39 protein-coding genes are annotated in these 53,598 nt (G+C 61.8%); 26 read left to right on the top strand and 13 right to left on the bottom strand.

The genetic code is table 11. The features are described 5' to 3' along the window. The first annotated feature begins 355 nt into the window (after window positions 1-355). From VHX65_16595 to VHX65_16580, 4 genes are all read left to right on the top strand, one after another. On the top strand, window positions 356-1,081 hold the full coding sequence (locus VHX65_16595) for a hypothetical protein (protein HEX4000175.1): 726 nt from the start codon (window positions 356-358) through the stop codon (window positions 1,079-1,081). Further along, window positions 1,071-1,898 carry a TPM domain-containing protein gene (locus tag VHX65_16590; GenBank protein HEX4000174.1) on the top strand — a complete coding sequence of 276 codons (828 nt, stop codon included), beginning with the start codon at window positions 1,071-1,073 and terminating at the stop codon, window positions 1,896-1,898. The genes VHX65_16595 and VHX65_16590 overlap by 11 nt, the downstream gene beginning before the upstream one ends. 58 nt (window positions 1,899-1,956) lie before the next feature. Then, window positions 1,957-2,553 carry a LemA family protein gene (locus tag VHX65_16585; protein HEX4000173.1) on the top strand — a complete coding sequence of 199 codons (597 nt, stop codon included), beginning with the start codon at window positions 1,957-1,959 and terminating at the stop codon, window positions 2,551-2,553. Between the two features lie 167 nt (window positions 2,554-2,720). Then, complete coding sequence (locus tag VHX65_16580) at window positions 2,721-3,977, top strand: hypothetical protein (GenBank protein ID HEX4000172.1); 1,257 nt, start codon at window positions 2,721-2,723, stop codon at window positions 3,975-3,977. Between the two features lie 293 nt (window positions 3,978-4,270). Here the strand turns inward: VHX65_16580 and VHX65_16575 are convergent, their stop codons facing one another. Beyond that, window positions 4,271-5,338, bottom strand: coding sequence for a HEAT repeat domain-containing protein (locus tag VHX65_16575; protein HEX4000171.1), 1,068 nt, complete (start codon window positions 5,336-5,338; stop codon window positions 4,271-4,273). Between the two features lie 209 nt (window positions 5,339-5,547). On the opposite strand from VHX65_16575, the gene VHX65_16570 reads away from it, so the two are divergent. Then, window positions 5,548-6,411 carry a hypothetical protein gene (locus VHX65_16570; GenBank protein HEX4000170.1) on the top strand — a complete coding sequence of 288 codons (864 nt, stop codon included), beginning with the start codon at window positions 5,548-5,550 and terminating at the stop codon, window positions 6,409-6,411. A 61-nt stretch (window positions 6,412-6,472) separates the two neighbouring features. Here VHX65_16570 and VHX65_16565 read toward each other — a convergent pair whose 3' ends face one another. Then, window positions 6,473-6,700, bottom strand: coding sequence for a carbon storage regulator (locus tag VHX65_16565; GenBank protein ID HEX4000169.1), 228 nt, complete (start codon window positions 6,698-6,700; stop codon window positions 6,473-6,475). A gap of 305 nt (window positions 6,701-7,005) precedes the next feature. Between VHX65_16565 and VHX65_16560 the strand changes: the two genes are divergently transcribed. The 7 genes from VHX65_16560 to VHX65_16530 all read left to right on the top strand — a co-directional run bounded on the left by VHX65_16560 (window position 7,006) and on the right by VHX65_16530 (window position 15,722). Beyond that, a complete protein-coding gene (locus VHX65_16560; protein ID HEX4000168.1) occupies window positions 7,006-7,920 on the top strand; it encodes a hypothetical protein in 915 nt (304 codons plus the stop codon). Continuing rightward, entirely contained in the window at window positions 7,917-9,131 is a 1,215-nt protein-coding gene (locus VHX65_16555; protein ID HEX4000167.1) for a beta-ketoacyl-[acyl-carrier-protein] synthase family protein, read from the top strand. Before VHX65_16560 ends, VHX65_16555 begins: the two co-directional genes overlap by 4 nt. A 238-nt stretch (window positions 9,132-9,369) precedes the next feature. Further along, window positions 9,370-10,935 carry a glycosyltransferase family 39 protein gene (locus VHX65_16550; GenBank protein HEX4000166.1) on the top strand — a complete coding sequence of 522 codons (1,566 nt, stop codon included), beginning with the start codon at window positions 9,370-9,372 and terminating at the stop codon, window positions 10,933-10,935. A 505-nt stretch (window positions 10,936-11,440) separates the two neighbouring features. Next, window positions 11,441-11,893: a hypothetical protein gene (locus tag VHX65_16545; protein ID HEX4000165.1), complete on the top strand. Its 453-nt coding sequence runs from the start codon at window positions 11,441-11,443 to the stop codon at window positions 11,891-11,893. Window positions 11,894-12,168: 275 nt separating this feature from the next. Next, a complete protein-coding gene (gene rpsO, locus VHX65_16540; GenBank protein ID HEX4000164.1) occupies window positions 12,169-12,438 on the top strand; it encodes a 30S ribosomal protein S15 in 270 nt (89 codons plus the stop codon). A gap of 226 nt (window positions 12,439-12,664) precedes the next feature. Next, window positions 12,665-14,839, top strand: a complete 2,175-nt coding sequence (locus tag VHX65_16535) for a polyribonucleotide nucleotidyltransferase (protein ID HEX4000163.1) — start codon at window positions 12,665-12,667, stop codon at window positions 14,837-14,839. Between the two features lie 139 nt (window positions 14,840-14,978). Continuing rightward, complete coding sequence (locus VHX65_16530) at window positions 14,979-15,722, top strand: ATP-binding protein (protein HEX4000162.1); 744 nt, start codon at window positions 14,979-14,981, stop codon at window positions 15,720-15,722. A 715-nt stretch (window positions 15,723-16,437) separates the two neighbouring features. Here the strand turns inward: VHX65_16530 and VHX65_16525 are convergent. Together VHX65_16525 and VHX65_16520 are read right to left on the bottom strand one after the other, a co-directional pair. Next, entirely contained in the window at window positions 16,438-16,977 is a 540-nt protein-coding gene (locus VHX65_16525) for a YetF domain-containing protein (GenBank protein HEX4000161.1), read from the bottom strand. Between the two features lie 33 nt (window positions 16,978-17,010). Continuing rightward, a complete protein-coding gene (locus VHX65_16520) occupies window positions 17,011-17,571 on the bottom strand; it encodes an inorganic diphosphatase (GenBank protein ID HEX4000160.1) in 561 nt (186 codons plus the stop codon). 197 nt (window positions 17,572-17,768) lie between these two features. Between VHX65_16520 and VHX65_16515 the strand changes: the two genes are divergently transcribed. Beyond that, complete coding sequence (locus VHX65_16515; GenBank protein HEX4000159.1) at window positions 17,769-18,104, top strand: hypothetical protein; 336 nt, start codon at window positions 17,769-17,771, stop codon at window positions 18,102-18,104. 274 nt (window positions 18,105-18,378) lie between these two features. Here VHX65_16515 and lpxB read toward each other — a convergent pair whose 3' ends face one another. Then, window positions 18,379-19,701 (bottom strand): lipid-A-disaccharide synthase, encoded by a 1,323-nt coding sequence (lpxB, locus tag VHX65_16510; GenBank protein ID HEX4000158.1) that lies wholly within the window; start codon window positions 19,699-19,701, stop codon window positions 18,379-18,381. Further along, complete coding sequence (locus VHX65_16505) at window positions 19,698-20,504, bottom strand: glycosyltransferase (GenBank protein HEX4000157.1); 807 nt, start codon at window positions 20,502-20,504, stop codon at window positions 19,698-19,700. Before VHX65_16505 ends, lpxB begins: the two co-directional genes overlap by 4 nt. A gap of 279 nt (window positions 20,505-20,783) precedes the next feature. On the opposite strand from VHX65_16505, the gene VHX65_16500 reads away from it, so the two are divergent. Continuing rightward, window positions 20,784-22,475, top strand: a complete 1,692-nt coding sequence (locus tag VHX65_16500; GenBank protein HEX4000156.1) for a thiamine phosphate synthase — start codon at window positions 20,784-20,786, stop codon at window positions 22,473-22,475. Window positions 22,476-22,549: 74 nt separating this feature from the next. On the opposite strand, the gene VHX65_16495 is transcribed toward VHX65_16500, so the two are convergent. After that, on the bottom strand, window positions 22,550-23,194 hold the full coding sequence (locus tag VHX65_16495; GenBank protein ID HEX4000155.1) for a TlpA disulfide reductase family protein: 645 nt from the start codon (window positions 23,192-23,194) through the stop codon (window positions 22,550-22,552). A 194-nt stretch (window positions 23,195-23,388) separates the two neighbouring features. Between VHX65_16495 and cyaB the strand changes: the two genes are divergently transcribed. The 3 genes from cyaB (at window position 23,389) to VHX65_16480 (ending at window position 28,974) form a co-directional block, all read left to right on the top strand. Further along, window positions 23,389-23,961 carry a class IV adenylate cyclase gene (gene cyaB, locus VHX65_16490; GenBank protein HEX4000154.1) on the top strand — a complete coding sequence of 191 codons (573 nt, stop codon included), beginning with the start codon at window positions 23,389-23,391 and terminating at the stop codon, window positions 23,959-23,961. 294 nt (window positions 23,962-24,255) lie between these two features. After that, entirely contained in the window at window positions 24,256-27,303 is a 3,048-nt protein-coding gene (locus VHX65_16485; protein ID HEX4000153.1) for a DNA translocase FtsK, read from the top strand. 405 nt (window positions 27,304-27,708) lie between these two features. Further along, entirely contained in the window at window positions 27,709-28,974 is a 1,266-nt protein-coding gene (locus tag VHX65_16480) for a DUF6569 family protein (GenBank protein ID HEX4000152.1), read from the top strand. Between the two features lie 135 nt (window positions 28,975-29,109). Here VHX65_16480 and VHX65_16475 read toward each other — a convergent pair whose 3' ends face one another. The 3 genes from VHX65_16475 to VHX65_16465 form a co-directional block, all read right to left on the bottom strand. Further along, entirely contained in the window at window positions 29,110-29,877 is a 768-nt protein-coding gene (locus VHX65_16475; protein ID HEX4000151.1) for a PPC domain-containing protein, read from the bottom strand. A gap of 58 nt (window positions 29,878-29,935) precedes the next feature. Continuing rightward, window positions 29,936-31,267, bottom strand: coding sequence for a DUF1501 domain-containing protein (locus tag VHX65_16470; GenBank protein ID HEX4000150.1), 1,332 nt, complete (start codon window positions 31,265-31,267; stop codon window positions 29,936-29,938). Window positions 31,268-31,436: 169 nt separating this feature from the next. Further along, on the bottom strand, window positions 31,437-33,722 hold the full coding sequence (locus tag VHX65_16465) for a DUF1549 domain-containing protein (GenBank protein HEX4000149.1): 2,286 nt from the start codon (window positions 33,720-33,722) through the stop codon (window positions 31,437-31,439). Window positions 33,723-33,807: 85 nt separating this feature from the next. Between VHX65_16465 and VHX65_16460 the strand changes: the two genes are divergently transcribed. From VHX65_16460 to VHX65_16430, 7 genes are all read left to right on the top strand, one after another. Then, on the top strand, window positions 33,808-33,993 hold the full coding sequence (locus VHX65_16460) for a hypothetical protein (GenBank protein HEX4000148.1): 186 nt from the start codon (window positions 33,808-33,810) through the stop codon (window positions 33,991-33,993). A gap of 167 nt (window positions 33,994-34,160) precedes the next feature. Then, complete coding sequence (locus VHX65_16455; GenBank protein ID HEX4000147.1) at window positions 34,161-34,604, top strand: YkgJ family cysteine cluster protein; 444 nt, start codon at window positions 34,161-34,163, stop codon at window positions 34,602-34,604. 78 nt (window positions 34,605-34,682) lie between these two features. Beyond that, complete coding sequence (gene hisS, locus VHX65_16450) at window positions 34,683-36,026, top strand: histidine--tRNA ligase (GenBank protein HEX4000146.1); 1,344 nt, start codon at window positions 34,683-34,685, stop codon at window positions 36,024-36,026. Window positions 36,027-36,245: 219 nt separating this feature from the next. Further along, window positions 36,246-39,059 (top strand): PD-(D/E)XK nuclease family protein, encoded by a 2,814-nt coding sequence (locus tag VHX65_16445; protein HEX4000145.1) that lies wholly within the window; start codon window positions 36,246-36,248, stop codon window positions 39,057-39,059. Further along, the gene (locus VHX65_16440) at window positions 39,056-42,415 is read left to right on the top strand and encodes a UvrD-helicase domain-containing protein (protein ID HEX4000144.1); all 3,360 of its coding nucleotides are present in this window, start codon (window positions 39,056-39,058) and stop codon (window positions 42,413-42,415) included. The genes VHX65_16445 and VHX65_16440 overlap by 4 nt, the downstream gene beginning before the upstream one ends. A 160-nt stretch (window positions 42,416-42,575) precedes the next feature. Next, window positions 42,576-43,547 (top strand): C-terminal binding protein, encoded by a 972-nt coding sequence (locus VHX65_16435; GenBank protein ID HEX4000143.1) that lies wholly within the window; start codon window positions 42,576-42,578, stop codon window positions 43,545-43,547. Between the two features lie 143 nt (window positions 43,548-43,690). After that, window positions 43,691-44,671, top strand: a complete 981-nt coding sequence (locus VHX65_16430; protein HEX4000142.1) for a magnesium transporter — start codon at window positions 43,691-43,693, stop codon at window positions 44,669-44,671. Between the two features lie 124 nt (window positions 44,672-44,795). On the opposite strand, the gene VHX65_16425 is transcribed toward VHX65_16430, so the two are convergent. Then, window positions 44,796-45,608 carry an FkbM family methyltransferase gene (locus tag VHX65_16425; protein ID HEX4000141.1) on the bottom strand — a complete coding sequence of 271 codons (813 nt, stop codon included), beginning with the start codon at window positions 45,606-45,608 and terminating at the stop codon, window positions 44,796-44,798. Window positions 45,609-45,697: 89 nt separating this feature from the next. Beyond that, window positions 45,698-46,609, bottom strand: coding sequence for a LysR family transcriptional regulator (locus VHX65_16420; protein HEX4000140.1), 912 nt, complete (start codon window positions 46,607-46,609; stop codon window positions 45,698-45,700). A gap of 226 nt (window positions 46,610-46,835) precedes the next feature. Between VHX65_16420 and VHX65_16415 the strand changes: the two genes are divergently transcribed. Next, the gene (locus VHX65_16415) at window positions 46,836-48,404 is read left to right on the top strand and encodes a catalase (protein ID HEX4000139.1); all 1,569 of its coding nucleotides are present in this window, start codon (window positions 46,836-46,838) and stop codon (window positions 48,402-48,404) included. 1,016 nt (window positions 48,405-49,420) lie between these two features. Here VHX65_16415 and VHX65_16410 read toward each other — a convergent pair. Next, window positions 49,421-49,825, bottom strand: coding sequence for a VOC family protein (locus tag VHX65_16410; GenBank protein HEX4000138.1), 405 nt, complete (start codon window positions 49,823-49,825; stop codon window positions 49,421-49,423). A 389-nt stretch (window positions 49,826-50,214) separates the two neighbouring features. Here VHX65_16410 and rlmKL point away from each other — a divergent pair, with 389 nt between their 5' ends. Then, window positions 50,215-52,608 carry a bifunctional 23S rRNA (guanine(2069)-N(7))-methyltransferase RlmK/23S rRNA (guanine(2445)-N(2))-methyltransferase RlmL gene (rlmKL, locus tag VHX65_16405; protein HEX4000137.1) on the top strand — a complete coding sequence of 798 codons (2,394 nt, stop codon included), beginning with the start codon at window positions 50,215-50,217 and terminating at the stop codon, window positions 52,606-52,608. The last annotated feature ends 990 nt before the right edge of the window (window positions 52,609-53,598 follow it).

Genomic DNA, 53,598 nt, shown 5'->3' with positions numbered 1-53,598 from the left:
ACACAAGCCCGAAGCGTGAGCGAGGAAGGATGCTGACAGACCTCGCCCCCCCTTTGCGCTGCTCTACGTGCGGTGGAGCGGGCGTTGATGTGGGATTTTGGCAAATGAACCAATGCAGGGTCTTGCGGCGGTTCGTCCTCGCTAACGCGTCGGGCTAGTATTGCCCCGACACAAGCCCGAAGCGTGAGCGAGGGACGGCACAAGCCCGAAGCGTGAGCGAGGAATTTCTAACAGACGGGCCGGTTTCCGCCTCGCTTACGCTTCGGGCCAATGTTCTGATACAAACCCGAGAACTGTTTCAAAAAGCCCAATCGCAATCGGAGTGTTGGCCGGCCAGCCGACAAGCATTATCACCGTGCCCGAACTCGACGATCTACCCCAGCCTATCCGCGAACCGTTGCGGCGGTTCGCCGATCGAATTCGGGAATTGGCAAAGGACAACGCACTCGCTTGGACGCTGTTCGGCGCCGTCGTCGCCGAAAAAGTTGCTGAAAAATACGCCCGCCCTCGGCACGCTATTCAAAGTGTGCTCATGCTCGAGTCGGTCGATCTCGATCTTTTGCACGCGCTGGCGGCCGAAGGGCCCCGCCATGGCCGCGCCGGATTGGCCCCACCGGTGATCATGACGCCGCGATTCGTGGAAGCCTCGCGGAGCACATTTCCGCTGGAACTAATCGAAATCCATCAGCATCATCGAGTCGTCTTCGGCAACGATCATTTCGCCGAATTGAAATTCGACGACCGCAACATCCGACTGCAATGCGAACGGGAACTCGATGTGCTGCTGATCGGCCTGCGGCAGGGCCTGCTCATCGCCCGGGGAAAGAAAAGCCGGCTGGCGCTGTTGCAGCGGAATTGGGTCCACAACCTGATGCGCACGATGCGCGGCCTGCTCTGGCTCAAAGGCCAGAAAGAGGGCCTGCCGGCCAGCCGGGTGCTGGCGGAGGTTGCTCAACTGGCGAAACTGCCGCTGAAAGGGATTCATCACGTGCTGCACGCCGGCGATTCGCCCGGTTGGGAAGCGTTCAAGCATCTTTACGCCGATGTCGAGGCACTTGAGAGTGCGGCCGATGGCTGGTAGTGCGCCGCAAATCCGCTGGCGGCAGGCCATTGCCGCGATCGTCGCACTCGCGGCGATGCTGCTCGTTTTCGTCGATCGGCTTTCCGCTGCCGAGAAGCTGATCACCGTTCAGGATACGCGCGAGTTCGTCGTCGACGATGCGCAGGTGATCGACGCCGCGACCAAACAGCATCTCGATGATCTGCTTGCCCAGCTTAAGCAGAAGACGACCGATGAGATCAAAGTGCTCACGGTCAAAACGACCGGCGAAGAGGATATTTTTCAGTTTGCCCAACGGCACGGCCAGTTATGGAAGCTCGGCACCAAGGCGAAGAGCAACGGGGCGCTGATCGTCGTCGCCGTGCAAGATCGCAAAGTCCGCATTCAAACCGGATATGGATTAGAGGGAGATCTGCCCGATTCTTGGTGCGGCACGCTGTCGCGAAAGGTGGCCGCGGATTACTTTCGCGCGGGAAAATATTCCGAGGGAATCAATGTTCTCACGCTCGCGGTGATCAAGAAAGTCGCCGATGATGCGAATATCACCATTCAGGGCCTGAGCGGTGTTCAGCCGCCGCAAGCGCAACGTAATCCGAGCATTGCGCCGCTGGTCGTCAAGATAATTATCATGCTCATGTTCGGCGTTATCGGTTGGATGTCGTTCCGCCGCGGCGGAGGATCGGGCTGGTACGGCGGATCTGGATGGGGCGGCGGCGGTTTCGGTGGCGGCTCGTTTGGCGGTAGTTCGTTCGGCGGCGGTGGCGGTTCGTTTGGCGGCGGCGGATCGTTTGGCGGCGGCGGATCGTTCGGTGGCGGCGGCGGCGGAGCGAGTTGGTAATTTTCGCTCGGCGAAGCGTTCGCACTTTTTTTAGGAAAACACGCACGAGGTTCATCCGATGAAACCGTTGCAATTGCTCGCATTCTTCTTCATCGCACTGCTGGCGATCGCCGTGCTCGGCGGCGGCTGCGTCTTCATGGGCTACAACCGCGCCATCTCCATGGATGAAGCGGTCAAAAACAATTGGTCGCAGGTCGAGAACCAGCTCCAGCGCCGCTACGACCTGATCCCCAATCTGGTCGCAACGGTGAAAGGCACCGCCGGTCAAGAGCAAGCCGTGTTTCTCGGCATCGCCAATGCCCGCAAGGCCTATTTTCAGGCCGACACCGTTGCCGACAAGGCGCGCGCTGCCACGCAAGTGGAATCGGCTCTGTCGCGATTGCTGCTGTTGCAGGAAGCCTACCCGCAATTGAAATCGAACGAAGCGTTTTTGAAGCTGCAGGATCAAATCGAAGGAACCGAAAACCGGCTGAGCGTCGAACGCGAGCGGTACAATGAATCGGTGCGGGCATTGAACACGTATGTGCGGCAATTCCCCGGCACCTTTTTCGCTCGATTGGCCGGCGTCCGCGAGGCGGAATATTTTCAGATCGACAAGGCGGCCCGCACGGCCCCGAAAGTCGATTTCTCGGCGCCTGCCGGCAGCGGCAAATAGGGCAGCCGGATTGCCGCACGTTTTTGGCGGGCGAAATCGTTGCATTCGCGCCAGGGCTATGCAAGAATGCTGGTCCTGCCTCGAATCTCCCGTCTGATTTGCGCGTTCGGCTTGAACGTGTCCTGATTGTTCCCACCCACCGGTCCTCATTTTTCGGAGTTCTCGCGATGAAAACTTGGAGTTTGATTGCGCTAATTGGTTTGACCTTCTCGATTCCACTTGCCGCCCGCGCGGATTCGGGCAATAAAGCGGCCGAGCAAAAAGCGGCCGAGCAAAAAGTAGTCGCGGATGCCACGCACCAGCGGCATATGCGCGAACTGCAAGCGGCCGCCCAGGCTGCCGACCAAGCCGCCACGGCTCAGAAACGAACTGCTGAAAGGGCCGATCAGGCTGCCGCCACGTTGAAGGCCGCGGCCACGAAGGCCGCTACGGCTGCCGCCGAAGAAAAGGCCGCCGTCGCTCATGCCGAGCAAGTCGCCAGCGCCGCGAAGACAGCGGCCGAAAAGGCAGCCAAATTGGCCGCCGAGCAGGAAGCCGCGGTCGCCAAGGCCAAAGCCGATGCCGATCGTGCCGCCCGCGCAATCGGCGATCAAGCGTCAACCCGCCATCTCGCCAAGGTTGCCGTACGAGCGGAAGCCGAGGCCGCCCGGGCTGCACAGGCCGCCTCCGAAGCCAAAGCCAGTTTCACGCGTGCCGCGGAAGCGGTCGCCCAAGCAAAGATTAATTCCGGGAAAGCGGCCAAAATCGCTGCCGCGCAGCAGGCTGCTGCGGTGAAGGCTACGGCGGATGAAAAAGCCGCCGCCGATCTCGCCGCGCAGGCCGCCGCCAAAGCCAAAGCCGAAGCGGAGCTAGCCGCTAAGCTCGAAGCCAACCAGCGGGTGCTGGCTGCGAACGCCGCGCAAGCCCAACGGCTTGCCGCCGAGGCAAAGTCGGGCGTCGATCAGATCGCACATCTGGCGGCGCAAGAGCAAGCCGCGGTCGCGGAAACTCAGCAAACGATTACTAAGAAGCAGGCTCAAGCCGACCGGGCCGCCCAAGCCGCCGCCGCCGACAAGGCCGCATTGGCGAAGGCCGAGCAAGACGCGGTTCGCGTTAAGACCGAAGCCGACAAGGCCGCGAAGCAAATCGCCGCCGAACGTCTGGCGGCCGAAAAGGCAAGCCGCGCCGCCGCCGAGTTGCGAGCCGAGGCTGATCGAGCCGCGCAAGCCGCGACCCGCGCGAAGGTCGAGGCCGAGCAAAAGGCGAAAATGGCCGCCGACGAGTTGGCCGCGGCGGACAAAGCCGCCAGAGCCGCGCTCGAGGCGAAGACCGCCGCCGACAACGCGCTCAAGGCCGCGGCCGAAAAACACGCCGCCGCCGAACAAGCCGCCCGGCCGGTGAAGGTTGGCTATGGCAAGCAATTGCTTGATTTGCTTCGCTGTTAGCATCCGCTTGCCGTGCATCGATGGTTTCCCGCCTGCTACGTTGCCCGGAGCTAGTGGCACGCATACCAACCGGGCGAGCGGCAAGTAGCCGTTCACTCGCTATGGATCGGCTGCGTGAAAATCGTGCTAATCCCAAAGGCCTCGCGATCTCTCGGTGGATCGCGAGGCCAGTGTTTTGTCCGTGAATACGAAACGCATCTCGTCAGAAAAAGAGAGCAGCCGATACGACTGCTACAGATTCTCATCGGATGAAAACCCCCTCGAAGAGCCTTTGGGGGCAGGCCTTGGCGGAATTACTTCGCCGCCGTCGCCGGCCGGGCGCCGCGCGGCGATGGACGATCGGCGAGGATTTCACCGGTGGCTAGCGCGGCCTGGCGGATTTCGAGCGGAACGTTCGCTACGCCGAATGCGGCGCTGGCGTCGGCCCGCTGCCATGCCCGCACCTCCGGCTCGACGCGGCTCAGATCGGCCTGCGGATTCACGTCGGCCAATTGACCCACGGCCCGCAGGGCATTGACGATGATCGCCGTGCGTTTTTCATCGCGTAGCTCGGCGTCTTCCTTTTCCAGCGACGGCGAGGATTCGCCGGTGTGCAGCATTTCCGATAGCTCGCCGATCGCGCGCACGTCGCCATGCCGGGCCAATCCCGTGGCCGCGTTGTAGGCGACGTCGGGATATGGGTCGTTCAATAGTTCCACCAGTCGAAGGATGGCCTTCGGTCCGCCGACGATGCCCAGCACGTATGCCGCCCGCAGTCGAATCACCGACTCCGGATCGCGCGATGCGGCCAGCAGACAGTCCACCAGCGCCGGATCCGAGAGCGGCGCGTTCGTGGTGGCCTGAACATTGGCGGCCAGCGAGCCGATGGCGTCGAGCGCCGCACGGCGGACGGGCAACTCCGCGTCGCTGCGATTGGTGCTGGCGGCCTTCAGCAGGGCCGGCAAACCGGCAGGCGTGTTGAACTGCCCCAAGGCACTGCTAAGATACACGCGGAGATTGACAGACGCTTCGTCCATATCGCCGGTGGCAATTCGCTGGTCGAGGATGTCGGCCAAGTCGCCCGCCAGAGTGGGATTGCTTTTCAACTCGTTGCGGCGGTCGTTGCGAAGCATTTCGGCTAGAATTTCCGCCTTCTGCCAGACGTCGGAAGAGTTGCGCCTGAGCGCCTCGACGTATTCTTGCGGATCGCCGCTGCCGGAATGCGCAATCCAGTTGAACATCACCCACACCAGCACGATGACGCCGACGATGATGCCGGGAATCAGGAACAACTGCACCAAGAATGCCGCGCTGGGGGGCTCGACCGGCGGCAAAGCGTCGTTCGGCGAAATCGGCTTTCGATCGGGATTGGAATCAGACATGGTCGCGGCAGGAAAAAGATGAGATCGTTACCCATTTAGTTTAGGCGAGCCCGGCAGGCCGTCAATCGCCCGGCAGCCGCAGGAGCACCAACAACACGGACTACATCACACGGGTGCAACTGCTGGCTTGCCCGGCAGTGAGAGCCGCTCGGCAACGTCACGGTGCCGAACGAGCCAGTAGTGGCACCCGCATACCGTCACGTTGATTCATGCAATTTCTCGATCTGACGCTCGACACACCGGCCGCGAATTTGGCGCTCGATGAAGCGCTATTGTTCGCAGCGGAATCGAACTCCTCGCCAGCGGTTGATTCCCCCACACTCGCCCGAAGCCTCAGCGAGACCGCGCTGCGACGCGCTCGCGAGCAAGCTGGTTCGCCTTCAATCGATGCACCGCCGCAAGCGGCCGTCGAGCCAGCCCAATCCGCCTCCGCCTCGCCGCCAGTCGGCGAAACCTTGCGGCTCTGGGAACCGCGCGAGTTTATGGTCGTGCTCGGCTCCTCGTCGCGGCTGCTCGACGAGGTGAACCTTGCCACCTGCCGGGAGCGACGCATTGAGGTGCTCCGCCGATCGAGCGGCGGCGCGGCAATCCTGGCGGGGCCCGGCTCGCTGATGTATGCGCTGGTGCTGGATCGGCGGAGCCGGCCGGAATTGAGCGGCGTTGACACGACGCACCGCTGGGTCCTTGAAACGCTGGCCTCGGCCATCGGGCAGATCGTGCCCGGCGTGGCCCGCCGCGGGATCAGCGATTTGGCCGTGCGGGAACGCAAATTCTCGGGCAACAGCCTGCGGGTGCGCCGCGATTGGCTGCTCTACCACGGCACGCTGCTGTACGGTTTTCCGTTGCGATCGCTCGACGCCTGCCTGGGCACGCCGCCGCGCCAGCCCGCCTACCGCGCCGGCCGGCGGCATTCGCATTTTGTCATCAATTTGCCGCTCGATGCCAAACGGCTGCGCGAGGCGGTTTGCTCGGCATTCGACTGCAGCGGAATGGCGACGACTTGGCCGCAAGAATTGACCGCGCGGTTGGCCGCGGAGAAGTTCGGCAATCCCGATTGGACGAATCGGCTGTGATTGGCGGGCAAGTGATCTCGATTCGCCGACCTGTGGTGCGATGGTCGAAACCGCAAGCGACCTACGACAGGCTACGGCATCGCATCGATCGGGGTGGCTGCCGTCCGCGTCCTGCCCCCTCACGCTTGCCCCCGTTCGCTTGCGGCGCCGCATCGTTGCGAACGATCGGCGTTTCGGCGGGGGCTTCGATGCCGATGCGAACGTCGTTCGGGCCGACGCGAACGATCGTCACCGCAATGTCGCCGTTGATGACAATTGTTTCGCCGGCTTTGCGCGTAAAGACAAGCATCGCGATCCCCTCCTTGATAGTGGCATGCGATCGTGCCACCAGCATAGCAATGATGCGGAGCCGGCGACAACAGATTTTGGTCCGCGGTCACTTTTTCACTTTTTGTTCGGAAGACGGCCAGCGGGCTTCAAAAGTCCGCGGGGTTGCATTTGCGCCGGGAAAATGCCCCGGCCCCGCGGAGTGTCGGGTTTGGTCCGGCGCGCCATCGCGGAAATGGGGTTGTGGCGAAGCCACGGAAAACACTATCCTCCGTCGCCATTTGCAGTCGCGCCCACCGCAGTCGCGGCCGGAAGGTTATTTTTCCTATGTCGATCCCTAGCGAAGTCGAGCCGTTTGAACTGGCGGTCGTTGCCCGCGGCGTGGCGCGAATGTCCGTCGCTGAACTGGCGGCCATGCGCAAGCAGCCGCCGGCCTGTTTCTCCGTGAAGCTAAATCCGCTGTTTCTCAAACACAGCGATGAACAGACGCTAGCGGCGCTCGCCGCCTTGTATCGAGCCCGGGCCGAGTTCGGAATGGAGGACGAAGATTTCGGCCCGTGGGCCGTGGTTTCAATCTCCCGCTTTTTGGGCCGAGCCGCCTTCGGCGTAATGCTCGACAAATTCGTTGCCGAGGGTGCGTGGGGCGTATCGGTGCAAGTGATTCCACATCGAACGGCCCATTCCGTCTCCGGCACGATCAGCTTGGGCCTCGGCATGCACGGCCCGGCAATCGGCGCCAATGGCGGCCACGAGAGCGAAAACACGGGCCTGCTCGCGCTTGCAGGCATCATGCGGCAAGCGGCGTGGCGCGGCGTTTGGCTCGTGTCGAGCAAATGGCTGCCCGAGGCCGGCTTCGATCGCAAAGGGCAAGCCGGGCCGGATTCGGTGTGCGTGGCCTCGGCGCTCGCGCTGGTGCATGCCGGCCATCCGCGTCCATGGGGGTATCTGCGATTCGAACCCGCCGAACGTTTCGATGCGAATTCGAACAACCGTGTGGAGGCCGACCGCGACGCCGGTCTGTTGGAATACATCTTCGAAGAAGAGCGTCGCGAGCCGCCGCACCGCGTATGGCGGCGGTCGCTCGCAAACGGATTGCGAATCGAACTCGGCCTGTCCGCTTGTGAAAGAACGCGGACTGGCTCCGTAGCTGGTCGAAAAAGCCCTGAAAAAGACGGTTTCCGTGAGGTGCCGGTGCCTATTCTTTCACATCCTCCGACCGATGCGGCCGGAGTCTCCTCATGAGCGACAACCCCATCTGGATTACCGGCCTTGGCATACTCACGTCGCTGGGAAACAATTTCGCCGATTTCTCGGCCAATTTGCTGGCGGGCAAAAACGGCATTCGACCGGTGACCGGTTTCGACGTCTCGCAGCATCCCTGCCAGATCGGCGGCCAGGTGGATATGCCGCCATGCCCGGCGGAATTCGATGCGGCCGTCTACGATTCGATGCTGCCGCTTGAAAAAACGGTCGTCTTCTGCTGTATCAATGCTCTCCGCGACGCCGGGCTTTGGCAGGAGCGGGGCAAGCTGCGAATCGGGTTGCTGCTCGGCGCCGGCGGCGAATGGCTGCTGCATTGGGACTTCGATATCCGCCGGGGCAACTTCGCGGTCTTCGATTCCAGCGTCGTCGAGAAATCGGCGGCTGAAAAGGCGTTCGAGCTATTGCAATTGAGCGGACCGCAATTATCCGTGGCCGCCGCGTGTGCCAGTGGAAACCATGCGTTTGCACAGGCCCTCACTTGGCTGCAAATGGGTTGGGTCGATGTTTGCATCGCGGGGGCCGCCGACATCGGTATCACGGCCCTTTCCCTTGCGGCGTTCGGAAACCTGCGGGCTCTCTCTCGCCGCAACGACACTCCGGCGACCGCATTGCGACCGTTCGATCGCGACCGCGACGGTATGGTGCTGGGCGAGGGAGGATGTCTGTTCGTGTTGGAGCGGGCCGAGCAGGCCCGCCGCCGCTCGCGAGAGCCGTATGCTGAATTGGCCGGCGTTGGAACCACGAGCGATGCATATCATCTGGTTACTCCGAGCCCCGATCCGAGCCAGGCAATCGCCGCGATCCGCCAAGGGCTCGCAGCCGCGAAGCTGAATCCGGAAGACGTGGATTACGTCAACGCCCATGCAACCGGCACCCAAGTGGGCGACACGATCGAAGCGAAAATGCTGCAAGCAGTATTCGGCGCCCATTGCCGACGCATTCCCGTCAGTTCCACCAAAAGCATGACCGGGCATCTACTGAGCGCCGCAGCGGCCGTCGAAGCCACCGCCTGCCTGACGGCGATGAAATACGGCGCGATTCCGCCGACCTTGAACCTCGATCATCCCGATCCCGAATGCGATTTGTGCCACGTGGCCAACGTGCCGCGCGAAGCGCGGGTGCGCGTGGCGATTTCGAATTCATTCGGTTTCGGCGGGCACAACACATCGCTCGTGCTAAAGGCGGCCTAGACGACGCGAGCGAGACACGTAACCTCGGATGCACGAGGCAAACCTGCAGAGCGCAAGCAACGTAGCAGGCACACTCCGCGTGCCGTCTGCGCTCCGCGTTGCGCCCGACACTAGCCCGAAGCGTTAGCGAGGGGGAACCCGCGTCGGCGGCGCGTCCTCGCTAACGCTTCGGGCTAGTGTGCTCAGACGGCACACGGAGTGTGCCTGCTACGATGACAATCGAAACGGAGTTCGTCGGATGCCCGCGATCCAAACACAGCGATCACCGCTGCCTATCACCGCATGGATGCTAACGGCCGCGCTCCTGCTCGCGCGGCTGCTCCCGGCCGCGCTACAACCGGGCATGTTCTTCGACGGAGTGATCCATGCCACGATCGCCCGCAATATGGCGATCGGCGACGGCGATTTCTGGCATCCGGTATTGTTCGGTCCCGGCTGCGATTACCACGAGCAACCGACACTCGCGTTTTGGCTCGAGTCGCTTCTGTTTCGAGTGTTCGGCGACCATTTCTGGGTCGAAAAACTTTATTCGACAATCCTGGCCGTCGCGACGGCAGCCGTCATCGCGGCGATCTGGCGGTTGCTGTTGCGCGATCGACCGGCGCTGCGCGATTGCAGTTGGCTGCCGGTCGCGCTTTGGGCATGTTTGCCAGGCTGGGCGTGGATGTACGACAGCAATATGCTGGAAAATACGCTCGGGCTGTTCGCGCTCGGCAGCGTGTATGCGTCGCTACGGGCCGCGATTTCGCCGCGGGCTTGGCTCGCGTGGACCGCCGCGGCCGCGATCTGTTTGGCTGGAGCCGTCCTCGCGAAGGGACCGGTTGGGATGTATCCATTGATCACGCCGCTGGTGATCCCGCTCGCGATCCGTGGCGCAGACAAGCAGCGAATGGTTTTGGTGGCTGAAGGGTTGGTGCTGATTTTCCTGCTCTCGATTGGGTTGCTGCTGATGCAACGCGGTGCCCACGAATACCTGGTTACCTATCTTCACGATCAAGTCGTCTCCAGCCTCACGGGCCAACGCGAAATCGTTCATTCGCGGCTCGGCCGGCTCGACATTCTATGGCGAATGCTCGGCCAACTGCTCGTCCCGGCGCTGGCTGCGGCCGGGTTGATTGCTTGGGCCGGAGTGCGGCGCCGGGGAAGCGTCGGCAGCGTCGTGGCGAGCGGTGATGCCGGCGAAATCGCTACGCCGAAAGCCGAATCGCTGTTCTGCCTTTTCACCGCGTTCAGCGCATCGCTGCCGATTGCGATCAGCCCGAAGCAATCGGGGCACTATGCATTTCCATCGTATTCACTGTATGCGTTGGCATTTGCCATGTGGTGCGCCCCGGCAGTGCTCGAATTGTTCGGAGCCGCGGCGATTCGTGGCGAAAGTCGGATGCGGCTTGCTCGGGGGCATCGATTGCCGCGCGGTTTCGCGGTTGCGGGCTCGGCATGTGTGCTGATCTGCACATGCTTCCTGGCCGGCCGGCCGCATCGCGATAAGGATGTTTATCACGACACGCTTGTCGTCGGCCGGTTGGTGCCGCGGCAGAGCACGATCGGAATTACCGCCGACCTGGGCGAAGATTATCCGATTCAAGTGTACCTGGCCCGGTGCGACGCGATCGCTCCCCAACATGGCTTGAGCACAGGCGGTCGAAACGCGTCGTCGCCACAATACTGTCTTGCGGCCCTCGGCGCCGAGTCGCCGCCGGGCTACAGGCCGGTGGCCGCCGATTTGCTCCGCTATCGTCTCTTCGAGCGTTTAACCAGCGCGGCTGACCGCGTCGGCCTAGGCGATCATCTCTCGCGGCGATAGTCCGCACTGGCCGCCTGAGCGCGACTTCTGGATCAAAAGCTGGTGGATTGCTGCCGGCGGGCTTGCTTTTCTTGCCCTGAATCGCCGAAGGGCTTGCAAAATGCCCACAGCGGCGCGATATTTGCTTCAGCTAGACTCGTTGCGGAATGTCGCTGTTTTCATCGGGCGATGAATCAAATTGAAGGAGCCCGTTATGCGTTACAAATCACTTGCATTTTGTTTCGGGTTGGCGGTCGCGATTGCGGCGACCGATCTTTTTGGTGCGGGAACGGCTGCCGTTGGCCACGGCACGGGGGTTCCATCCACCGGCACCCAAAACGGGTTCGGACGCACCGGGAGCACGCCGCCCAATTATAATTCGACTACCGCTCCGGCCACGGGAACGAGCAGTCCCACCGCCACGGGCTCACAGACAATCAGTGGCCCGACCAACACCGGCCCATCGGTCAATACGGGTTCCACGCCTGGCCTGGGCAGTGTGAACGACCAAAACAATCCCTATCCCATGACCACCCCAGAAGGGGCCGGAGTCGTCCCCGGACCAAACGCAGCTCCGGGCAATGCCGCCGCCCAAGCCGGTGCAAACAATGCGACCACCAGCGGGGCGTCGGGCGCCGCCTCAGCAGCCTCCACGGCGCCGAACGTCGCGGCACAGGCAGGCAACACCGCCGTTCGCCGCCAAATCCGCTACTTCCAAGGCCATTGGTGGTATCCGATGGTTGGCGGCAATTGGGTCTACTGGGATAACGTGAATTCCAGTTGGGTATTCTTCCCGGCTACCAACACCGCCCTGGCGAACAACACTGCACCGTCGGGCCGGCACGCAAGTGGCTATCGCGGCCTCGACGGCGCCAATCAAGCCGAGATCGCCTCTCCGCCTTCGCAGCCGACCACCGGCGCTTGGTTTTGGCACAATGGCGAATGGCTCTGGTTCAACGGCCGCACCTTCGTGAAATGACGAATGCCGAACGACGAACGACGAATGTCGAAGGAACGACGAAGCACGAATGACGAAAGAGCCTCCCCGACAGTTTTTCGGCGTCTGGAGGCGGCTTTGGTTTCGTCCTTCGAGGTTCGCCATTCGTCATTCTTTAGTCATTAGCCGTTCGCCATGAGGCATTAGTCAGTCGTCATTTCGCCGCGCCGATTTGCGATTGCAATCGCTTTCCGGATTGCTACACTGGTTCTTTGATGTAAACCGTTGGCGGCACGTAAGGTAGGGACGATTCAGACATGGTAATGACGCAAGAGCGGAAGCAGGCGCTGATCGGCGATTTTCGGCGCAAAGAAGGGGACACCGGCTCTCCTGAAATTCAGATCGCCATTTTGACGGCTCGGGTGGCCGAGCTGACCGAGCATCTGCAAACGCACAAGAAGGACTATGCGAGCCGGCGGGGCCTGCTGATGATGGTGAGCCGTCGCCGCCGCTTGCTCGACTACCTCAAGCGCGTCGATCCGCAGCGGTATTTGGACATTATCCGCCGGCTCGACATCCGTAAGTAGGTTCCGTCGCCCGGCAACTCGGAGGCGCCGGCGTCTGGAAAGACTTTGAGGCTGCGGCACGGCGACCTCAGCCACGCGCGATTTCGAGCGCGAATTCTGCCTGCGAGCCGTAGCGGAACGCTCGCCGAGGGGGCACGCGAGCGATACGATACAAGCAGAAAATTAAGCCGTGAAATTCTCGAGAGCGAAACATCCATAATGGCCTTTGTAATGTAGGAATGAAAACTTGAAAGTACGTGTTGAAAAACTAATTGGCGCCAGTCTCTTTTCGATTGAAACCGGCCTGTTGGCGAAGCAAGCCGCCGGAAGTTGTTTGGTGCAATACGGCGACACGATCGTGATTACCGCCGTGACCACTGGCCCGCCGCGATCCGTCGGGGCCGATTTCTTCCCTTTGACCTGCGACTACCGCGAGCGAACCGCCGCGGCAGGCAAATTCCCCGGCGGATTCCTGAAGCGGGAAAGCCGGCCGACGATGAAAGAAACCCTCACCTCCCGGCTCATGGACCGGCCCATTCGGCCCCTCTTTCCCGCCGGATTCGTTGACGAGGTGCAAATCCAGAGCTTTGTGCTCTCGAGCGATCGGCAAAACGACGGCGATGTGCTGGCGATGAACGGCGCCGCGGCCGGCCTAGGCTTGTCGCCCCTTCCGTTCCAAGGACCCATCGGCTCCGTTCGGCTTGGCCACATCAATGGCCAGTTCGTTCCCTTCCCCACGCAAGACGATCTAGAAGAGAGCGATCTCGATCTGATCGTCTCCGGTAGCAAGGATTCGATCCTGATGATCGAAGGTTTTGCCCGCGAAATGCGCGAAGACCGGATGGCCGAGGCGATCATCGAAGCGCACCGCATCATTCGCGAAATCTGCGACTTGCAGTTGGAGCTGTTTGCAAAGGTGAACGTGCAAAAAACGCCCTACACCCCGGCGCCGCCGGACGGCTTGTACGACCAGTTGATGGGCCGCTATCAGGAGCAATTCCGCACGGCGAAGGGCACCGAAGGAAAGCAGGCACGGGCCGCGACCGTCAAGTCGCTCAAGAAGCAGGTGTTTGCCGAGATGATTCCCGACCCGGCCGCCTCGGGCGCGATTTCCGCCGCGGCGCTCGATAGCGCGTGGCACCATTTCGAAGAGCACATGGTGCGCGAGTCGATTCTCGGTGGAACTCGTCCTGACGGCCGGAACTACAAGACCCTGCGGGCGATCGAGTGCCACGTCGATGTTTTGCCGCGCGTGCATGGCTCGGCCATTTTTCAACGCGGCGAGACGCAGGCCCTCATCACCGTCACGCTCGGCACGTCGCGCGACGAGCAGCGTGTCGATGGCCTGATCGAAGAATACTCGAAAAAGTTCATGCTCGACTACTATTTCCCGCCGTTTTCGGTGGGTGAAACCAAGCCAATCCGCGGCCCCGGACGCCGTGAAATCGGCCACGGCGCCCTGGCCGAACGGAGCATCAAGCCCGTGTTGCCGGACGCCGAGGAATTTCCTTACACGATCCGCGTGATTTCCGACATCCTCGAGTCGAACGGTTCCAGCTCGATGGCTTCGGTGTGCGGAGCGACGCTAGGCCTGATGGCCGCGGGCGTGAAGATCACCAACCCCGTGGCCGGGATTTCGGTCGGGCTGGTGAAAGAGTCGAATTCCCGCTGGGTGCTGCTGACCGACATCATCGGCGACGAAGATCATTTCGGCGACATGGATTTCAAAGTCGCCGGCACCCAGAACGGCATCACCGGCATTCAGTTGGACCTGAAAATTGATGGCATCAGCGAAGAGATCATCCGCGCCACGCTCGCTCAATCCCGCGAAGCTCGGATCGAAATCCTCCGTAAGATGCTCACCGCGATTCCCCGCCCGCGGGCCGAAATCTCGCCCTGGGCGCCGCGATTGCTCCGCACGAAGATCGATCCGGAAAAGATCGGCGCGCTCATCGGCCCGGGCGGCAAGATGATCCGCGCGATCCAGGAATCGACCGGCGCCGTGATCGAAGTCGAAGACGACGGCACTGTGACGATCGCCAGCAACGATGCCGAAGGGGCGCAGCAGGCGATGAACAAAGTGGAAGCGATCACCGCTTCGGTGCAGGTCGGCCGGGTGTACGAAGGCCGAGTGACAAGCGTCAAGGATTTCGGGGCGTTCATCGAAATCATTCCCGGCAAAGACGGCTTGTGCCATATCAGCGAACTGTCGGACGAATATGTCCGTAGCGTCGGCGATGTGTGCAAAGTCGGCGACACGATGCAGGTGAAAGTGATCGCGGTCGACGATCAAGACCGCGTGAAGCTCAGCCGCAAGGCGGCGCTGCGGGAAATGGCTGCGGCCGGCGCAGGCGCAGGAGCCGGCGGTGGAACTCCCGCTCCAGCTGCCGGCGGCTTCGGCGGCGGCAACGATCGCAATTGAGGAAAGGCTACAGGCTTGAGGCTACAGGCTTGAGGATTTCGTGCGGTCGCCGATCATCCATCCAAACCCAGGGACACCCATCCCTGGGTTTTTTGTTGCCCTGCTGTCCCCCTATCCCCTCACCCTATCCCCTCACCCTATGCCGGACGATGCCGAGCGCAAAGCCGCCGACATGTATGCGGAGCTGACCGCGCTCGCCGGCGGGTTGGCCCATGAAATTCGCAACCCGCTCTCGACGATCCGCCTCAACATGGAGCTCCTGGCCGAGGACTTGGCCAATCCGCAAACGCTCCGCGAGCGCCGCGCTCTGGCGAAGATCGAACGGGTGGAAAAGGAATGCCAGCGGCTTGAGGATCTGCTCAACGATTTCTTGAACTTCGTCCGCCCGCAAAACTATCAGCTCGAGCCGGCCGATCTGAATGCGGAAGTGGTGCGGGTGCTCGATTTTTTCCGCCCCAAGGCTGAGGAGCAAGGGATCGAAGTCGTGCGGTATCTGGATCCCGATCTGCCGATGGTGCTGCTGGATCGCGAGCCATTTCAAGCGGCACTGTTGAATCTCGTGCTCAACGCACAGCAGGCCATGAAAGAGGGCGGGCAACTGACCGTGCGCACGCGGTCGTTTCCCGGCGGCATCGCACTGGAACTGATCGACACCGGTTGCGGCATCGACGCCGACTCGATGCCGCACATCTTCGAAACGTTTTTCTCGACGAAGCCCGGCGGCTCCGGCCTCGGCCTGCCGCGAGTGCGCAACATCGTCGAAGCGCATCACGGCCGCATCGACGTGGAGAGCGAACCCGGCCGCGGTACCCGCTTCACGATCCTGCTGCCAGTGCCTGCCCGCCTCGGCGCCCCGTCGCCCGTGCTCGGCATTCCTTCGTAGATCCGACTGAAAAACTGCGGGAATGCAACAGCCCGTTGTATATGCGTGACTCCAACTTTGATCGTACGTGCTGCCCGCCCGCACGCTAAAGTGTGAACTCCAACATGCAGCGAAACGGGGTCAAGCAGCGAAGCGGGGTCAGCACAGTGGTGAAGGCCTCGCCGCTGCTAACGATGGCCGGCGACTGGCGTCGGTTGCTTTGCAGCGCGGTGGGCGACGAGGAATGGAAACGTTTGCGCCAGCGTGAGCGAACCGGTCGCCCTTTGGGCGACGACGAATTCTTGGTTCGATTGGAGCAGCGTCTCGGTCGCTTTCTACGCCGCCAAAAACCCGGCCGCAAAGACAAACAAGCCGGTCAAACCATCCGGAATTAAGTATGGTGTCCCCAGAATTCCCTGCAGAATTCCCTGGTGTCCCCAGAATTCCCCCTCTGAGTCGGAACGTCAACTCGCCGGGCGCCACTGGCCGACTGCGCTGGCCAGTGCAACACGTGCCGGCCAGTGCAACACGTGCCGGCCAGTGCCACAGACGCTGGCCAGTGCCACACGCGCCAGCTAGTGCCACACCCGCCAGCGTGGCTCTGCCAGTGCAGGAATGATCGACGATTTTGGGCACTGGCAGAGGCAGCGGCACACAAGCGATCACCCGTAGACAACACTTTGACACGCTAGCCCGAAACCTTTGCGCGGACAGGATAGCAGCGATTGCCATCGTGCTAACGCGGCAGGCCGCTGTCCTGTTTGATCACGCTGATCGCGCCGCTGCGTTCGACATACGCGCGCTTTACGCGCTGGATGTCTTCGATGCCGTGCAGGCGCAGCTCTTCCAGCAGATCGTTCTCGGAAAAATGCGCGAGCCGCATGTTCTTGCGGTCCAGGTTTCCATCTTCGACGATCAGCCGGGCCTTGCCTTTCACGAATAGTCCGAAGCCCGACGAGCGGTAGGAGAGAAAGGTGATCAGCCAATACATGGCCACGAGCACGATGGCCCCGACGGCGCTGGCGGAAAGGGCCGTGGTGCCCGTGATGGCGGGGCTGAGCAATGGCCCGAGCATGAATCCCAGCAGGATATCGAGCAGCGTGATCCGTCCGATGCCGCGCCCTTTGCCGATGCGCACCGCCGCCAGGCCGATGATGTAGGCGAGCATCGCTCGCGCTGCAACTTGATAGATCTCCAGCGAATGGTGCGGCTTGTCTTCGCCGAAAACCAGTGTGAGCACATGCACGATCGGGCTGCCGAAATCCGCGAACACCATAGCACGAAGCTCCGCATCGAATCCGCAACGACCTTATCGGCCGTGGTTCTTGATCGCGCGCTCGAGCAGCTTTCGGGCCTGCTTCGGCCCGCGCCCGCCGAGCAACTTGTACACTTTGCCGCGCATCTCATTGTAGGAAGCAAAGAAGTGTTCGAGCTCTTCGAGCAAGTTGGAGTTGATGTCGTCGAGCGAGCGAACATCACGATAATCGTGGGCGTCCGTGGCGACGGCGATTAGTCGATCGTTGCGAATCTTCTTTTTCCCTTCGATTTGCTCGGCTTCGATCACGCCGATCAATCGCGCGCAAACCAAACAGCCTGGGAATGCCGATTCGTCCATCAGCAGCAGAACGTCGATTGGATCGCCATCGGCAGCTTTGGTGCCGGGCACGAAGCCGAAATCGTAGGGAAACGTGGCTCCAGCCGGCAACACACTCCCGAGGCGAAAGCAATGAAGTTCATCGTCGTATTTGAATTTGTTCCGATTGCCGCGCGGCGTTTCGATGACCACATTGATGAATTTGCACTTCGCATCGACGTAGGGCGCCAGTTTGCATTCGCCGTTGACGGATTGTTTCGCGACCTTCTTTGGCATATTTGGGCACTCTCCGCTTGAAAAGCAATCAGAACCGGTATCCCTAGTATCAGCAAACTTAATGCCGTCCGGCGCTGGAATCGGCCACAGAAGGGGTCGATTCGGCGTATGCTCTCATCCGCTCAGTCGCACTTACGATTACCAAGCCAAAACAGGAAGAAAAAACATGGAAACTCGAATGCAAGAGGCTCGAACGGTTGAATGCGATTCTCTTCGCGGGCCTCGCGTTGGCCCTGTTGCCTTGGCTCGTCGGAGCGGATCCGAAGCCGCCGGCGTCGATCTCGGCCAGCACAGGCAAATTTCAGTCGCTCGAAGTGCGGCAGCTTCTGCTGTTCGACGACGCGGGCAACAAAGTCGGGGGCCTCATCGGCAAAAAGGACAACTCCAATCTCACGATCAAGGATAGCAACGGCAAGAACCGAATCTTCGTCGGCATGCTCAAAGGAAACCCCAGCCTGCTGTTCGCCGACAAGGATGGCGACATCGTGGCCAGCGAGGCGGAAAGGAACGGCTCCTTCGAATCCGTTCGTTGAGCCGGTGGGTTCTTAAGCGTTGCGAACGGAAAGCGTGCCAGTGTTGGCGGAATTGCGTGTGCCATTGGCAATCGCGGTCTGCCCGTGTGAGTGAGAGTGGGCCTTGCCTGACCAAGGGGCGATTGCCGTCGTAGTTGCCCGAGATCGATTCTTCCAACTGCTCAACGTCCGTCGGCGGTTCGGCACTGGCAGACTGGGCTTGCCAGTGGCACACGGCACTGGCAGACCGCGCTTGTGGCACACCAATACGCCCGAGATATTCTTTGCCCTTCGCCTACGCTGCTCGTGGCATGTCGGCCGCCGGCGCGGTGCTGCTCTGAGCCGGCGATTCCGACCCGGCCGTCGCCGCTTCTGCGCCGCCGCTGGATGCGACCGCCATTCCGGGCTGAAAATGCGGCCGAGGCGGTGCAATCGGGCGAACGAGCGTTTTGAGAATATAGGCAGCCGCTGCTTGCGTCGCGCCACCGTGGGCCACTCGCGCTTTTAGCTTCGCCAATTCCGCGACCAATCCCTCGCGCTGCTCCGCATCGAGCAGCCAGCGAATCAACTGCGCTGCCACGGCGAGCGAGCAATCCTCGCAACTCAAGAATTCGGGAAACAAAGGCCGGTCGGCCGTCGCCGCCGACTTGCTTCCGGTCGCGCTGCCAAGCGGATCTTTCGCCGCCAGCAAATTCACGAGCGTGATGTATTTCGACTTTCGGAAAGCCTTTTGCAACTGAAACCCGATCCGGCCGATCCGATATTGGATCACCGTCGGTTTCTTCTGAAACAGCAGCTCGAGCGACACCGAGCCCGACACCGCCATGCAACATTCCGACAAGTGAATTAGCTCGGGCGTGCGTCCGACGCACACCTCGATTGGCAGACCCGATTCGGCAATGCGCTGGCGAGCGAATTCGGCATGCTGCGATTTGAACGCTGCGACGGCAAACCAAACATCCGGCACCCGTGCCCGGACTATTGCCGCGGCTTTTAGAAATTGTTCGAGATTATTCGTTACCTCTTGTGTTCGCGAGCCGGGCAGAATGGCGACCAATCGCCGGCCGGGATGCCGCGCCCGTGCTTCGCTCAAAAAGTTCTGATCGAGTTGTTGCCGGCGCACTTCATCGAAAAACGGATGACCCACGAGCGTGGCATTGCAGCCATGGGCGCGAAACCATTCGGCCTCGAACGCCAATCCACAGAGCACATGATCAACCAGCCGCCGCATTTTCTTCACGCGGTGTTGGGCCCAGGCCCAAATCTGCGGCGGGGCGAAATAGTAGACCGGTATTCCGTGTGCCTTGGCCCGCTTTGCAATCCACCAATTGAATCCCGGGTAGTCGATCAGCACGACGGCGTCGGGCCGATGGTGGCGAAAATAGCGGTCGGCTCGGCCGGCCAGGGCAAGAAATTCGGGCAGATGCAAGATCGCCCTCAGCAAAAACATCACCGCGAGCGCGGTCAGATCGGCGTGCAATTCGCATCCGGCAGCGGCCATCAAGGGGCCGCCGTAGCCGACGCATTCGACGTCGGACCGCTGGGCGCGCAATTGCCGGACCAGGTTCGCACCGTGCAAATCGCCGCTCGGCTCGCCGGCCGAAAAGAAAATCTTCATGCACTCTTCGCTCGGTAAGTTTGCCGATCCGTTCGTTCGACAGGCATTGCAAGGCCGCTGCCCTCGGGCATCACTTCGTGGAACACATCGCTCCGCCAGCGGCGACAGAGCCACCACGCCGTCAAGAGATCCATCGGATTGCGGCGGCCATCCGGCAACGCCGGCACCGGCATACTTTGCTTGCCGGTGGCATCGGCGCTTTCGGCAGTGGCGAAATCACCGGCCAGCGATTCGTCGACGTACATGTCGCCGACGCGAAAGCCTCGCCGCGCCGCCAGCCATGGCAAATACCTTCGCATGCCCGGCGAGAGATGAATCCCCGCCACGGCTTCACGCCGAGCCGCCCATAGCAGGCATTCCGGATGGCGAACATCCAATCCCAAGAGTATCGCTCGCGGGATACGGCCGACACGATGCCAAAACTTCCGCCAGCCGCTGAGTCGACGCCGCACGTAGACCAAATCCAGTCGCGACAACCGGGCGATCAAGTGCGGAATTCCTTCGACGGCGTAGCGCTGGCCGGCCTCGATCGCGATCACGATGTCGCCGCGAGCCTCCGCCACGCCGATCGAGAGCGCCACGCTCGCTCCTGCCGCATTGTCCAAGACCAAAAGTCGCATCGCCGGCTGTTCGGCCAGCAGTTGTTCCAAAACTTTTTGCGTCCACGGCGCCGAGCCATCGTCGACGCAAATAATTTCGTAGGGCAGCCTGAGCCGATCCAGCATGTCGACCAACTGCGGCAACTGCCGGCGCAGTTCCTCGCCCCGATCGCGCTCGGGAACGATGATCGAATAGTGAACCATTCTCCCGTCCATGCCAGCTTCTCGCCGCGTGTGTCCCTGCCTCGGCCAGTATCGCCGCTATTGAAAGTCCATGGCGGCGCGGAGTATCCCAAAACGCCATCAGGCCGCAAAGGGCAATTCGGCTAAGGATTCGCTCCGGTGCGGTGCCTATTTTGGCCGTTTGCAGAAACGCCCATGTTTTGCGAAATTGAACGAATCAGGACTAGCGGCAGATGGTGCGGGCAACCGTTGTTCGTAGCGTCGCCACGCTTGCATTTATTCCGTGCCGGTTTCCCAAGAATGCACACTCTTCTCACGCCCGGCGCCCAAAGGGCATTTACTGAAGCGGCGAACTGGCTGCCCGAAGCCGATCTTGCGGCCCTGGAAGCGGCCGTCGGGCCGTCGGCCGAACTCGTGCTATCGCCCATCGGTTTGGTCGAACTTCTGCTCGGACTGTTGAGCGAGCCCGACTGCCGGGCGGCGCGAATGCTGGCCGACATCGGCGTCGAAACCGTGGTGGTGCTCGATCGCTGGCCCGAGCTGGTCTCGTTGCCGGCCGACGATTTTTTGCCCGGCTCAGGCCGGCGTTGGTCGGAGGAGGTGCAAGCGGCTGTCGCAGCTGCATCGCATTGTCTGGTCGACTATCCGCAGCCCTTGGAACTGGCGACCGAACACCTGTTGCTCGGCATCGCCTCCACCCAGACCGAAGTGACGACATGGCTAAAGCAGCGCGGCTTGCATCGCGATCAACTCGAACGGGAGATTCATCGACTCTACGGCCACGATCCCGGGCCGCTCGTGGTTGATTGGTCGACAACGGCGGGCCAGCAGCCCCAGCAAGACGGCAGCGAATCGGATAACCGCGAACTGCGCACTGCCGCGCGCGACGCGATTTCCGTCGCCAGCACCCGTGCGCCGGCCGGCGACTCGGTGTCGCACGATTCGCGGCGGCCCGCCATCCCGGAAATCGGTGTCCTGCGGATTATCGATGCGGCCGCAAATCGGGCAAGCGAGGGGCTTCGCGTGGTCGAAGATTTCGTCCGCTTCGCGCTCGATGACCGGCATCTCACGGCGCTCGCCAAGCAAATGCGCCACGATCTGACCACTGCACTCGCGGCCGTTTCGACGGCCGACCGCTTGGCGGCTCGTGACACGCCGGGCGACGTCGGCACCGGGATTTCCACATCGGCGGAGCAGCGTCGCCCGGACGCCGCTGCCGTTGTCAATGCCGCGCTGCAACGCGTGCAACAAGCCCTGCGCAGCCTGGAAGAATTCGCGAAGTTGTTCGATCCCGGCGTCGCCTCGCAACTCGAGTCGCTGCGCTATCGGGCCTACACGATCGGCCGGGCCATCCTTTCGACGAGCGATAGCCTCGCGCGGCTCGCCGATGCGCGATTGTACGTATTGATCGATGGCCGTGGTTCGGTCGAAGAAATGGCCAAGCTCGCCGAAGCGCTGGTCGGCACGGGCGTGCACGTGTTGCAATTTCGCGACAAGCGCCTTTCCGATCGATCGCTTTTGGCGTGCTGCCGCCGTTTGCGGGAGATCACGGCGCGGTCGGCGACGTTGCTGGTGATGAACGATCGACCCGATCTGGCGGCACTGGTGCATGCCGACGGCGTTCATGTCGGCCAGGATGAATTGGGCGTGAAAGAGGTGCGGCAGATCGTCGGGCCACGGATGCTCGTCGGCGTTTCGACGCATTCGATTGCCCAGGCGCGGCGGGCGGTGATCGACGGCGCCAACTACATCGGCGTCGGGCCGACGTTTTCATCGTCTACCAAGAGTTTTCCCGAGTTGGCTGGCTTGGCGGTTGCCCGGGAAGTGGCGATCGAAATTCGCCTGCCTGCGTTCGCAATCGGCGGCATCGGGTTTGAGAATTTGGCCGAGGTTCTCGCCACGGGCATTGGCCGAGTGGCCGTCAGCGGAGCGATTGTTTCATCGGCCGATCCCGTCGCCGCGGCTCGCCAAATGCTCGACCGGCTGCAGTGAGAGCGGCATGCAGTGAGAGCGGCATGCAGTGGGCCACTGGCAAGCGCAGTCTGCCGGTGGATGCGGCGCGTTGCTCACTTGGCTGGCGGGTCGGCCAACAGCTTGGCGACAAGATCGCCGATCTTCTGTTCCACGCCCGGCTCATAGCCGACCCATAGGCCGCGGATGATTCCCTTGCGGTCCAAGACGAGCGTTGTCGGATAGCCCTCGAAGCCGGCGACTTTGTCGAGTTGCTGCCGCGTGAAGCCTTGCGGATCAAAATAGGTTGCTGCGTCGAGTTTATTTTCGGCCAAAAACGATTCCGTCGGCTGCCGGAGCGATTTCGTATCGTCCTCGCCCTCGCCGCAGGAGACGGCCAGCAATTGGAAGTCGGGCCGGTAGCGATATTTGGCGCCCAACTCCACGATGTGCGGAAATTCGGCCCGGCATGGCGGACACCACGTACCCCAGAAATCGAGCAGCACCACTTTGCCGGCCAGTAATTTCAGGCTCACCGGTTGGACATTGCCGGTAAGCGGCTGCAATTGCAGATCTGGCAAACGATCGCCGATGCCGCCCTGTTGGTTGCCCGCATTGTGCGGCATGAAAAACTGGATCGCGACTAGCCCGATCACCGCCAGGGCGAAAAACATCAGAATCCACTTCGCCGAATGGCCGTTGCCTTCGTCGGCTGGCGCCCCGTCGTTCGGATCATCTTGCGGATGAATCGATTCGTTCACAGCGCTGCATCCCGACGAGTGGTGGCGGTGAAACCGGGGCGGAAAATTGCCGCACTAACGCTAACCGCATTAGGCGATTGGCCCTGATCGGCGCGATACGTTCGCCCGCACCCATATAATGTACCTGGGTGAGCAACGGGGCGTAATCGGGTCGCGCCCGGATATTTCCGACGGCCATAGAAATGGAGTGCATCGTGAACATTGAAGTCGAACAAAAATATCGAGGGGCGCATGGTGCGGAGTTGATGAATCGGCTGGAGCGATTGGGCGCCAAATTCGCCGATGAGGCGTTGCAAGCCGACCAGTATTTTGCGCATCCCTGTCGCGATTTTGCGAAAACAGACGAAGCCCTGCGATTGCGGCGAATCGATGCGCGAAATTTCGTCACCTACAAAGGGCCCAAGCTCGATCAGAACACAAAAACCCGCCGTGAACTCGAATTTCCGCTTGAGTCCGGCGAGCGGTCGGCCCACGATTTTTGCGAGTTGTTGACGGCGCTTGGCTTTTCTCTGGTTCGCGAAGTGCGCAAGCGCCGCCGCGTGGCCATGCTGAATTGGAAAGGCCATCCTGTCGAGGCGGCGTTGGATGATGTCGAGGGGCTTGGACAGTTTGTCGAATTGGAGTTCACGTCGCAGGCCGGCGACCGCTCCGAGGCGATGGAGCAGCTTGCCCCGCTTGCCAGCGAGCTTGGCCTGCAAAGCGTCGAGCGGCGAAGCTATCTCGAATTGCTGCTGGCCGCCGATGCTGCTGGAGCGGCGGGCAAATAGAACCGCAAGGGCAACGCGGCGTCGCCGCATCTTTTGCCCGATCCGCAAATCCGGATCAGTTTCACACACGAAACGTTCGATCGGCGCCGCCCGCGTCAGCCTCGTGCGCCGGTGCATGCTAGACTTCCATGCGGCGAGAATCGAGCCAAACGGTTTTGTACGGTTCGAGATTCGCGATCCGCGGCAAAGGGAGTTCGACAAGAGTAGGACTTGTGTCGGGCAGGGATGTGCCCAAGATTGGCCCACCGCCGAATTCGGCGTGCGGCGATTCCGAATCGCCTGATTCAGCACTCCATGCTCGAAAAACGCAGTCACAAGCAAGATGTCGTTGCGCTGGCGCTTTTGGCACTGGCGGTGTTTCTGGCGATTTCGCTGTTGAGCTACAATCCGGCCGATCCGCCGAGTTCGCTCGTCTATCCGCAGCATGCGAAAATTGCCAATGCCTGCGGCCGCTCCGGCGCACTGGCCGCCGAATGGCTGCTGCAATCGATCGGCTTGGGGGCGTATTTCCTCGTGCTTTCGCTGGCGGCGCTCGATGCGGCCCTTTTAAGCCGCCGGCAGGTGAGCGATCCGTGGTTTCGCGCGGCCGGCTGGGGGCTTGCCGTGCTGGGGATCACGACGCTCTTGGCCTTGGGCTTCCATGGCGCGACGCCCGGGCCGGTGATCGGGCCGGGAGGCTATCTGGGCGCCGCCACGCGCACGCTGCTCGAACTGCACTTCGCTCGCGCCGGAGCGTTTATTCTGGCGATCAGTCTGACCTTGGCCGGCCTGCTATTGTCGACCGACTATCTGGTCTTGCGGGTCGGATTCTGGTCGGCTTGGCTGCCGCTCGTGGCGATGCGGCACGTGAGCCGGCAGGTGCGGGGTATTTCGCCGGAAGCCACGGCAAAATCGAAATCGAAGCCGCGGACCGACGACATCGGCAAACACAAGAACGCCGGCCCCGAGGCCGACGCTGACGATGCCAGGCACGGCGCCGACGGCGAAAGGCCGCAGCCCTCGGTGCGGATTCGCGGCAAGCGCGTCGACGAATCCAGCGAAGAAGTTGCCACAGCCGACAGCAACGACGAGACCGAGGAAGAACCTACCGAGGAATCCGGCGACGAAACCGAGGCGGAAGCAACATCCGGCAGTGGCGAAGAATCCGACGCTGCGGCCGAATCCGAAGAACCCAAGTCGGGCATCGGCGCCCGCCTGGCGAGCGCGCTGCGGATTCGCAATCTCGGCGGCGCCAAGGATCGCGATTCGGTGATCGAGCAGCTCGAAGCGGCCAGCCGAGCCGAAGAGCCGGTGCAATATGAATTGCCGCCGATTGATCTGCTGGAGCCGAACGAAGCCGTTTCCCTCGAAGCCCATGAGCAAGAGGTTCGCCAAAAAGCCAAGATTCTCGAAAAGACGTTCGCCAATTTCGGCTTCAAAGTGAAAGTGGTCGAAATCGAAACCGGGCCCGTCATCGCCCAATACGAAATCGAGCTCGAAGCGGGGCTGCGGCTGGCGAAGATCACCAACTTGGCCGACGACCTGGCCATCGCCCTGCGCGTTCCGAGCGTGCGCATCGTGGCCCCGATTCCGGGCAAGAACACCGTCGGCATCGAGGTGCCCAACAACGAACGCCAGCTTGTCCGCCTGCGCGAGGTGATCGAAGAAGCCGACGGCAAGGCGCGAAAGATGCGCATCCCGATTTATCTCGGCAAAGACGTGTCGGGCAATCCGCTCGTGGTCGATCTTTCCACGCTGCCGCACCTGTTGATCGCCGGCCGCACCGGCACGGGCAAAAGCGTGTGTCTCAACTCGATCATCGTGTCGATGCTCATGTCGCGGGGGCCCGACGACGTGCGGATGCTGATGATCGATCCCAAGATGGTCGAACTCAGCCCTTATAAGCGGCTCCCGCACTTGATGCACCCCGTGGTGACCGACATGCGCAAGGCCGAGGCGATCCTGGCCTGGGCCGTCGAGAAAATGGAAGAGCGCTATGCGCTCTTGGCCCGAGCCGGCGTGCGGCATATCGGCGTTTACAATCAGCTTGGCGAAGAAGAGCTGATGGATCGGCTGCAACCGGAAACCGACGAAGAGCGGGCCCAGATTCCGCTCCATTTGCCGTACATCGTCATCGTCGCCGACGAGATCGCCGATCTGATGATGACCTCGGGAAAAGAAGTCGAGCAGCATATCATTCGCTTGGCGCAAAAGAGCCGGGCGATCGGCATCCACCTCGTGCTCGCCACGCAGAAGCCCACCGTCGACGTGATCACGGGCCTGATCAAATCGAACTTGCCGGCCCGCATCGCGTTTCAAGTGGCCAGCCGCACCGATAGCCGCGTGGTGCTCGATGAAATGGGGGCCGACAAACTACTGGGCAACGGCGATATGCTCTTCCTCTGGCCGGGTACGAGCACGCTGCTCCGCGGCCAAGGAACGTATTTGGGCGACGACGAGATCAACAAAGTCGTCGATTTCGTGGCCACCACCGAGCCGCAGTTCGTCAAGGAACTCGTGCAATTGAAAACGGCCGACCACACCGAAGAATCTGTCGAGCGGCTCAAGAGCCGCGATGAGTTCTACGAAGCGGCCGTCGACATCGTGATTCGCGAAGGCCGTGGAAGCGTGTCGCTGTTGCAACGGTCGTTGGGCATCGGCTACGGACGCGCGGCGCGCCTGATCGATTTCATGGCCGAGGACGGCATCGTCGGCACCTACAACGGCTCGCAGGCCCGCGAAGTGCTGATCACGCTCGAACAATGGGCCGAAATGATCGGCCAAGAGCCGACGCCCGAGCCGCCGCGCACCAAGCGCAACCGTATCTTGCCCGATGCTCGCGAACAGGCGCCGTTCGACACCGATGCGGACGAAGACACGGCAGACGAAAATGCCGAAGAAGATGAGAGCGATTCCGAAGCCGCCGACGATGCGATCGAGGAAGAAGACGAAGCCGACCCCGAGGAATACGAGGAGCAAGCGGACGAATCGGAGGACGACGATGACGAGTCGGACGATGAATCGGACGACGATGCTGAATCCGATGAGGACGAGTCCGACGAGGAGGAAGACGACGACGATGAAGGCGGCCACGATGAAGCCGGCGATGAAGCCGACGGCGGCAAAGAAAATTCGTCCGACGATGATGAAGAACCGTCCGACGAAGGCGACGACGAACTAGAACACACGGCGGAGGAAGAAGCCGAAGCGGAATCGCTTCGCGTCGATGCCGCCCGGCCTGCCAAGCGAAAATCCAACCGCGTTCCCGCCACGAGCGCCGCGTCCGGCGAGAGCGAACCGACACTCCGCATGCACGCCACCATCCGCCGCGAACGCGCAAATCTACTGCGGCCCCGCGACTGAGATTATCGGCCCGCGGCAAAATGTATCCAGCGATCGTTGCGTGGCATTCTTGCGGTCCACCTCTGTCGTGCGGCCACATCGCGGCATTGCGGCAGATCCGTCTGCAAAAGACTTGCTATCCCGGCGAGGGCTGTGGTAGCTTGATGGCGAAGGGAGCCGGCGCCCGCTAGGAACGGAGAACCGGCTGCCCGCTTGTCGAAAACTCGGCCGGTTCCGGCCGGGCAATTCTGATCGCCGAATTCGCGGCGAGATAGTGCTCGCCGACCTCGCGCGATCGCCCAATTTGGCGCGTTTGCGATTCGTGGCTGCCACGCTTGCAGCGGAGCATCGAGTCGGCGGCCGCGATTCGTTCGTCGTTTCAGCAGCCCTTCCGCTGCGCGCTGCACAAAACAGAGGAGGTGCGGTATGCGACGCTACTTATGTTATGCGGGCCTGTTGGCGAGCCTCGGGATTTTCGCTTTCATCGAAACGCTGTTGAATCGTGCGGCGGGAGCAGACGCCGCAAAGCCGGCTGCACCCGCGACCGGCGATCTGACCGTCGGCGAGCCGATCCACTATGCGAACCTGACAATCTTCCCTCTCGCATCGCGAACACCAAGAACCGAAAACCGCTTCACCACGCTCGACGAAGGCCTCAAGGCCGGCACGGTCAAGGTGATGGAAATCGACGCCCAGGGCGCGGCCGTTGCAAATGCTGCGGGAGCTGATCCGTTCGGCGGCCAGGGATCTCGCGGGGCCGACGTGAACCATCTGGCACTGGTAAACCATTCCAAAAAACCGCTATATCTGATGCCCGGCGAGATCATCGTCGGCGGCCAGCAGGACCGCACGATCGCCCAGGAATACGTCATCCCGCCGGGCGACAAGCCGGTGACGATCGCCGTGTTTTGCGTCGAGCACGGCCGCTGGGTTGGCCGAGGTGCAGCCGAGCTTCGCGGCATCGTGGCGGCGAACGCGGATGCCACCATAAGCGCGACGAATTCATTCTCGCCGGTGGCTCAAGGCGCCGGGACCGTCGAACTCAAGGTTGACCAAAGCCAGTTTATCGGATCGGTGGGGAATGTGTCGAAGGCGGCGCGGCTGGCCGTGCAGGCCGATAAGAACCAGGGCAAGGTTTGGGACAAGGTGGCCGAGTCGAATATGAAGAATCGGGTCGAAAGCGAGTCGGGCGATTTCGCGGGCAACTACCTCGATCGCAAGTCGGTCGAACGGCTCGAGCCGTATTTCAAATCGCTCGACAAGCAAGTTGCAGATTCGGCGAACATCGTCGGCGTCGCCGTTGCAATCAACGGTAAGATGGACACGCTCGACATCTTCGAATCGACGCCGCTATTCCGCCAACTCTGGCCCAAGCTGCTCAAAAGCTACGCGCTCGACGCCGCCACGGCGGCCGAGGGGGAAACTCATCAAACTTCGAAGTCGAAACCGGCAAAGAAAACCGAGAAGACCGCCAGCGTCGATGATGCACGCAAATTTCTAACGGAAGCGATGTCGGGCCGGCCCGAAAAATCCGACAAAAATGGCGACATCGCCATCACGACGCTTTCGACCGACCACACTTTGACGTTTTCTGCCAAGGACGCATCGAGAGCCGAAATCGGTGGAGCATCGCCCGCGGCGGGATTGGGCGGGTACGGCGGCGCCATCCACACCTTCGGTGGATCGAAGTAAGACAGACAGACAGCGATCCGATGGGCGAATTGCCCCCGGTCGCAAATGGCGGGAATTGCGCGGCGCGTGCGCGAGGTCGGAACTCTGGCCCCGCTTGCGCGCCGCATTTTTATGCGCGAGGCCACACCGCCCCGCCTAGTCCTTCCTTTTCAGGCTCAGCCAAAAGACATGAGCTGTGCTGCCGGAATCGTAGGCGTCGACAAGGCTCAGGTAATATGGCCCTCCCGCCGGAAGCGACAGCTTGAGACGCGAATCGGGGCTTCCCGCAAAATCGTCGTTGGTGGCGACGATATGGCCTTCGGCGTCGTACAGCGTGAGCAACGAATCGAGCAGCGATCCGCGCCGCGCCGCAAGCACGTCGGCCACGATTGTTTCGCCTGCCTTGCCGTCGATGCGGTAGACGTGTACCTGACGGGCATGCTCGATCGTTCCGGCAACACATTGCCCGGCGGCCAGTGGCTGCGCATCGCGAAAGCCGCCGGCCTTTTTGTCGGCGACAAGCGTTCCCTTGGCGGCGATCAATAGCGGATGCGGCGGAGTCGCGCCGGTCGGCGTCGTCACGATAATATTCGCTTCGCCGGCAGCTGCGTCCGCCGCCGCGGTCACTTCAATTTCAACCTGCGTATCGCCGGCGCTGGCGGCGTCGAATTTGTCGGGCAAGGCGACCTTGCCCTTCGACAGCAGCTTGACCGAGATTTTTCCGCCGCCCGAATTGCCTTGCAGTTGAACCGCGCTGGCCTGATCGAGCATCCGCCCGCGGAGGGTGATTTTTGTCGTTGTGCCGGCTGCTAGCCCGAGCGGCACAGTCATGATCACATGCGGCGAAGTCTTGCCGGCCGGTTTCTTGTCGTCGGCCCGCACTGGAATCGGAACCGCCGAGTGGACAACAAGCGCCGACAGCAACGCCGCCTTGAGAACGGGTCGAAAAATGCTCGGATTTCGCGCTGTAGGTGCCACGCTTCTACCCGAACAATTCGCCGATGAATTCGCCTTTGTCGAGAATCGGCGTCTGCCGGCCGTCGGGCTCGGTGAGCATCTTTTGGGGATCGATTCCCAGCAGACCGTAGATCGTTGCCGCGACATCGGCCGGCCCGGTCGGCTTCGTGGTTACCTGCGCTCCTTGCTTGTCGGTTGCCCCGATCACCTTGCCTCCCTGCACGCCGGCGCCGGCGAACAACAGCGATGCGGCCTGCTCCCAATGGTCGCGGCCGACGTCTTTGTTGATCTTCGGCGTCCGGCCGAATTCGCCGAACACGACCACGAGCGTCTGGTCGAGCAGCCCGCGGGACGTCATGTCTTCAATCAGCGCGGACAGGCCCTGGTCGAATTCGGGGAGCTTCTTCTCCAAGTGTTGGAAAATCTTGGCATGATGGTCCCAACCCGCGGCGTTGATCGTCACAAAGCGCACGTCGTGCTCGATCAGGCGGCGAGCCAACAGGCAACTCTGCCCGAACGTGGTGCGGCCGTAGCGATCGCGCAATTCCGGTCGCTCGTCGTCGATGCCGAAGGCTCGCTGCGTCTCGGGCGAGAGGATCATTGATGCGGCCCGGCCGCGGAACTCGTCGTAGGTGGCGATTTGATCGCTGCCGTGAACTTGCCGGGCCAGGCCGTCGACCGCGGCCAGCAGCGATTGGCGCCGCTCGAGCCGCCGGGCCGAGATCGGTTCGCCGGGGCTGATGTCGCGAACGCGGAAATTCGCGGCATTCGGATCGCCGGTTTTGAACGATTCGTATCGCCCGCCGAGGAAGGCGCTCTTTCCGAGTTCCCAACTGAAGGACGGATTTTGCGGCACCGCGACATACGGCGGCAGCACGCCAGTGAATCCTTTTTCGTGCGACACCACGGCGCCCATCGCCGGGAAATCGCCGAATCCGGAGCCGAACCGTCCCGAGAGCACCCAGTTCGTCGCGATCTCATGATTATTGTTCTGATGCGCTCCGCTCCGCACCAGGGCAACGCGATCCATGATCCGCGCCATGCGCGGCAGGTGTTCGCAGATCATCGTGCCGGGCACATTCGTGGCGCTGGGGCGAAACTGGCCGCGAACTTCGGCCGGTGCATCCGGTTTCATATCGAAACTATCGTGGTGCGAAATGCCGCCGCCGAGGAACACCAGGATCACCGACCGCGCTTTTGCCGCGGAGGAATGAATTGCCGCGGCCGACGCCTCGCTCTTCAACAATTGCGAAAGCGACAATCCGAGCACGCTCAGGCCGCCGACGCGCAAAAAGTCCCGACGTCCCAACCCATCGCAACGCCGATAAACGCGTGGATTCAAAGCAACGTCGAACATGGCTGTACTCCCGTAAAATCTGGACCTATACAGTCGGGCGGCATGTCGCTTGCCGTTCCGCGCGTCGCATGCGGTACCTAAAACACCGGCGGCTCGCGCCTTGCCGCTAACGTTGTTCGCATGTGAGCGGCAAGGCGCTAGCCGCCGGAACGTTCCCGCCAAAACCGTTCTAATGGTTAAACACGAATTCCTTCGAATTCAGCAGCGCCCATTGCAAATCGTGAAACACTTCGTCGCGCGGGCCGCCGGCAAGCGCCGCTCGCACGGCCGATCGCTCGGCGTCGGTCGGTTCGCGAGAGAGCGTGCTTTGAAAAAGCTCGGTGGTGATTCGGCCATCGTCTTGTTCGTTCTTCAGCAAGCTGGCCAGCCGGCCGTCGCCGCTGTTGATTTTGTCGCGCAGTCCGTCGCCATTTTGCAGCTCGAGCAACTGCGTGATGGTCACTTCGCTGCTGCGCTCGCACGGACACGGCGTCACCCGCAGCGGCCGGCCGAATTGCGTCAAAAAATACGACTCCACGCTGGGATCCGGCAGCTCGATTGCTCGCACGCCGACCGGATAGCCCGGATAGGGTTCCGGCACTCCGCTCGCCTGGCAAACCGCATCGGCAAGAACCTCGGCCCCGAGCCGCCGGGCCAAGTAGTGTGAATAGAATCGCGTGTCGGCTTCATTGCCTTCGACCGTCGCTGAACTTCGTTGATACGTGCGCGAATTGAGGATCAGTCGCATCATGTGTTTCAGGTCGAAATGATGTTCGACGAACTCGCGATTCAACGCGGCCCACAGAGCGGGATCCGAGGGCGGGTTGGTGCTCCGCAAATCGTCGACCGGTTCGACGAGGCCCGTACCGAGAAAATGGCTCCAAAGCCGATTCACCATTGCCCCGCTAAACAGCTCATTCTTGGGATCGGTGATCCAGGCGGCGAGCTTGACACGCGGGTCTTCGCCCGCGGCGATCGTGCACTGCTCGCGGTCGAAGGGCCGCGGCGCAAGGAACTGGCCGGTCCGAGGTTGCGTCGTGCCGAGCTTTCGGCCCGGCGGCACTTTTTCCATCGACAGCGTCGAAGCGCTCTTGCGAATTTCTGTCCCACGATCGAGCTTCACGGCACAGAAAAACGCGGCGAAATGATAATAATCGTCTTGCGTGTAGCGTTCGAGCGGATGATTATGACACTTCGCGCAACCGATCCGCGTGCCCAGGAATGCCTGAGACACCGAGGCGACGATTTGCGATTTGTCGGCCTCGCGCTCCTCGCCGACGTTCACGAGAAAATAGCCGATCTCCGGCCGATCGGCCGCCGAGCCGGAAGCGGTCAACAGATCGCGCACCAGTTCATCCCACGGCCGATTGGCCTTGACCTGCTCGCGAAGCCATTCGTGCATCGCCCGGACGCCCTTCGCCCCGCGAACGTCGTGATCGCGCTCCTTGCGATTCTGCAGCAGATCGGCCAACTGCAAGGCCCAATAATCGACGAACTCGGGCCGCTCGAGCAACCGGTCGATTCGCTGAGAGCGTTTGTCGGGGCTCTTGTCGGCCGCGAATGCGCGCACCTCTTCGACCGTTGGCAAGGTGCCGATCGTATCGAGACTCGCGCGGCGCAAGAATGCTTCGTCGCTGCACAACTCGGACGGCGGAATGTGCAATGCCGCCAGCTTGGCGACCACCTTTTCATCGATGAAATTATTCGCCGCGGCAAAGCGGCTTGGATCGATCGCGCGATGGAATGGCACCGTGAAAATCGAAAGCGCCGTTTGACCCCGGAACTCGGCCCGGACAGCCGTCTCCCCTTCGCGCACTGCCCGAACTTTGCCATTCGGCGAAACGTCCATCACTCCGGCATCGTTCGTGGCAAATCTTGTCAGCCAGGTGACATCGCGCCAATGGCCATCAGAATATTGAACCCGCACCGCAAGCTGCAGCGCTTGGCCGGTGTGCAGCGTGGTGTCGCCGGGCGAAAGTTCGATCCGCTGCGGATGCGGCTCGTCGGCCAGCGGCCCCGGCGCCCCGGCCCGAATCCAATTCAACAGCAGGTTGTATTCAGGGCTGGCGATCTCGATCAGCGTCCCGCCGCCGTGCGGAACGGCGCCGGTCGGCTTGCGCAGCAGCAAGCTATTTTCCGGCAAAGCCAGATCGATCCGCCGGCCGCGCGATTCACGAGTCAGCCGATCGATATCCCATTCGGGGGCATAGCCGCGGAGCGAAAGTCGAAACCCATTGCGGCCGTCGGCTTTGCCATGGCATGAGCCGGCGTTGCAGCCGAGGCGAGTAAAGAGTGGAACGACATCTTCGACGAACGACGGCGGCTTCGTTGATACGGGAGATACCGCCTCGGTCTTCTGTGATGCGGTGCCGCTTTTGCCGCCACTCGTCGGTTGTCCGGCTTGAAGCGCTGACGGGCAAACAACGATGGCGAGGCCGGCAGCGAAAGCGAACCTAATGAGCGGCAATCGCATCATTGCGAAATTCCCCGATCGTTCAGCGCACGATCAACCCATTCCGAAGCGAACTCGCTGCACCGCAATCCCCCAGGGCATCAAGCGCTTGTCGACAATTCTCAACCGCAGGCAGGACGAAACGCGGCAAAAGGTGGGCAAAACTCAGGTGATCGGCCAATCAAGCGATCGACCGATCAAAGAGCGTTTATATCAGAACCGGCGGCGAAAGGCAAATCTGTTCGAATGCGTCGCCGGCTTAAAAGTCGGCCCCGACGCGCTGGTAGGATATTGATACGAAATATCGCTCGTGCCTGATCGGAATCCTGATAACCCCGTCGCGTTGTTTGCGGCGGCCGTGTCGGGCGGCATCTCGCCGCGAGTTGTCAGCCCACGGGCGGTTTGCTAAGTTGGTCCGCTGCTGGATTTACCGCAACCGCTTCTCTCCTTTGGTTCACCTTCATGGCAACGGCTACCCGCGCGAAACCGCGCCGCGAGGCGATTCCTGCCGGCGAAGTGCTTTGTTCGTATTGCACGGCGAAGTGCTGCCGCTATTTCGCGCTACCGTTTGAAACGCCGGAGACTTACGAAGAATTCGAATTCATCCGCTGGTATTTGCTGCACGAGCATGCCACCGTGTTCACCGAAGACGGCACGTGGTATCTCTTGGTGCACACGACCTGCAAGCATTTGCAGCCCGACAATCGCTGCGGAATTTACGAAACCCGCCCGCAGGTCTGCCGCGACTATTCGACGAAGGATTGCGAATACGAAGACGATTGGGTGTACGACCATTATTTCGAAACACCCGAACAGGTGGCCGAATATATGGAGGCCGTGCTGGCGCCGACGCACGGCCAACACGTTCGCAGCCCCAAGCCGCCGCTGCTACCGGTGCTCAATTAGGGTTAGCCGTTAGCGATTAGGGTTAGGAAATGCATTTCTTCTCCCTAACCCCTAACCCTATTCCCTCACCCTATTGCCATGATTGAACCGCGCACGCTCAAGGGATTTCGCGACTATCTGCCCGAGGCGATGATTCCGCGCGAGCGGTTGATCGAAACGGCCCGCCGCGTTTATCGCTCTTACGGCTTCAGCCCGATCGACACGCCGGCGCTGGAATACGAAGAAATCCTGATCGGCAAGGGTGGCGGCGAGACGGATAAGCAGATGTACCGCTTTCCCGACCCCGGCGGGCGGCCCGTGGCGATGCGGTTCGATCTCACGGTGCCGCTGGCCCGGTTCGTTGCCCAGCATTTGAACGAGCTCGGCCTGCCCTTCAAACGGTATCACATCGCCACGGTCTGGCGCGGCGAGAACACGCAGCGCGGCCGCTACCGCGAATTCATGCAATGCGATTTCGACACGATCGGCACCCTCTCGCCCGCCGCCGATATCGAAACTGCCCTGGTGATCCACGACTTGCTGCTGGCCATCGGTTTCACCGATTTCAAGATCCATATCAATAATCGCATGGTGCTCAACGGGCTGCTGGAACGGCTCGGCCTGGCCGATCGATCGGTAGCCGTGTTGCGGGCGCTCGACAAGCTGCACAAGATCGGGCCCGAAGGCGTCGCGGCCGAGATGCACGAAACGGCCGGCACGACGACCGAACAATCGCGCGACGTGCTGCGGCTTGCCGAGCTTTCGGCCCAGGATACCAGCGGCGGAGACAACGATGCGATTCTGAAACAGCTTGGGCCGCTCGTGGCAGGCAGCGAACGGGGCGAGACGGGCGTCGCACGGTTGGCCGAGTTGCTCGCGGCAGTGAAGGCCGCGGGAGTGCCCGAAAGCCGATTGCAACTCGACGTGGCCATCGCTCGCGGTTTGGATTATTACACCGGCACGATTTTCGAAACTTTTTTGGGCCAGCTTCCCAGCTTGGGCAGCATTTGCTCCGGCGGCCGCTACGACAACTTGGCCGAACTCTATACGAACCAAAAGCTGCCCGGCATCGGCGCCAGCCTTGGCTTGGACCGCCTGTTGGCCGGCATGGAAGAATTGGGCTTGCTGCCGAAAGTCGTGACGCCGGCGGAAGTGTTCATCCCCTATTTCGACGCGGCCCGGCTCCACGATTATCTTCGGCTCGCGGCGCAAATCCGCCGCGGTGGTTTCGGTGTCGAGGTCTATCCCGAGCCCAAAAAGCTCGGCCAGCAATTGAAGTATGCCGACCGCCGCGGATTCCGCGTCGCCTTGGTTGCCGGCCAAAACGAACTGCAAGCCGGCACGGTGCAGGTGAAAAACCTCGCCACGGCGACGTCCGAATCCGTGCGGCTCGACCCCGCAGCGGCGGAAGTGCTGGCCGTTCTGCGCCGGCTGTTGAGCTAAGGCTCGGCCGAAAAATAAATTCTCCACCGACCCCCTCCCCTTGCCGGAGAGAGGGCAGGGTGTGGGGTCCAAAATAGCGGAAGTTATTTTTCGGCCGAGCTTAAGCGTGCCTGTTGGATGCGCACGGAATCGCGGCGCTACTTGAGCACCCTCAGCGGCTGGGATAAGGTGTAGCTATGTACACGCTTCGATAGCCACGCACGGCCTGGGATCCGGTTGATGCCGATTGCTCGCGAAATGCTCGATTGGTCGCAACCCGCCTTGCCGCAAGCGGTCGGTTGGCTGGCGCAAAACTATGCGCGATCGGGCCGTTTCGATCTCAGAACGCTCGTCGTCGCCCTCCCCGGCGCGGAAGCAGGGCGGCGTCTGTTGGAATTGCTCGTGGCCGAAAGCCACGAGCGCGGGTGGCTCTTCACGCCGCCACGAATTGTCACCCCCGGCCATCTGCCCGAGCTACTCTACCCCAAGCAAAAACTGCTGGCCGGCGAATTGGTTCAACAGCTTGCCTGGCTGCAGGTGTTGCGAGCGACGGAAGCCGAGCGGCTGAAGCCATTGGTGCATCAGCCTCCGCTCTCCGACGATTTACCGGCCTGGATCGCGCTGGCCCGGATGCTTGCCCAGCTCCACCACGAACTGGCAGCCGACGGGCTCGATTGCACCACCATTCTGCAACACGGTCGCGAATTAGATTCGTTCAACGAGGCCGAGCGATGGCAACTGCTCGCCGAATTGCAGCAGGGCTATTTGCGAGCTCTCGATGCGCTTGAGTTGTGGGACGAGCAGACCGCGCGGCGTGTGGCGATCGAGAAGCACGAATGCAGCATCGAAGGCCGAATCGTGTTGGTCGGCGTCGTGGATTTGAATCGCTCACAACGGCAAATGCTCGAGCAGGTGGCCGATCGGGTAACGACGCTCGTGTTTGCCCCGCGAGACCATGCGGCGCGGTTCGATGAATATGGCTGCGTCGTTGCCGAGCGATGGCAGGGTGTCGCGATGGGATTGAACCTCGAACAGATCGAAATTGCGAATGGGCCGGGCGATCAGGCCGACGCGGTGGTGCGAACGCTCCACGGCTGGAACCGTCGATTCGCGGCCGATGAAATCACGATCGGCGTTCCCGATCCATCGCTCGTGCCTTATTTGCGGCAGCGGCTCGACGAAGCCGGCCTCCCGGCCCGCCACGGAGCCGGAATGCCGATCGAGCGCAGCGGACCGTACCAGCTTCTAGGCGAAGTCGCCGATTTTTTGGAGCGCCGCCGGTTTCGCGATCTGGCGGTGCTGGTGCGGCATCCGGCGCTCGCGCGCTGGCTGGCGCGATCGGGCGTCGATCGCGATTGGCTCACGCCGCTGGACAATTATTATGCCGATCATTTGCCGGCCGAGTTGGATCGGAAGGCGCTTGCGTCGCACCGAGCGGCGAAAGAAGTGCGGCTTGTGCAAGGAAGAGTGCAAGGACTATTGAGTTCGTTCGCGGGGCCGGCGGAGCCGCTCGATGAATGGCCTGCCGTGGTGCTCGAACTGCTCTCGACGATTTATGGCGGCGAAGTGCTTGATGACACGGTTGCCGCGGATCGAGCCATTATCCGAGCCTGCGATGCGATTCGGGTCGTGCTCGTCGAGTATCAGCAGGTGCCCTCCAGCCTTGCCCCTGCGGTAACGGGCGCCGCCGCGCTGCGATTGTTGCTGAGCCAACTGAGCGGCGGATCGATTCCGCCGGCGGCCGATGCGGCCGCCATCGAGCTTTCAGGTTGGCTCGAATTGCCCTGGGACGATGCGGCCGCGCTGATCGTGACGGGCGTGAACGAAGGGATCGTGCCGAAATCGCGGCGCGGCGATATGTTCTTGCCCGACGCACTGCGGCGGCGGCTGAATCTGGAAGACAATGCCCGCCGCTACGCCCGCGATGCGTATGCGCTCAGCCTGTTGGCGGCGCTCGAGCGGCCGTTGAAGATTATTGTGGGCCGGCGTTCGGCCGAAGGCGATCCGCTGGTCCCGAGCCGTTTGCTCTTGGCGTGCCCTGATGAGGAGCTGGCCCATCGAACGCGGCGCTTGCTCGCCGCTCCGCCATCGCGGCAGCGAATCTTGCTGCCGGGAAGTTTGCGGCCGGGGCAATCGGGCGGATCGCGATTGCCGATTCCGCCGCCGCAGCCCCTTGCCGAGCCGATCGTGGCGTTGCGAGTTACGGAGCTGCGCGATTATCTCGCGTGTCCGTATCGGTATTACCTGCGGCGGCGATTGAACCTTCATGCCTTGGACGACTGGGCCGAGGAATTGAATGCGGCCAGCTTTGGCAATGTGCTGCACGCGGTGTTGAAGGATTTCAGTCGTGGTTCGGCAGCCGATTCGACTTCGCCCGATGCGATTCGCGATTGGCTATTCGGCACGCTCGGTAGGCTAAAGGCGGAATCTTTTGGCGATTCATCGCTGCCGGCGGTCAAGCTGCAGATTGAAATGTTGCGATTGCGGCTGGAGAAATTCGCGGAATTGCAAGCCCGCCACCGCAGCGAAGGCTGGAAGATTGTCGAAGTCGAAAAAGAATTTGCCGCAGGCGAGGTGATGTTTCCCGCCGACGATGGCCCCATCAGCCTGATTGGCCGCATCGACCGCATCGACCGCAACGAGCGGACGGGCGAGGTGGCCGTGCTCGACTATAAATCGTCCGACAGCGCGAAGTCGCCGGACAAGGTTCATCGCCAGGGGCGCGCGCCGGAAAAGGAGTGGATCGATTTTCAATTGCCGCTCTATCGCTATTTGGTTCGCTCGTTGGAACTGCCGGAACCGGTGCGGCTCGGTTACGTGATATTGCCGAAGGACATCGATCGATCGGCGATCGAATTTGCCACCTGGACCCCCGAGGAACTGGAGGCGGCCGATGCCGCGGCACGCGCGGCGGTGCGCGGCATTCGGGCCGGGCAATTCTGGCCGCCGGCGGATCCGCCGCCGAGCAGTTTCGCCGAATTCGCCGCCATTTGTCAGGACGATCAATTCGTGGCTGCCGCATTGTCGGCCGAGGCCGGGGAGGATTCGCCGTGAGCAAAACAAAGATTGCGACCGAGCGAAGAACGACCGCGGCGGAAAGCGGGAGCGGAGATTCTGTCACCGCCGAACGTGCCGATGAATCGCCGGATCCCGAAAATCGGTTTCCGCATATCGTGATCCGGGCATCGGCGGGCACCGGCAAAACGTTTCAGCTCAGCAATCGATTTTTGGGTCTCGCCGCCGCGGGTCAGTCGCCGGATCATATTCTCGCCACGACATTTGCCCGCAAAGCGGCCGGAGAGATTCTCGACCGTGTCTTGCTGCGGTTGGCGGAAGCGGCCGACGATCCGAAAAAATTGTCCGATTTGAAATCGCATCTGCATTTGCCGTGGCTCGACGCGGCGCGGTGCATCGGCTTGTTGCGAGGTCTCATCGATCGGCTGCATCGATTGCAGATCAGCACGCTCGACAGCTTCTTCATTCGAATCGCCACGAGTTTCGGTCTCGAACTGGGTTTGCCGCCGGGCTGGCGCATCGTCGAAGCCATCGAAGACAAACAACTTCGTTATGAAGCAATCCAGCAGGTGCTCCACGATCATCCCCTTTCCGACACGTCGCAGTTGGTTCGCCTGCTCGGCAAAGGAGACGCGACGCGGTCGATCACCGACGAAATCGCCGACATCGTGTCTGATTTGTACGAAGATTATCGCGAAACCGGCGGTTCGCTCGATGTCTGGCAAAAACTGCCGCACGCCCAAGAGCTCGACGACGATTCGCTCCGCGAGGCCCTCGCCGCGCTCGAAGCGTTGCCGCAGCTCGACGGAAAGCTATTGAACAAAACCCGGGCGAGCGACTTTGAAACGGCCTCGGCCCGCGATTGGGCAGGGTTTATCTCGGTCGGACTGGCCCGCCCGCTGTTGGCCGGCTCGGAAACCTACCGCAAACAGACGATTCCACCCGAGTTCGCAGCCGCCTATCGGCCGCTGCTCGATCACGCGCGGGCCGTGCTCCTCAACCAGCTCGCCAATCAGACGCAAGGAACCGGCCGGTTGCTGGCGCACTTCGATGACGCCTATCGGCCGCTCAAGCTATCGCGGCGGGCAATGCGATTCGACGACGTGACGCACTATCTCGGCGCGGCGCTCGCCGCAGGGCGATTGAACGACGTCGGCTATCGGCTCGATTCGGGCGTGTCGCATTTGCTGCTCGACGAATTTCAAGACACTTCGCTTGCGCAGTGGGCCGTGCTGCGACCGTTTGCCCGCCGCGTTACTTCGGGGGAACCGAAGCGGTCGCTGTTTTGCGTCGGCGATGTGAAGCAGGCCATCTATGGCTGGCGCGGCGGCATCGCCGAATTGCTCAACGCCTTGGGGAGCGAATTGTCGGGGCTCGTGGACGATTCGCTCACCGAAAGCCATCGCTCGGCGCCGGTCGTGATCGACCTGGTGAATCGAGTATTTCGCGGATTGGCGACCAACGGCGCGCTGTGCGAATACCGCGAGGCCGCGAAGTGCTGGGGCGAACAGTTCGGCGAACACACCACAGCCCGGATTGCGCTGCCGGGCCAGTGCCGATTGCGCACCGCGCCCAAAGCCGGCAACAATTGGCGCTCGCGCGAACAGCAGCGGGCCACACTGGAAGACGCGGCCGCGATCGTGGCCACAGCGGCAGCGGAAAACCCGGGCCGATCGATCGGCGTCTTGGTGCGGCGCAACAAGGCGGTCGCCCGGCTGATCTATGAGCTGCGCGAGCGGCACCATTTGTTCGCCAGCCAAGAAGGGGGCAATCCACTGACGGATTCCCCTGCCGTGCAATTGATCTTGTCGCTCCTGGCCTTGGCCGATCACCCGGGCGACACGGTGGCCCGCTTTCACGTCGCCTATTCGCCGCTCGGCAAGGCGATTGGGTTCGCCGACCACGCCGACGACCGTGCCGCCCAGCATTTGGCGGCCGATCTACGCGCCAGGCTGCTGGCCGACGGATATGGTCCGACGATCTACGGTTGGGTGAAATCGCTCGCGCTGGAGTGCGGCCGCCGCGATGTCAGCCGCATGTTGCAACTGGTGGAAATGGGCTACGCGTTCGACGACGGCAAGATTCGCCGGCCGGATGAATTTCTGGCGCAGGCCCGCGAGCGATCGGTCGAAGATCCCCTTTCCGCGCCGATTCGTGTGATGACGGTGCATCAGTCGAAGGGATTGCAGTTCGACATCGTGGTGCTGCCGCAATTGGACGAACCGCTGGTGGGACAGCCGCCGAAACTGGTCGTCGGCCGCGACTCGCCGACCGGCCCCATCGAGCGCGTCTGCCGCTACGCCAGCGAAGATGTGCAAAAGCTATTGCCACCGGAATTTCAGCGCATGTTCGAGTGCCACACGGAGCGCCTGGTGAGCGAATCGCTCTGCTTGCTGTATGTCGCGATGACCCGGGCCGTGTATTCGCTCGAAATGATCGTCGCGCCGCAGCACGGCGAAAAGCCGAAGGGGGGCGGGGCCGCCGCCTGGCCCAAAACCTTCGCAGGCATTCTTCTCTCGGCGCTCGCTGCCGGCGACGATGCCCCGCCGGAATCGGAAATCTTTCGCTCGGGCGATCCCGATTGGTCGGGCAGAGCGCCCGCCGCGGAAGCCGTTTCGCTCGAAGCGATGCCGGCTTCGGCCGCGGCAGAATTGGAGACCGTCGGCGTCGAATTGCGGCCCTCTTCCAAAAAACGGCGGCGGGGGCTGGATCGGCGTAGTCCGTCGAAATTGGAAGGCGGGATGAAAGTCGATCTTGCCCAGCGATTGCAATTGGAATCGGCAGCGGGCATGGCGCGTGGTACGCTGGTCCATGGATGGCTCGAATCGATCGAATGGCTGGAAAACGGCCGGCCCGACCGAGCGACATTGTTGCATGCGGCCGCCCCGCTGGCCGACCCGCGAATCGACGTGGCTGCCGAATTGGATCGGTTCGATGAACTGCTCGCGCGCCCGGCGGTCGAAGCGGCGTTGTCGCGATCGAGCTATTCACAGCCGGGCAACTTTGGCTTGCCGCGGTACATCCACGACGAAATCGCCGCGGGGCTGAAAGCGGGTACGGTTCGAATGGAGTTGCACCGTGAATGGCCCTTCGCCGTTCGGCTCGACGATGCGATCGTGCAGGGATTCGTCGACCGCTTGCTGCTCTATTTGCGAGCCGATACAGTGGGTGGCGGCGCTGAGAACCGGAGTTCGCCGCTTGCAGTCGATATTCTCGATTTCAAGACCGACGCAGTCGAATCGAGCGCCATGATCGCGAGCCGCGCGGAATTTTATCGCCCGCAGTTGGCGGCTTATCGCCGAGCGGTCGCGGAAGTATTTCGGCTCGATCCGCGGCGAATCACGGCCAGGCTGTTGTTCGTCGTGCCGGGAGTGAGCGTTTCGGTGGAAAGCTGAACCGATGATCCCAAACGACCCGGGGTCTGGCTCATTTTTCGGCCTGTGGGAGTTTACGCCCGGCGACGCGGTTTCCGCCGAAAAAATGTGCCTGACCCCCTTGAACCGCTGACCCCCTCGAAGCGCTGACCCCCTCGAACCGCCGAACGACGCGGCAATCATGAAAACCGACAAAAAAGTTCTCCTCACCGACTACGCTTGGGCCAACCTGGATATCGAGCGGCGGATCCTCAATGAAGCGGGAGCGGAATTGGTCGCGGCCGAGGCAACCGATGCAGCTACGCTCGCCGCGGCGGCCGTCAATGCCGACGCGATCATGACCAACTGGGCCAAGGTGAGCGAGCCGGTGATCGCGGCCGCTCGCCGGTTGCGGATCATTTCGCGGCTCGGCATCGGCCTGGACAATATCGACATCGAAGCGGCCACGGCCCGCGGAATCGTCGTCACCAACGTGCCGGACTACTGCGTGATCGAAGTTGCCGAGCATGCGCTGGCGCTGCTGTTGGCGCTGGCGCGAAAGATCGGCTTTTACCATCAGGAAACGAAGTCGGGCCAATATCGCTTGCAAGCCGGGCCACCGCTGAGGCGCATCGAAGGGCAGACTCTCGGCATCGTCGGTATTGGCCGAATCGGTTGGAAACTGGCGGAAAAAGCAGCGCCGCTGGGACTGCGTGTGTTGGCCACGAGCCGCCGCCGACCAGAGCAATTGCCGCCTGGCGTCGAGTTTTGCGATCTCGAAGAGTTGCTGCGCCGCAGCGATTATGTGTCGCTGCACGCCCCGCTCACTCCGCACACGCGGCACTTGATCGACGCTGCCCGGCTGCCCCGAATGAAACGCGGCGCCTATCTCATCAACACATCCCGCGGCGGGCTGATCGAAACGGCGGCGCTGACCGCGGCGCTCGCCAGCGGCCAATTGGCCGGGGCGGCCCTCGACGTGCAAGACCCCGAGCCGCCGCCGCTCGACGCGCCGCCCTACAACGATCCGCGTGTGATCATCAGTCCCCATGCCGCCTTCGTATCCGTCGAATCGCTCGAAAACCTCCGCACCCGCGCCGCCCGCCAAGTCGCCCTATTCCTGAACGGCGAGCGACCGGAAAACGTCGTGAACCCCGCGGTGCTCGGCGACTAGCACTGAGTGCCCCAGCCGCTAAGGCCCGGCATTTTGATCTCCGCGTCTCAGCGCCTCCGCGTGAGAGCTCTTTCCCGGCTTTTCAAATCGCTCGCGCCGGGTAAACTGGTCGCATCGCGGCGGAAGGAGATCGCTTGGCTGGCGTGACTGCGGAAAAACTGGGCGATTCGGTTGCGCAGCACATGCGAAGCGACTTCGTTTGTCTGCGGGCCGATCGGACCGTTGCCGATGCGCTGGCCGCGATCCGCGCAGCGCCCGCCGAGGGCCGCGTGCTGTATTTCTACGCGGTCGACGACATGAACCGGCTGCTTGGCGTCGTGCCGACCCGGCGATTGCTGTTGAGCCAGCCCGACTGCCTCGTCGCCGACATCATGGACCGGCAGGTCATCGCGATTCCGCAATCGGCCACGGTGCTCGAAGCCCGCCAATTTTTCGCGTTGCACCATCTGCTCGGATTCCCCGTGGTCGACGACGAACATCGGCTCCAAGGCGTGGTCGATGTCAATCTTTACGCGGGCGAACTGACCGGGCTCAATCGCAGCGCCGATTGCGACGATTTGTTTCAGTTGATCGGTGTGCATGCTGCCGAAGCGGAGCACGCTTCGCCGGCTGACGCTTTTCGCAAACGGTTTCCCTGGCTGTTGTGCAACATTGGCGGCGGCATCATTGCCGCCTGGCTGGGCGGATTTTTCGAGTTGGAATTGAAACGGGTGGTTGAACTGGCCCTGTTCATTCCGGTGGTGTTGAACCTGGCGGAGAGCGTCAGCACACAGTCGGTCAGTTTGGCGATCGAAGCGTTGCACGGCCGGCGACCGACGCTGCCGACAATTCTTCGCCGCCTGCGCAGCGAATTGACGACCGCCCTGTTGTTGGGCATCGCCGCGGGTGCCGTGGTCGGGCTGATGGAATTCGCCTGGCGCGGTAATTTCAGGCTATTTCTCGTGCTGCTCGGTGGAATCGCCGGGGGAATGAGCTGCTCGGCATTGGTCGGCGCCGCGATGCCGAATCTGCTGCGCTTGCTGCGGTTCGACCCTCGTGTCGCCGCTGGCCCGATCGCGCTAGCCAGCGCCGACGTGGTGACGATCTTGCTCTATTTCAACTTGGCGCGGTGGCTGCTACGGTAATGTTGCCAGTCGGCAGGGTCGGCGTCGAAGTTTTTTCCGCTGGTCGCCAGGTTAGCTGCACGACCGCAGCCGAGCAAGCACTCGAGCGTATTCCTGGAAGAACGGGTTGGAGGTTCTAAAGGCGTCAAATCGCTCGCCGCCAGCGGTGGCGGTATCGGTCGCGCCAATAGCGGAGCGTTGCGGCGGCACGGGCCGATGATGCAATTAGCCGTCGGTTGTAGAACAGTGCGTCGACCTCGACGAGCGTGTCTCCCTTCAGTCCGCGCTTCAATTGCGCTAGATGAAAGCCTTTCGAATAGAGCCAGGCATGCACCTCGGCGAACGTCTTTTGCTCGCGATAGAACTGCTGAAAATGGAGTTCAAGCGATAGCGAGCCGACTGCCGACAACAACTCGCCGCAGCCCTCCAGCACCTGATATTCATAGCCTTGGACGTCGATTTCCATCATGTCGGGCGGCGGCAATCGAAACTCCGCCACCAAGCGATCCAACCGCCGCACTTCGACGGGCAACCGCCGCTGGACTTCAAACCATTCGGGAACCACGCACAGCTTCGCAAGGTTCTCGGCATGCGGCTCCAATAGCGAGCTGCACCCGATTTGGCGAGTCACTTGCAGCGTGCCTGCCCCATCTTCGGCGCCTAAGGCAGTTGGCAGCACGTGGTCCAACGTCGCGTCGGCCAACAGCTTTGCCGCCTCGGCCGGCTCGGGCTCGACGCCGATGATTTTCATCTTTCCGCGACGGCGGAAATACGTTTCCACGGGATCGGCGCCGTTGCGCGCGCCGATCGAATAGAATGCGATCGGCTCCTCCGCCCGGATCGTTTCGAAGGCCCGCACGGCGTCGGGAATCTGCCATTTCGTGCGGCGATCGCGCAAGTAATCGGCGATGCGCCGCGGGAGAAGCGTTTTGGCGATCTGGCGGGCGCGGCGCATCATTTTCGATTCACCCTTGGCGAAACGATGGGTTCCTAAGACGACAAACCGAACGGCAGGATCGACCGATTATTTTCAATCGCGGCCGTCGCTTATTCCAGTGCTGCCGAGGCTTTCGCATATTTGGCCGTAGCGTGGCGGATCATCTGCATGAAATTCTTCACCAACGGCGATTGGTGCCGGTCCTTGTGCCAGATCATGCGAATCGTTCGCGTCGGTTTCGGGTCCGAGAGGCTTCGATATTCGCAGCAGCGCCGGCGGTCCCATTGGCGAGCCATCGCCGGCACGATCGACACCCGGCCGCCTAGGGCCACTAGTTCTTGCACGGTGAGCAATTGCGTGCTGCGGCAGCGAACGGCGGGCAAGCAGCCTTGCTGCTTGCAAAAGCCCAAAATCTGCTCGCCCAGGCAATGCACTTCGTTCAGCAACACAAAGGGCTGGTCCGCGATGTCTTCTAGCGCGAGCCGGCGTTTTTTCAGAAGCGGGTGTGTCGGCGGCAGCGCCAGAAGCAATTCTTCGGTGAACAGCAGTTCGGATTGAAGCAATGCGTTTTCCGGCGGCGAAGCGATCACTCCGACATGGATTTCCCCTTCGAGGCAGCCGCGGATCGTGAATTCGGTCAGATTTTCGTGCAGCGCGACAGCGGCCCGCGGAAATCGCTTTTGAAACGTCTTTACGATCAATGGCATCAGGTAAGGAGCGATGGTGGGAATCGCCCCCACGTTGACCGTTCCTTGCTTTGCATCATTGACCACCGCCACGCGCTGCTGGATTTCATCCACCGCTCCCAAGATCGAAACCGCCTCGGAATAAAGTGCTTGCCCGGCATCGGTCAGCCGGACTTTTCGTCCCAGCCGATCGAACAGCGGCTGCCGCAGCTCTCGTTCGAGCTTGATGATCTGCTGGCTTAGCGACGGTTGGGCGACGAGGCATTTCTCGGCAGCCCGCGTGAAACTGCCTAAATCGGCGACGGCAAGGAAATAACGCAGTTGGTGGATTTCCATAGGAACCGTCTATTGTTGACATAGGTAGTATATCTTTGATCTATATACAAACGACCGCTAAGATGCAACGCGCGCAGGGGGCGATCGGCCCTCTGCCAGAGGGCGCCGTTCGCTTCGCCGCGGTGGAGTCGCGGCTACCATCGTGCGGCGCCCTCGTCCCACGGAATTTTCTCCCAGAATGAAGGAACACGGCATGAATACCGACAAACCAGCCGGCAACGGCGGCATGAAGTCCAACGGCGCCAACAGCGGCGAACAAGCCGTGTTGACCACTCGGCAAGGACATCCAATCGCCGACAACCAAAACGTGCGCACCGTCGGCGATCGTGGCCCGACGACGCTGGAAAACTACCAGTTCATCGAAAAGATCACGCACTTCGACCGCGAGCGCATTCCAGAACGCGTCGTGCATGCCCGCGGCACCGGGGCTCATGGCCTGTTCGAAGCCACCGGCATGGTGGGCGACGAGCCGATTGCCAAATACACGCGAGCCAAACTGTTTCAACAGAAGGGGAAGCAAACCCCCGTGTTCGTGCGATTCTCCACCGTCGTTCACGGCGGCCATAGCCCGGAAACGCTCCGCGACCCGCGCGGCTTCGCCACGAAGTTCTACACCGAAGACGGCAACTGGGATCTGGTCGGCAACAATCTCAAAATCTTTTTCATCCGCGACGCGCTCAAGTTTCCCGACATGGTGCACTGCTTCAAGCCCGATCCGGTCACCAATCGGCAAGACAACCGCCGCGTGTTCGACTTCATGAGCCTGACGCCCGAATCGACCCACATGCTCACTTGGCTATTTAGCCCGTGGGGCATTCCGGCCAACTACCGGCAGATGCAAGGCTCCGGCGTGAACACGTATAAATGGGTGAATGCCGAAGGCGCGGGCGTACTGGTGAAATATCATTGGGTGCCGAAGCAGGGCATTTGCAATCTGACGCAAGCCCAGGCCGACGCGATCCAAGCGACCAACTTCAACCACGCCACGCAAGATCTGTACGAAGCGATCGAGCGCGGCGATTATCCGGAATGGGAATTGCGCGTGCAGATCATGGAAGACGGCGAACACCCCGAGCTGGATTTCGATCCGCTCGACGACACGAAAATCTGGCCGGAAGATCACTTTCCGCATCGCCCGATCGGACGGATGGTGTTGAATCGCAATCCGGTGAACTATTTTTCGGAAGTCGAACAGGCGGCCTTTGGCACCGGCGTGCTCGTCGACGGGCTGGATTTCTCCGACGACAAGATGCTGCAAGGCCGAACGCTTTCGTATTCCGACACGCAGCGGTATCGGATCGGCCCGAACTACCTGCAATTGCCCATCAATCGACCGAAAACCCATGTAGCCACGAACCAACGCGATGGGTCGATGGCCTATCACGTGGATGGGATCGACAAGGGGCAGAATCCGCATGTCAACTACGAGCCGAGCTCGATGGGCGGCCTGAAGCAAGCCGCGCCCGCCGGCAAGCCGCATGCGCCGCACTATAGTGCGAATCTCGTGCGGCAAAAGATCTCGCGCACCAACGATTTCAAACAAGCCGGCGAGCGCTATCGCGCGTTCGAAGCGTGGGAACGCGACGAACTGATCAAGAACCTTGTCGAAAATCTGGCGATCTGTCCGAAAGACATTCAAGATCGCATGGTGTCGCATTTCACGCAGGCCGATGCCGAATATGGCCGCCGCCTCGCCGACGGAATTGCGATGGCGATGAAAGATATGGCCATGAAAGTGGGCGAGAACGGCAACGGCTCGAAGTCGAAGCCGGCGATGGCCGGCGCGTCGATGTAATTCGCCCATGGCCGCCCGTGTGCCACTTGGCGGAGTGAGGCTCTCCCTCAAGAATCGCCGATCAGCACACAAGCCCGAAGCGTTAGCGAGGAAGCGCCGCAACGGCGGCATCGTCTCGCTGCAGGCGGCAAAAGACGGTGCACATTGGATTAATGCGTTCGTGGAGGCGACCCGCAACGGAGCGCTCCCTCGCTTACGCTTCGGGCTTGTGTTGAGGGCGGCACCGCAACGGAGCGCTCCCTCGCTTACGCTTCGGGCTTGTGTGACGGCGACCCCGCAACGGAGCGCTGTAATTCGCCCAGGGCCGCCCGTGTGCCACTTGGCGGAGCGAGGCTCCCCCTCAAAAATCGCCGATCAGCACACAAGCCCGAAGCGTTAGCGAGGAAGCGCCGCAACGGCGGCATCGTCTCGCTGCGGGCGGCAAAAGCCGGATGCACATTGGATTAATGCGTTCGTGAGGGCGACCCGCAACGGAGCGCTCCCTCGCTTACGCTTCGGGCTTGTGTTGAGGGCGGCCCCGCAACGGAGCGCTGTAATTCGCCCATGGCCGCCCGTGTGCCACTTGGCGGAGCGAGGCTCTCCCTCAAGAATCGCCGATCAGCACACAAGCCCGAAGCGTTAGCGAGGAAGCGCCGCAACGGCGGCATCGTCTCGCTGCGGGCGGCAAAAAGCCGGATGCACATTGGATTAATGCGTTCGTGGGGGCGGCCCCGCAACGGAGCGCTCCCTCGCTTACGCTTCGGGCTTGTGTTGACGGCGGCCCGCAACGGAGCGCTCCCTCGCTTACGCTTCGGGCTTGTGTTGAGGGCGACCCGCAACGGAGCGCTTCCTCGCTTACGCTTCGGGCTTGTGTTGAGGGCGGCCCCGCAACGGAGCGCTCCCTCGCTTACGCTTCGCGCCTAGTGTTGCGAGACGAAGCGTCGTGTCGCGATTGGGTCGTCGGACCGATCGAGAAACAGTGGCGGGGCCAGTGGCACGCGCGTCGAGCCAATGGCATACGGGCGCGAGTTCTGCCGTTATTGCACGATCACCATCCACGCGATGCCGAAACGATCGGTGAGCATCCCGAATTTTGGAGAAAAGAACGTTTTCGCCAGCGGCATCATCACCTTTCCCCCTTCGGCGAGCGCGCCGAACAGCTTTTCGGCCTCGGCTTCGGTCGCCACATTGAGCGTCAATTCGAATCCGGCGAAGTTCGCTTCACCCCGGCAGTGCCCGTCCGATACCAACAGCTCCGAGTCGCCGATCATCAGGTTCGCGTGCATCACCTTCTCGCCCATCGCCGGATTCATGTTGGACATCGGTTCCGAGCATTGGTTGAAGCGCATCAGCATGGTCACTTTTGCGCCAATCGCGGTCTTGTAGAATTCGATCGCTTCATCGCAACGTCCCTCGAAATGCACATAGGGTTGAAGTTTCATGTTACGTCTCCTCTTGGTGGGAATCAGGGGCTCGGGATTCTCGGTTCGAGTGGCGACAACGTGGAAAACGCGCGGATCATTTTAGCAGCGGGCGGCGACAAACGCTCGGCCGAAAAATAACTTCTCCGCGATCTCCTCCCCCCTGCGGGAGAGGACAGGCTGAGGGGCCTGAAGAAGCGGAAGTTCGTTTTCGGTAGAGCCATAGCCACCTGAAGAGGCTTGCCGAACTGTTATAATTGGCCTGCCAAGGCAGCACGCTAAAGCGTGAACTTCAACAATTGGAGTTCACGCTTTAGCATGCTGTGTTGCCAATCGAAACAAAATGCGTTTCCCGTCCGAATCGCTGATCCGGTGTGCCGTTGGCGTCTGTCGAATCATCTTCGAAATTTTTGCTCACGGCCAAGACCGTATTCGGCCTGGAAGACGTGCTCGCCGCGGAGTTGGCGGCGCTCGGGGCAGAAGCGATCGAGCCGGGACGCCGCTTGGTCAATTTTCAGGCCGATCACCGGCTGCTTTATCGGGCCAACATCTGGCTGCGAACCGCGATTCGCGTGTTGCGTCCGATCCATCAGTTCGACGCCACCGACGAAAAATCGCTCTACGACGGCGTTCGCGAAATCGATTGGTCGGCGCAGCTACTGCCCGACGGTTCGCTGGCCATCGACCCGGTGGTGCACAATTCGTTTTGCACCCATTCGCTCTACGCCGCGCAATTGGCGAAAGACGCGATCGTCGATCAATTTCGCGAGCGCGGCGGCACGCGTCCGAGCGTCGATCTCAAAAATCCTGATTTGCGAATCAATCTGCACCTCAACGACAACCGCGCGACGATCTATCTCGATTCGTCGGGCGATTCGCTGCACAAGCGGGGCTATCGGTCCATCGCCGGCGAAGCCCCGCTGAACGAAGTGCTGGCCGCGGGAATTCTACAGCTCAGCGGCTGGGATCGCCGCAGCTCGTTGGCTGATTTCATGTGCGGCTCGGGCACGTTGCCGATTGAAGCCGTCCTCTGGGCGCGGAATATCGCCCCCGGCTTGATTCGCCAGAAGTTCGGCTACATGCGGTGGCGCGATTTCGATTCCGCGCTGCATCGCGAGCTGTTGGCCGAGGCGCGGCAGGCGGCCTTGCCGCGGCTCGAATTTCCGATCACCGGCAGCGATCTCGATCCGCAAGCCGTCAGCGCGGCACGGGAAAACGCCCGTCGGGCGGGCGTGCAGAAAGATGTGCAGTTCGAAGTCGCACATTACGAAGCAGCCCGGCCTCCCGCGGCGGCGGGAACGCTCGTCACCAATCCACCCTATGACGAACGGATGAAGGTGTCGCAGGCCGCGGCCGTGTATCGCCGGATCGGCGACGCGCTGAAACACACCTGGGCGGGCTGGACCGCATTCGTCTTCACCGGCAATGCCGAGGCGGCAAAATTCTTCGGCTTGCGGCCATCGCGGAAAATCCGGCTGAACAACGGGGCAATCCAGTGCCAACTGCTCCGCTTCGAGGTCTTCAACCGCGCCGCCACGGAAACGCCGAAGAACGAAGAAGTAACCACGAAAGACGCGAAAGAAGCGAAAGACGAGGAACGGGAAACCACGCATCACACGGAGAACACGGATGACGAAGGCAGATGGGATGACGACGAAGAGCAAACCACGAATGACGCGAATGACACGAATGACGAGGAGGTAGACGAAGAGCACGACGACGGTGGCCCGGCGGATGGGGGCGGCGATCTTCGTACCTCAAGCCTCAAGCCTCAAGCCTCAAGCCTTCCCTTGCAAGCCGCAAACCTTGCCCCGCAAGCCTTGAGCCTTCCCCGGCGGCGGTGGGAGGATCAAGCCAAGGAGTTTTCCAATCGGCTGGTGCGCATGGCCAAGCATTGGAAGAAATGGGCGCGGCGGCAAGGGATCACCTGCTTTCGGCTCTACGATCGCGATCTGCCCGAGGTGCCGCTGGCGATCGATTCCTACGAAGGGCATCTGCACATTGCCGAATACATCCGGCCGCACGATCGCACCGACATCGAGCACCAGATCTGGCTCACGCGTATGATCGAAGCCGCTGCCGCGGCGCTCGAAGTCGATCCGAACAACGTCGCGGTCAAACGCCGCGGGCGGCAGCGCGGGCCGGCCCAATACGAACGACAATCGGAAGAAGGCCGGCGGCTCGTGGTGCACGAGGGGGGGCATCGATTCGAAGTCAACCTGACCGATTATCTCGACACCGGCCTGTTTCTCGACCATCGCATCACGCGCGCCATGGTCGAGAAAGAATCAGCCGGCAAGCGGTTTTTGAATCTATTCGGCTACACCGGCGCGTTCACCGTCTACGCCGCGGCCGGCGGAGCCGTCGAAACGACCACGGTCGATCTTTCGAGCACCTATTCGCAATGGGCCGAGCGAAATCTGAAACTGAACGGGTTCGCCGATTCGCACCAGCAAGTGGTGCGCTTCGATGCGATGCGCTTTTTGCGACGCATGGCGCCGCGAGCCGGCGGCGAATTCGATTTGGCCGTTGTCGATCCACCGACGTTTTCCAACAGCAAAAATACGCCCGACATCTTCGACGTCGATCGCGATCATGTCGAACTATTGAACCTCGTGCTCGAGCGCCTTTCGCCGGGCGGGAAGATTTATTTCTCGACCAATTTTCGTAAATTCAAATTCCGCGGCGAGGAAATCCCGCGGGCCGCGATTCGCGAGATCAGCCGCCAAACCGTCCCGCCCGATTTTCGCAACAAACGAATCCACCGCTGCTGGACACTGGTTCGCAGCGGCAGCAGCGGATAGTCGTGCTCTCGGCAAGGGCTGGCAGAATCGGCCTTTCAGGCCGAGGCAGTATGCCGCGGCAGCAACCGAACCGGCCATCCCAACGCCCAGTTCCCCTCTCGCCTTCGCGGCAGAAGGGCTAGGGATGTGCGGGCAATCGCCGGTGTGCCACTGGCCAGCGCAGTCGGCCAGTGCGAGCGCCGCTTGAGCTCGCACATAAATGGAACGTCCAGCGGCGTGCTCCCTCGCTAGCGCTTCGGGCTACAATGCAATCGCCAGTGGCACACCGGTTCCCCTCTCCCCCTTCGCGGGAGAGGGGTTGGGGGGTGAGGGGGCGTTCGCCAGTGTGCCACTGGCCAGCGCAGTCGGCCAGTGCGAGCGCCGCTTGGGTTCGCACATAAAGGGAACATGGAACGTCCAGCGGCGTGCGTCCCTCGCTAACGCTTCGGGCTAAAATGCGTTCGCCAGTGGCACACCGGTTCCCCTCTCCCCCTTCGCGGGAGAGGGGTTAGGGGGTGAGGGGGGCGTTCGCCGGTGTGCCACTGGCCAGCGTAGTCGGCCAGTGGAGCGCCGCTTGAGTTCGCACACAAATGGAACGTCCAGCGGCGTGCGTCCCTCGCTAACGCTTCGGGCTACAATGCGTTCGCCGGTGGCACACCGGTTCCCCTCTCCCCCTTCGCGGGAGAGGGGTTGGGGGGTGAGGGGGCGTTCGCCGGTGTGCCACTGGCCAGCGCAGTCGGCCAGTGCGAGCGCCGCTTGAGCTCGCACATAAATGGAACGTCCAGCGGCGTGCGTCCCTCGCTAACGCTTCGGGCTACAATGCAATCGCCAGTGGCACACAAGCGGCGGTTGGCGTGTCGGCGCGCAGCATAGCCGCGGTTGGTCTATAGAGACACCGCGGCCATGCGCGAACAGGTTGTCGCATCGACACGCACGCACGATTTGTGCAACGACGCCCCCTAGGAACCGGAGCGTTCTTGATTCGGTCGCACTGCGGATTCCGCCGCAGCT

The organism is Pirellulales bacterium, assembly GCA_036267355.1.
In the GTDB taxonomy this organism is placed as follows: Bacteria; Planctomycetota; Planctomycetia; order Pirellulales; family DATAWG01; genus DATAWG01.
The sequence above is the reverse complement of the archived record's forward strand: the minus strand, read 5'-3'. Positions and strand labels throughout refer to the sequence as shown.

Coding starts and splice junctions, on each gene's coding strand:
- VHX65_16590 (HEX4000174.1), top strand. CDS start 1,071: ATGGCTGGTAGTGCGCCGCAAATCCGCTGGCGGCAGGCCATTGCCGCG.
- VHX65_16585 (HEX4000173.1), top strand. CDS start 1,957: ATGAAACCGTTGCAATTGCTCGCATTCTTCTTCATCGCACTGCTGGCG.
- VHX65_16580 (HEX4000172.1), top strand. CDS start 2,721: ATGAAAACTTGGAGTTTGATTGCGCTAATTGGTTTGACCTTCTCGATT.
- VHX65_16575 (HEX4000171.1), bottom strand. CDS start 5,338: ATGTCTGATTCCAATCCCGATCGAAAGCCGATTTCGCCGAACGACGCT.
- VHX65_16570 (HEX4000170.1), top strand. CDS start 5,548: ATGCAATTTCTCGATCTGACGCTCGACACACCGGCCGCGAATTTGGCG.
- VHX65_16565 (HEX4000169.1), bottom strand. CDS start 6,700: ATGCTTGTCTTTACGCGCAAAGCCGGCGAAACAATTGTCATCAACGGC.
- VHX65_16560 (HEX4000168.1), top strand. CDS start 7,006: ATGTCGATCCCTAGCGAAGTCGAGCCGTTTGAACTGGCGGTCGTTGCC.
- VHX65_16555 (HEX4000167.1), top strand. CDS start 7,917: ATGAGCGACAACCCCATCTGGATTACCGGCCTTGGCATACTCACGTCG.
- VHX65_16550 (HEX4000166.1), top strand. CDS start 9,370: ATGCCCGCGATCCAAACACAGCGATCACCGCTGCCTATCACCGCATGG.
- VHX65_16545 (HEX4000165.1), top strand. CDS start 11,441: ATGACCACCCCAGAAGGGGCCGGAGTCGTCCCCGGACCAAACGCAGCT.
- rpsO (HEX4000164.1), top strand. CDS start 12,169: ATGGTAATGACGCAAGAGCGGAAGCAGGCGCTGATCGGCGATTTTCGG.
- VHX65_16530 (HEX4000162.1), top strand. CDS start 14,979: ATGCCGGACGATGCCGAGCGCAAAGCCGCCGACATGTATGCGGAGCTG.
- VHX65_16525 (HEX4000161.1), bottom strand. CDS start 16,977: ATGGTGTTCGCGGATTTCGGCAGCCCGATCGTGCATGTGCTCACACTG.
- VHX65_16520 (HEX4000160.1), bottom strand. CDS start 17,571: ATGCCAAAGAAGGTCGCGAAACAATCCGTCAACGGCGAATGCAAACTG.
- lpxB (HEX4000158.1), bottom strand. CDS start 19,701: ATGAAGATTTTCTTTTCGGCCGGCGAGCCGAGCGGCGATTTGCACGGT.
- VHX65_16505 (HEX4000157.1), bottom strand. CDS start 20,504: ATGGTTCACTATTCGATCATCGTTCCCGAGCGCGATCGGGGCGAGGAA.
- VHX65_16500 (HEX4000156.1), top strand. CDS start 20,784: ATGCACACTCTTCTCACGCCCGGCGCCCAAAGGGCATTTACTGAAGCG.
- VHX65_16485 (HEX4000153.1), top strand. CDS start 24,256: ATGCTCGAAAAACGCAGTCACAAGCAAGATGTCGTTGCGCTGGCGCTT.
- VHX65_16480 (HEX4000152.1), top strand. CDS start 27,709: ATGCGACGCTACTTATGTTATGCGGGCCTGTTGGCGAGCCTCGGGATT.
- VHX65_16470 (HEX4000150.1), bottom strand. CDS start 31,267: ATGTTCGACGTTGCTTTGAATCCACGCGTTTATCGGCGTTGCGATGGG.
- VHX65_16465 (HEX4000149.1), bottom strand. CDS start 33,722: ATGATGCGATTGCCGCTCATTAGGTTCGCTTTCGCTGCCGGCCTCGCC.
- VHX65_16455 (HEX4000147.1), top strand. CDS start 34,161: ATGGCAACGGCTACCCGCGCGAAACCGCGCCGCGAGGCGATTCCTGCC.
- hisS (HEX4000146.1), top strand. CDS start 34,683: ATGATTGAACCGCGCACGCTCAAGGGATTTCGCGACTATCTGCCCGAG.
- VHX65_16445 (HEX4000145.1), top strand. CDS start 36,246: ATGCCGATTGCTCGCGAAATGCTCGATTGGTCGCAACCCGCCTTGCCG.
- VHX65_16435 (HEX4000143.1), top strand. CDS start 42,576: ATGAAAACCGACAAAAAAGTTCTCCTCACCGACTACGCTTGGGCCAAC.
- VHX65_16425 (HEX4000141.1), bottom strand. CDS start 45,608: ATGATGCGCCGCGCCCGCCAGATCGCCAAAACGCTTCTCCCGCGGCGC.
- VHX65_16420 (HEX4000140.1), bottom strand. CDS start 46,609: ATGGAAATCCACCAACTGCGTTATTTCCTTGCCGTCGCCGATTTAGGC.
- VHX65_16415 (HEX4000139.1), top strand. CDS start 46,836: ATGAAGTCCAACGGCGCCAACAGCGGCGAACAAGCCGTGTTGACCACT.
- VHX65_16410 (HEX4000138.1), bottom strand. CDS start 49,825: ATGAAACTTCAACCCTATGTGCATTTCGAGGGACGTTGCGATGAAGCG.